The sequence below is a fragment of the Xanthobacter aminoxidans genome, assembly GCF_043193615.1.
In the GTDB taxonomy this organism is placed as follows: domain Bacteria; phylum Pseudomonadota; class Alphaproteobacteria; order Rhizobiales; family Xanthobacteraceae; genus Xanthobacter; species Xanthobacter aminoxidans.
This window is the reverse complement of sequence record NZ_JBAFUS010000007.1, coordinates 114,310-157,956: the sequence shown is the minus strand read 5'-3', so window position 1 is coordinate 157,956 and position 43,647 is coordinate 114,310. Positions and strand designations below refer to the sequence as shown.

Annotated in this window: 42 protein-coding genes (1 of these 42 only partly in view); 13 read left to right on the top strand and 29 right to left on the bottom strand. The window is 69.3% G+C overall.

Annotated elements, in window-relative coordinates:
* Nucleotides 1-317 precede the first annotated feature (317 nt).
* A complete protein-coding gene (locus V5F74_RS23805; protein WP_250167421.1) occupies nt 318-1,034 on the top strand; it encodes an SGNH/GDSL hydrolase family protein in 717 nt (238 codons plus the stop codon).
* Between the two features lie 12 nt (nt 1,035-1,046).
* On the opposite strand, the gene V5F74_RS23800 is transcribed toward V5F74_RS23805, so the two are convergent.
* The 4 genes from V5F74_RS23800 to V5F74_RS23785 all read right to left on the bottom strand — a co-directional run bounded on the left by V5F74_RS23800 (nt 1,047) and on the right by V5F74_RS23785 (nt 5,422).
* Complete coding sequence (locus V5F74_RS23800; RefSeq protein ID WP_394010190.1) at nt 1,047-2,240, bottom strand: dihydrodipicolinate synthase family protein; 1,194 nt, start codon at nt 2,238-2,240, stop codon at nt 1,047-1,049.
* A gap of 31 nt (nt 2,241-2,271) precedes the next feature.
* Nucleotides 2,272-3,684 (bottom strand): enolase C-terminal domain-like protein, encoded by a 1,413-nt coding sequence (locus tag V5F74_RS23795; RefSeq protein WP_029555784.1) that lies wholly within the window; start codon nt 3,682-3,684, stop codon nt 2,272-2,274.
* A 93-nt stretch (nt 3,685-3,777) separates the two neighbouring features.
* Nucleotides 3,778-4,602, bottom strand: coding sequence for an ABC transporter ATP-binding protein (locus V5F74_RS23790; RefSeq protein WP_024280890.1), 825 nt, complete (start codon nt 4,600-4,602; stop codon nt 3,778-3,780).
* Between the two features lie 10 nt (nt 4,603-4,612).
* Entirely contained in the window at nt 4,613-5,422 is an 810-nt protein-coding gene (locus tag V5F74_RS23785) for an ABC transporter permease (RefSeq protein WP_029555785.1), read from the bottom strand.
* Between the two features lie 293 nt (nt 5,423-5,715).
* On the opposite strand from V5F74_RS23785, the gene V5F74_RS23780 reads away from it, so the two are divergent.
* The 3 genes from V5F74_RS23780 (at nt 5,716) to V5F74_RS23770 (ending at nt 8,660) form a co-directional block, all read left to right on the top strand.
* Nucleotides 5,716-6,417 (top strand): thioesterase II family protein, encoded by a 702-nt coding sequence (locus V5F74_RS23780; RefSeq protein WP_394010189.1) that lies wholly within the window; start codon nt 5,716-5,718, stop codon nt 6,415-6,417.
* Nucleotides 6,410-7,123 (top strand): 4'-phosphopantetheinyl transferase family protein, encoded by a 714-nt coding sequence (locus tag V5F74_RS23775; RefSeq protein WP_394010188.1) that lies wholly within the window; start codon nt 6,410-6,412, stop codon nt 7,121-7,123. The genes V5F74_RS23780 and V5F74_RS23775 overlap by 8 nt, the downstream gene beginning before the upstream one ends.
* Nucleotides 7,124-7,337: 214 nt before the next feature.
* Nucleotides 7,338-8,660, top strand: coding sequence for a methyltransferase domain-containing protein (locus V5F74_RS23770; RefSeq protein WP_394010187.1), 1,323 nt, complete (start codon nt 7,338-7,340; stop codon nt 8,658-8,660).
* On the opposite strand, the gene V5F74_RS23765 is transcribed toward V5F74_RS23770, so the two are convergent.
* The 7 genes from V5F74_RS23765 to V5F74_RS23735 all read right to left on the bottom strand — a co-directional run bounded on the left by V5F74_RS23765 (nt 8,657) and on the right by V5F74_RS23735 (nt 14,775).
* A complete protein-coding gene (locus V5F74_RS23765) occupies nt 8,657-9,346 on the bottom strand; it encodes a GntR family transcriptional regulator (RefSeq protein WP_394010186.1) in 690 nt (229 codons plus the stop codon). The genes V5F74_RS23770 and V5F74_RS23765 overlap by 4 nt on opposite strands.
* Before the next feature lie 64 nt (nt 9,347-9,410).
* Complete coding sequence (locus tag V5F74_RS23760; protein WP_394010185.1) at nt 9,411-10,094, bottom strand: DUF2848 domain-containing protein; 684 nt, start codon at nt 10,092-10,094, stop codon at nt 9,411-9,413.
* Nucleotides 10,095-10,287: 193 nt separating this feature from the next.
* Nucleotides 10,288-11,460, bottom strand: coding sequence for an ABC transporter substrate-binding protein (locus tag V5F74_RS23755; RefSeq protein WP_394010184.1), 1,173 nt, complete (start codon nt 11,458-11,460; stop codon nt 10,288-10,290).
* Nucleotides 11,461-11,576: 116 nt separating this feature from the next.
* Nucleotides 11,577-12,302 (bottom strand): ABC transporter ATP-binding protein, encoded by a 726-nt coding sequence (locus V5F74_RS23750; protein ID WP_374253170.1) that lies wholly within the window; start codon nt 12,300-12,302, stop codon nt 11,577-11,579.
* Between the two features lie 3 nt (nt 12,303-12,305).
* Entirely contained in the window at nt 12,306-13,067 is a 762-nt protein-coding gene (locus V5F74_RS23745; RefSeq protein ID WP_394010183.1) for an ABC transporter ATP-binding protein, read from the bottom strand.
* Nucleotides 13,067-13,903, bottom strand: a complete 837-nt coding sequence (locus V5F74_RS23740) for a branched-chain amino acid ABC transporter permease (protein ID WP_374253168.1) — start codon at nt 13,901-13,903, stop codon at nt 13,067-13,069. Before V5F74_RS23740 ends, V5F74_RS23745 begins: the two co-directional genes overlap by 1 nt.
* A complete protein-coding gene (locus tag V5F74_RS23735; protein WP_169124693.1) occupies nt 13,903-14,775 on the bottom strand; it encodes a branched-chain amino acid ABC transporter permease in 873 nt (290 codons plus the stop codon). Before V5F74_RS23735 ends, V5F74_RS23740 begins: the two co-directional genes overlap by 1 nt.
* A gap of 464 nt (nt 14,776-15,239) precedes the next feature.
* On the opposite strand from V5F74_RS23735, the gene V5F74_RS23730 reads away from it, so the two are divergent.
* A complete protein-coding gene (locus V5F74_RS23730; protein ID WP_394010181.1) occupies nt 15,240-16,946 on the top strand; it encodes an AAA family ATPase in 1,707 nt (568 codons plus the stop codon).
* 93 nt (nt 16,947-17,039) lie between these two features.
* On the opposite strand, the gene V5F74_RS23725 is transcribed toward V5F74_RS23730, so the two are convergent.
* Nucleotides 17,040-17,951: a substrate-binding domain-containing protein gene (locus V5F74_RS23725; protein WP_394010180.1), complete on the bottom strand. Its 912-nt coding sequence runs from the start codon at nt 17,949-17,951 to the stop codon at nt 17,040-17,042.
* A 318-nt stretch (nt 17,952-18,269) separates the two neighbouring features.
* Between V5F74_RS23725 and mog the strand changes: the two genes are divergently transcribed.
* Nucleotides 18,270-18,815: a molybdopterin adenylyltransferase gene (mog, locus tag V5F74_RS23720; protein WP_029555798.1), complete on the top strand. Its 546-nt coding sequence runs from the start codon at nt 18,270-18,272 to the stop codon at nt 18,813-18,815.
* Nucleotides 18,816-18,822: 7 nt separating this feature from the next.
* On the opposite strand, the gene V5F74_RS23715 is transcribed toward mog, so the two are convergent.
* The 6 genes from V5F74_RS23715 to fabA form a co-directional block, all read right to left on the bottom strand.
* The gene (locus tag V5F74_RS23715) at nt 18,823-19,713 is read right to left on the bottom strand and encodes a cation diffusion facilitator family transporter (RefSeq protein WP_029555799.1); all 891 of its coding nucleotides are present in this window, start codon (nt 19,711-19,713) and stop codon (nt 18,823-18,825) included.
* A gap of 150 nt (nt 19,714-19,863) precedes the next feature.
* Nucleotides 19,864-20,628: a bestrophin-like domain gene (locus tag V5F74_RS23710; protein WP_038192692.1), complete on the bottom strand. Its 765-nt coding sequence runs from the start codon at nt 20,626-20,628 to the stop codon at nt 19,864-19,866.
* Between the two features lie 148 nt (nt 20,629-20,776).
* Nucleotides 20,777-21,415 (bottom strand): thioredoxin domain-containing protein, encoded by a 639-nt coding sequence (locus V5F74_RS23705; protein WP_029555801.1) that lies wholly within the window; start codon nt 21,413-21,415, stop codon nt 20,777-20,779.
* A gap of 11 nt (nt 21,416-21,426) precedes the next feature.
* Nucleotides 21,427-22,275: an enoyl-ACP reductase FabI gene (gene fabI / locus V5F74_RS23700; protein WP_029555802.1), complete on the bottom strand. Its 849-nt coding sequence runs from the start codon at nt 22,273-22,275 to the stop codon at nt 21,427-21,429.
* A gap of 169 nt (nt 22,276-22,444) precedes the next feature.
* On the bottom strand, nt 22,445-23,662 hold the full coding sequence (gene fabB, locus V5F74_RS23695) for a beta-ketoacyl-ACP synthase I (protein ID WP_029555803.1): 1,218 nt from the start codon (nt 23,660-23,662) through the stop codon (nt 22,445-22,447).
* Between the two features lie 55 nt (nt 23,663-23,717).
* Nucleotides 23,718-24,260 carry a 3-hydroxyacyl-[acyl-carrier-protein] dehydratase FabA gene (gene fabA, locus V5F74_RS23690; protein WP_024280910.1) on the bottom strand — a complete coding sequence of 181 codons (543 nt, stop codon included), beginning with the start codon at nt 24,258-24,260 and terminating at the stop codon, nt 23,718-23,720.
* A 301-nt stretch (nt 24,261-24,561) separates the two neighbouring features.
* Here fabA and mscL point away from each other — a divergent pair, with 301 nt between their 5' ends.
* Nucleotides 24,562-25,026, top strand: coding sequence for a large conductance mechanosensitive channel protein MscL (mscL, locus tag V5F74_RS23685; RefSeq protein WP_051679375.1), 465 nt, complete (start codon nt 24,562-24,564; stop codon nt 25,024-25,026).
* An 18-nt stretch (nt 25,027-25,044) separates the two neighbouring features.
* On the opposite strand, the gene V5F74_RS23680 is transcribed toward mscL, so the two are convergent.
* From V5F74_RS23680 to V5F74_RS23660, 5 genes are all read right to left on the bottom strand, one after another.
* Nucleotides 25,045-26,076: a proline iminopeptidase-family hydrolase gene (locus tag V5F74_RS23680; RefSeq protein ID WP_051678827.1), complete on the bottom strand. Its 1,032-nt coding sequence runs from the start codon at nt 26,074-26,076 to the stop codon at nt 25,045-25,047.
* An 80-nt stretch (nt 26,077-26,156) separates the two neighbouring features.
* Complete coding sequence (locus tag V5F74_RS23675; RefSeq protein WP_374253151.1) at nt 26,157-27,227, bottom strand: quinone-dependent dihydroorotate dehydrogenase; 1,071 nt, start codon at nt 27,225-27,227, stop codon at nt 26,157-26,159.
* An 8-nt stretch (nt 27,228-27,235) separates the two neighbouring features.
* Nucleotides 27,236-27,934: an orotate phosphoribosyltransferase gene (locus V5F74_RS23670; protein ID WP_024280914.1), complete on the bottom strand. Its 699-nt coding sequence runs from the start codon at nt 27,932-27,934 to the stop codon at nt 27,236-27,238.
* A 137-nt stretch (nt 27,935-28,071) separates the two neighbouring features.
* Complete coding sequence (locus tag V5F74_RS23665) at nt 28,072-29,202, bottom strand: glycosyltransferase family 4 protein (protein WP_394010179.1); 1,131 nt, start codon at nt 29,200-29,202, stop codon at nt 28,072-28,074.
* Between the two features lie 262 nt (nt 29,203-29,464).
* Nucleotides 29,465-30,079, bottom strand: coding sequence for a 2-hydroxychromene-2-carboxylate isomerase (locus V5F74_RS23660; RefSeq protein WP_250167400.1), 615 nt, complete (start codon nt 30,077-30,079; stop codon nt 29,465-29,467).
* 110 nt (nt 30,080-30,189) lie between these two features.
* On the opposite strand from V5F74_RS23660, the gene V5F74_RS23655 reads away from it, so the two are divergent.
* The 4 genes from V5F74_RS23655 to V5F74_RS23640 all read left to right on the top strand — a co-directional run bounded on the left by V5F74_RS23655 (nt 30,190) and on the right by V5F74_RS23640 (nt 35,621).
* Nucleotides 30,190-30,939, top strand: coding sequence for a phosphatase PAP2 family protein (locus V5F74_RS23655; protein ID WP_394010178.1), 750 nt, complete (start codon nt 30,190-30,192; stop codon nt 30,937-30,939).
* Nucleotides 30,940-31,048: 109 nt separating this feature from the next.
* Complete coding sequence (locus tag V5F74_RS23650) at nt 31,049-32,278, top strand: argininosuccinate synthase (RefSeq protein WP_029555810.1); 1,230 nt, start codon at nt 31,049-31,051, stop codon at nt 32,276-32,278.
* A 122-nt stretch (nt 32,279-32,400) separates the two neighbouring features.
* Nucleotides 32,401-34,518, top strand: a complete 2,118-nt coding sequence (locus V5F74_RS23645; RefSeq protein ID WP_394010177.1) for a LodA/GoxA family CTQ-dependent oxidase — start codon at nt 32,401-32,403, stop codon at nt 34,516-34,518.
* On the top strand, nt 34,515-35,621 hold the full coding sequence (locus tag V5F74_RS23640) for an NAD(P)/FAD-dependent oxidoreductase (protein ID WP_197022939.1): 1,107 nt from the start codon (nt 34,515-34,517) through the stop codon (nt 35,619-35,621). Before V5F74_RS23645 ends, V5F74_RS23640 begins: the two co-directional genes overlap by 4 nt.
* A gap of 3 nt (nt 35,622-35,624) precedes the next feature.
* On the opposite strand, the gene V5F74_RS23635 is transcribed toward V5F74_RS23640, so the two are convergent.
* On the bottom strand, nt 35,625-37,508 hold the full coding sequence (locus tag V5F74_RS23635; protein ID WP_394010176.1) for a heavy metal translocating P-type ATPase: 1,884 nt from the start codon (nt 37,506-37,508) through the stop codon (nt 35,625-35,627).
* A gap of 94 nt (nt 37,509-37,602) precedes the next feature.
* On the opposite strand from V5F74_RS23635, the gene mbfA reads away from it, so the two are divergent.
* Entirely contained in the window at nt 37,603-38,580 is a 978-nt protein-coding gene (mbfA, locus tag V5F74_RS23630) for an iron exporter MbfA (RefSeq protein ID WP_394010175.1), read from the top strand.
* 77 nt (nt 38,581-38,657) lie between these two features.
* The gene (locus V5F74_RS23625; RefSeq protein WP_394010174.1) at nt 38,658-39,641 is read left to right on the top strand and encodes a zinc-dependent alcohol dehydrogenase family protein; all 984 of its coding nucleotides are present in this window, start codon (nt 38,658-38,660) and stop codon (nt 39,639-39,641) included.
* Nucleotides 39,642-39,663: 22 nt separating this feature from the next.
* On the opposite strand, the gene V5F74_RS23620 is transcribed toward V5F74_RS23625, so the two are convergent.
* The 5 genes from V5F74_RS23620 to V5F74_RS23600 form a co-directional block, all read right to left on the bottom strand.
* Nucleotides 39,664-40,122 carry a hypothetical protein gene (locus V5F74_RS23620; protein WP_394010173.1) on the bottom strand — a complete coding sequence of 153 codons (459 nt, stop codon included), beginning with the start codon at nt 40,120-40,122 and terminating at the stop codon, nt 39,664-39,666.
* The gene (locus tag V5F74_RS23615; protein ID WP_394010171.1) at nt 40,092-40,520 is read right to left on the bottom strand and encodes a HEPN domain-containing protein; all 429 of its coding nucleotides are present in this window, start codon (nt 40,518-40,520) and stop codon (nt 40,092-40,094) included. The genes V5F74_RS23620 and V5F74_RS23615 overlap by 31 nt, the downstream gene beginning before the upstream one ends.
* Nucleotides 40,521-40,573: 53 nt before the next feature.
* A complete protein-coding gene (locus V5F74_RS23610; protein WP_394010191.1) occupies nt 40,574-42,385 on the bottom strand; it encodes a PHA/PHB synthase family protein in 1,812 nt (603 codons plus the stop codon).
* 313 nt (nt 42,386-42,698) lie between these two features.
* Complete coding sequence (locus V5F74_RS23605) at nt 42,699-43,577, bottom strand: CHAD domain-containing protein (RefSeq protein WP_394010170.1); 879 nt, start codon at nt 43,575-43,577, stop codon at nt 42,699-42,701.
* 20 nt (nt 43,578-43,597) lie between these two features.
* A protein-coding gene (locus V5F74_RS23600; protein WP_394010169.1) for a thiolase family protein crosses the window boundary here: on the bottom strand, nt 43,598-43,647 show its end. The gene runs 1,078 nt beyond the window's last position; only the last 50 of its 1,128 coding nucleotides appear in the window; the start codon falls outside the window, past its right edge; the stop codon is at nt 43,598-43,600.

Sequence of the window (43,647 nt, the reverse complement as noted above, 5' to 3'; positions counted from 1 at the left end):
GCTTGGGCTTCGGTGCCTGCGGCGCTTGGGCTTCGGTGCCTGCGGAGGGAGAAACGTCCGAAGGGGCCAAAACGTTCATTTCCGATGCCCGCAACCCGGAAACACTTGTTCACACCCGTGACATCAAAAGCCGCGGCGCGGTCCAATTTGCGACATGCGGAGGGGCAAAATGGCGCCTGTCTCCGGCCCGCTGCGGCGCGGCGGGGAGAAAGAGGAGATTTGGTTCGGACCACACAGCGAGGGGCGGCACCCGACGCTGCGACCGGACACCGAAGGGTGTTCCGGGCGTTGCCTTCCAGATGAAAGGTGAAGCCCCGATGAGCTTTTATCCCGGCCGGCCCGACGCCGGCAGCCGGACCCTGCCCTCTCTCCGCAAGCTGGTCCCCGCTCTCTCGCAGCGCCAGCGGGCGCGCCTCAGGCCCTGGCTGATGGCCCTCGCGGTGGCCGGTGGCGCGGCCGCTCTGGCGGCGCTGGCCCTGCATCAGATTCCCCTGCGCGCCCGCATCGCCCTGGAGGCGGATGTGCGCGCCCGCTTCAGCAACGCCCCGGTGCTCGCCATCGGCGACAGCATCACCTATCAGGCCGCCCCGCGCAGCCTGTGCGGGGAAGAGGTGCTGAACGCCGCGGTGCCCGGTGACAAGATCGACGATCTGGTCTCCCGCGCCGGATCACTGGAAGCCCACCTTCAGCCCGCCCGCGTGGTGATCGCCATCGGCGCCAACGATGCGGTGAAGCCGAAGCATTCCATCGCCGAGTGGCGGACCCTCTATCGCGAGATCATCTCCCGCTTTCCCGGCAGCCAATTGGTGCTGGTGGAGGTGAACCCGGTGGAACACGGCCGCTCGCCCTATGCGGACATGCTGGACCAGACCTACGTGGCGCAGCAGAACGCTGCCATCCGCGCCATCGGCGCCGAGACGGGCGCCGTGGTGGTGCCGGCGCCGCAATCGGTCTCCACCACGGACGGCATCCATCCGAGCCGGGCCGGCGCGCTGCTGTGGCGGGCGCGCCTGTTCTCGGCCGCGTGCCGGTGATCCAGCGACGCCTCAGCCCTCCACGCCGCGCACGGCAAGCACCGCCTTCATGCGCTTGACCGCGAGGTCGGGATCAGTCAGCAGCCCCGCCGCGTCGGCGAGGCGGAACAGCTCGGCGAGGTGGAGCGTGGAGCGGGTGCTTTCCTGCCCGCCCACCATCGTGAAATGGTCCTGGTGGCCGTTGAGATAGGCCATGAAGACCACGCCCGTCTTGTAGAAGCGCGTCGGCGCCTTGAAGATGTGCCGCGACAGGGGCACCGTCGGCCCGAGAATGTCGTGGAAACGCGCGGTGTCCCCCGCCGCCAGCGCCGTGAGGGCAGCGGACGCCGCCGGGGCGATGGCATCGAAGATGCCGAGCAGCGCGTGGGAATGGCCCTGCGCATCGCCCGCGACCAGCTCCGCATAGTTGAAATCGTCGCCCGTATACATGCGCACGGCCGGGTCCAGCCGGCGGCGCATGGCGATCTCCTTGTCCTTGTCGAGGAGGGAGATCTTCACGCCGTCGATCTTCGCGGTATTGGCGTTGATGACGGCGACCGCCGTGTCCATGGCCGCGTCGAGGTCGCGCGTGCCCCAGTAGCCGGCCAGCGCGGGATCGAACATGTCGCCGAGCCAGTGGATGATGACCGGCGCCGACACCTGCGACAGCACACGGGCATAGACCTTCTCATAATCCTCCGGCGATTTCGCCACGCGGGCCAGCGCGCGCGAGGCCATGAGGATGATGCGCCCGCCCACCTTCTCCACCGCCGCGATCTGCTCCTCATAGGCGCGGATCACGTCGTCCAGCGAGGTCGCCGCCTCGGGGGCGAGATGGTCGGTGCCGGCGCCGGAGAAGACCAGCGCCTCCGGCCCGTGCGCCTTGGCCGCTTCCACCGAGCGGCGGATCAATTCCAGCGAGGTCGGCCAGTCGAGCCCCATGCCGCGCTGGGCGGTGTCCATGGCTTCTGCAACGCCGAGGCCGAGGTCCCACAGGCGGGCGCGGTAGGCGATGGTGCGGTCCCAGTCGATGGCCGCGTCGAGCCAGGGGTCGCAGTCTTTCAGCGGGTCCGCCACCACATGGGCGGCGGAGAAGGCGATGCGGTTCATGGGGCCGGAGGCGCGGGCAGGATAGTCGCGCGGGGCGGAGAGGCGGAAGGTCTCCAGCCCCCCGCCCACCACGGGCAGGCGGAGCGAAAGGGCGGTGGCGCGGGCGTGCTCGTTCATGGTGGCGATCCTGAAAAGGCGGCGCGGGCGCTCAGGCGAGCGTCCCGTGCGGGATGGGTTCGGGCACCGCGGCCGGCGCGATGGGGGTGAGGCTTGTCCAGTCGGGCTCGGCGGCGCGGGCGAAGCCGGGCGCCTCCAGCAGGCTGCGGGTGGGCAGCAGCCCGCGCGAGACATCGAGGCCGAGCCGGCCGTTGCGCTGGGCATAGAGATCCGGATGGGCGTCGAAGAAGGCGCGGGCCTCCCGCTCCGGGGCCGGGCCGAAGCCGTCCACATAATGGTGGCCGTTGCGCTCGCCATGGGCGAGGCCGAGGGCGGCGACGAGGGCCGTGTCCTGCTCGATGCCGAGGCCCGGCTGGCAGGTGAGATCCTCCGCCGAGATGAGGAAGGGCGCGCGCGCCCCGCCCGCATTCCACGCCTTCACCCGCGCGGCGTTGAGGATGGCCTTGTAGAGCCCCTTGCAGCTCTTGGAGGAGACGCCGCGATAGCCCAGCGCCGCCGCACGCGGGAAGGCGTCCGGCGCATCGTCCGCCTCGTCGATGATGACGGGCAGGCCATCCAGCCGCGGCAGGGGCGCGGCGAAGGTCTGGGCGCGGTCGAACGGTTGCTCGATGTAGAGGAGCCGGGCGCGGAAGGCGGCAAGGCGCGGGCCGTTCAACGCCTCGGCGAGGGCCATGAGGCGGTCGGGGTCGTACTGCTCGTTGGCGTCCAGCGTCGCCACATAGCCCGGCGCCGAGGCGGCGAGGATGGCGGCGATCTTTTCCAGCCGGGCGATGTCGGCGGCAAGGTCGCCGCCGATCTTGATCTTGAAGAAGGCGAGCCGCGCGGCGGCGATCTCGGCGGCGAGGCCGTGCGGGCCGTCGAGGGGGTCCATGAGCCCCACGGTGTGGCGCAGCGCCACCGCCGGGGCGGGCACAAGCGCAGCGAGGAAGGCGCCGATCTGGCCGGCGGAAAGATCGGGCGAGAGGCGCCCGTCGAGCCCCATCACATTGGCCTTGAGGCCGGCCACGAGGCCGAGGCCCATGGCGCGCAGGAGCGCATCGAGCACCGCTTTGTCGAGCAGCGCCGGGCCGAAGCCGGCGGCGAGCGGCGGAACGCCTTCGCGCTGGCCCCACATGAGCTGCGGTGCCCGCGCCGCCACCGACAGGCCGAAGGCGCTGGCCGGCAGCGCATTGGCATAGATGCGGGCCGCCTGGGCGAGGCCCCGGCGCAAATCGTCCACGGTGTCGAGAGGGCTCTTTGCCGGCGCCTTGTCGAACCAGCGCGGCATCATCATCTCGGCGGCCATGCCGGTGGCGGGGCCGAAGCCCTCCACGTCAGCCGCCACCTTCACGAAGGCCTGCGGCGCCGTCTCCACCACCGAGGGGCCGAAGCGGAACGGGCGGACGAAGGGCATCAGCCGCTCGCCGATCTCCACCTCGCGGATGGTGATGCGCGGAAAGGGCATGTTCGTCCTCTCTGTCCTGCGGATCTCAAGCCCGCGCGGCGTTTGAGCGAGGCCCCATCGTCCCGGTCGCGACCGGGACGATGGCCTGAGACCTCAGTCCAGATGGCCTTGGGCGTAGAAGTGGCCGCGGATGGTCTTGGCGAGTTCGGCGAAGACGGGGCTCGCCATCATGTCCAGCGCGCGCGGGCGGGGCAGCGGCACGTCATAGATGGCGGCCACCGAGCCCGGGCGGTCGGTCATCACCACCACCCGGTCGGCGAGGAAGATCGCCTCGGGGATGGAATGGGTGATGAGCATGATGGTCTTGCCCGTCTCGTACTGGATGCGTTGAAGCTCGAGATTCATCTTCTCGCGCGTCATGGCGTCGAGCGCGCCGAACGGCTCGTCCATGAGCACGATCTTGGGGTCGTGCACCAGCGCCCGGCAGATGGCGGCGCGCTGCTGCATGCCGCCGGAGAGCTGCCAGGGATACTTGTTCTCGAAGCCGTTGAGGCCCGCCGTCTTGAGCAGCTGGCGCGCCCGCTCCAGATGGCTGGCGCGGTCCAGCCGGCGCACCTCCACCGGCAGCATCACGTTGCGCAGCACCGTGCGCCAGGCGAGCAGCACCGGGCTCTGGAACACGATGCCCACATCGTCCGGCGGCTCGGTCACGGCCTTGCCGTCGATGAGGATCTCGCCGGCCGAGGCGGGGATGAGGCCGGCCACCAGCTTCAGCAAGGTGGACTTGCCGCAGCCGGAGGGGCCGACCACGCAGATGAACTCGCCCTCGGTGATGTCGAGGTCCATGGGCTTCAGCGAGGGCACCTCGCCGTCGCGGGTGCGGTAGGTCTTGGCGAGGCCGCGGATGTCGATGAGCCGGCGGCGGGCCGAGGGGCCTTCGTTGCGGGCGATCACGCGCAGGGTGTTGGGTCTGGCCATGGCGCCCTCCTCAGACGGTGACGAAGGCATCATGGCGCTGGCTCGCATGCCACGGCACGATCAGGCGCTCCACGAGGTCGATCACCCAGAACAGCACCACGCCGATGAGCGCGAGCACGATGAGGGCGGCGAACATGGTGGGCAGCTCGAAATTGCCGATGGAGCGCTGGAGCACGAAGCCGAGGCCGGAATTCGAGCCCACGAACTCGCCCACCACCGCGCCCACCACCGCCAGCGTCACCGACACCTTCAGGCCGGCGAAGATGGCCGGCATGGCGTGGGGCAGGCTCACCATGGCGAAGGTCTGGAGCCGCGAGGCCTTCATGGAGCGGGCGAGGTCGCGCATGTCGGCCTCCACCGACTTGAAACCCTGCACCCCGGCCACCACCACCGGGAACACCCCGAGCAGGAAGGCGGAAATCACCTTGGGCACGATGCCGAAGCCGAACCACACCACGAACAGGGGCGCGATGGCGACCTTGGGGATGGACTGGGAGAACACCAGCAGCGGATAGAGATAGGCCTCGATGGTGCGCGATCCCGCGATCAGCATGGCCAGCGGAATGCCGATGGCTGCCGAGAGGGCGAAGCCGGCGAGGGTCGCGATGGTGGTCGGCACCGCCTCGCGCGCCAGCATGGCGCCATCGTTGCGGAAGGCGAGCATCACGTCCCACGGGGTGGGGATGAGATAGGCCGGGATCTGGAAGATCCGGACCGAGAGATCCCAGATGGCGATGAGGATCACCAGCAGGCCCACCGGCCGCGCCCACGGCGCGTCGATGACGGCGAGCACGGGATTCCTGTGGCGCGGCGACGCCATGCGGCTTCCTCCCTCAGGTTGCGTTTCAGCCCGGCCGGGACTCTGCGGTCCCGTTTTAACTAACTAGTGAATTACATTTCCCGGCGCGTCCGTTGTCAAGCCCATCCGGCCCCGCCAAGGCGGCACCGCGGTAGCGCGAGAGCCCTATTTTCTTCCGCATCTTCGCCGCACTGCAGCGAAAGCCTTGAGCCGACGGCCCTTTCCCGCTTATCTCGGTAAGGGAGGCTTCCACGATGCCGCGTCGCTGTCCAGACACACGGGCGAGACTGCCCCGGAATGGGGACGCCTGAGCCGTGCGCCTCGTCTGCCTGCCCCATGCCGGCGGCTCCGCCGTGCTCTATCGCACCTGGAAGGCCGCGCTCCTGGGCCTTGCCACCGTGGACAGCCCCGAGCTGCCCGGTCGCGGCAGCCGCCACGGCGCGCCGGTGCCGGCGAGCCTTGCGACGCTGGCCGAGGACATCGCCGCCCCCCTCCTCCACCGTCCCGCGCCGGTGGTGCTCTACGGCCATTCCATGGGCGCGCTGCTGGCCTTCGAGATGGCGCGGGCGCTGGCCCGCCAAGGCGTCAGCGTGGCCGGGCTCGTGCTCTCCGGCCGGGCGGCGCCGCATCTGCCGTTTCCCCGGCAGGACCGGCACCTGATGAGCGATGCCGCGCTCATCGAGGAGCTGAAGCGCTTCGGCGGCACGCCCGAGGTGCTGTTCCGCCGCCCCGAAATCCTCGCCATGGCGCTGCCCGCCCTGAAGGCGGACTTCCGCATGGTGGACACCTATGCCTTCACCCCCGGCCCGGCGCTGGCCTGTCCGGCGGTGATCCTCGGCGGCGCGGACGATGCCGGGACCCCGGAGCCGAGCCTTCATGCCTGGCGCGAGGTGATCGCCGGCCCGGTGGCGGTGGAGGTGTGGCCCGGCGGGCATTTCTTCGTGCGCGAGGACGAGGCGCGCCTTCTCACCCTGCTCAAGCGCACCCTCTCCGTCTGGCGCGCCGCCCGTGCCTGAGCCCTCTTGGCCGGTGGACGCCGCGCGCCTTGCGCCGGGCGCGAGCCTCCTCGCCATCGCGCGGGTCGCCGATGCCGTGGCCAATGCCGACCTCGCCATCGCCCTGCCCTCCGAGGAAGCCGCCCGCATCGCCCGCCACGTGAAGGCGGACGACCGCGCCGCCCGCACCGCCGCTTGGAGCCTCGCGCGCACCCTGCTCGGCGCCGCCCTCGGCCTCGCCCCCGCCGCCGTGCCGGTGGTGCGCGGGGCGAACGGGCGGCCGGGGCTCGGCATCGTGTCGGATCTCGACTTCAACCTCACCCATTCCGGGAGCTGGGTGGCGGTGGGGCTGGCGCGCGGCGGCACCATCGGCGTCGATGTGGAAAAGGCGCGTGGGCTGGATTTGTGGACCCGCCTCGCCCCCGACTTCATGCATGACGACGACCGCACCCGCTGGTCCGCCCTCCCCGAGGCCGATCGCGCCGCCGCCGCCCTGCGCCAGTGGTGCGGCAAGGAGGCGGTGCTGAAGGCGACGGGCGAGGGCCTCGCCGGCGATGCCCGCGGCGTGCGCCTGCCCGAAGGCGGTGGCCTCGTGGTGCGTGCCGGCCGCGCCTTCCTCACCGGCAGTGGCTCCCTCCCCGCCGCCGCCTACGCCTTCGCCGTGGAGGTGGACGCACCGATGCTGTTCCTTTCCGCCGGAGCGGGGTGGGAACGGCTCGCCGGCTGAGGGCCATGCGCCGTCTGGAACCACCGTCGTCCTCCGACTTGATCGGAGGACCCATCCCGCCGCCGGTGCAAACGTCGACATGGGCCCGCCGGTCCCGCCGGAGGGCGACGGAGGTGAAGCGAGGCAGCGCGGCCGTGTCGCCTCATCGCAGGGATGCGCTAGCATGGCCTTAAACGAGCCGGTTTCATCCGGCTCGATGGCGCGGAGGGGGACCATGCCGAGCAAAACACCCAATGCCGGGGCGCATGGCGCAAGCCTCGCCGACCGGCTCGCGGCCCTGTGGGATCATCTGGGGCTCGACGCCGCCCATGTGGCGACGCAGATGCCGGGCAGCCTCGCCGGCTTCGCGGCGGCCCATCCGGCGCGCATCGCGGGCCTGCTGTTCCACGAGCCGGTGGGCTGCGAGCCCGCCGCCTTCGCATCCGTCGCCGGCCGCCTGACGGTGCTCGCCGGGGATGGCGGCACCTCCTCCCAGATCGCCGGAGTGATCGCGGCGGCCCTTCCCGAGAGCCGTCGGCGCGTCCTCGAAAACTATGCGCAGCCGGGCTGGGCCGACCATGTGCGCGACCGCACGGACGCGGTGGTGGACGCCCTGAAGGATCTGCCGAGCACGCCCAGCGTGCTGGCCCGTGCCGCCACCAGCGGCGCCCATGCCGGCATCAGCTACGACATCAGGGGATCGGGGCCGGCCCTCGTGCTGTTCCCCCTCTTCCTCGCCCCCACCCAGTGGGACGCGGCGCTGCCCCGCCTCGCCGCGCATTTCACCGTGATCCGGCTGGGCGGCGCGCATCTCGGCGGCGTCTCCCTGCTGGAGGACCGCGCCAGCAGCCCCAGCTATCGCGGCATGTTCGGGACGCTCCTCGACATCCTCGATCCCGGCCCCGCGGATCACATCCTCGACGTGGGCACCGGCTCCGGCGCGCTGGCGCGGATCGCGGCCCGGCGGGCGGGTCATGTCACCGCCTGCGACATCAATCCCTACATGGTGCGGGAGGGGGCGGACCTCGCCGCGAGCGCCGGCCTGTCGGACCGCATCACTTTCCGCGAGGCGGATGCCGAGCACCTGCCGTTCGCCGACGCCAGCTTCGACCATGCCTACAGCGTGACGGTGCTGGAGGAATGCGACGCCGACCGCGCCCTCGCCGAGCTGTTCCGGGTGGTGAAGCCCGGCGGACGGGTGGGCGTCATCGTCCGCGCCATCGACGGCCGGCACGTCTTCAGCGCCGACCTGCCCGATGCGATCCGCGCCAAGGTGGAGGTGGTGCCGCCCATGGTGTCGCCCGGGGGCGTCGCCGACGCCAGCCTCTACCGGCGCATGCGGGCTGCGGGCCTTGTCGATCTCGTGCCCTGCCCGGCCATGCCGTCCTTCGAGAACGGCAGCGGGTTCTGGCGCTTCGTCGTCGGCCGGCTGGAGCCGCGCCTCTCGGCCGAGGAACTGGCCGTGTTCCGGGCGGACCTCGCGACCGCCGAGGCCGAGGGCAAGCTGTTCGTCACCTTCCCCCATCACGGGGTGGTGGGCACCAAGCCCGCTGGCTAAAGCTGCCGGTTGAGGTTTTCGGCGAAGGAGAGGATGTGGGCGCGGGTGGCCTGCTCGGCGGCGTCGGCGTCGCGGGCGGCCAGCGTGTCGACGATGGCGGCGTGCTCGTCCACCACGCGGCGGTGGTGGGCGACATCGCGCAGGGAGACGAACCACACCCGCTGCGCCCGTTCGTGCAGGTTCCGCAATATCTCGCCCAGCACTGGATTGCGCGCGCCGCCGGAAATGGTGAGGTGGAACTCGCGGTCGAGGGCCATCAGCTCGGTGATGTCCCCATCCCCGGCCGCGGCGGTGCCCCGGCGCACATTCTCCTTCAGCGCGGCGATGACGTTTGCATCCGCCCGCTCGGCGGCAAGACGCGCGCAGAAGCTCTCGTTGAGCAGGCGCACCTCCACCATGTCGCGCACCTCGTCCTGCGAGATGGGACGCACGATGATGCCCTTGCGCGGCAGCACTTCCACGAGGCCGTCGCGCATGAGCCGGTCGAAGGCCTGGCGCACGGGCGTGCGGCCGAGGCCGAGGGAGGCCGCCACCTGCGCCTCGCTCAGCGCCTCGCCGGGGCGGAAGGCGCACATGATGATGCGCTGCTTGATGACGTCATAGGCCGTGTCGCGGAGGGAGCGGACCTGCGGCGGCCCGACATCCTCGGAGATCTCCCGACCCACGTCGCGCGCATCGAGCTGCATGGCGCCTCTCCCTGACCGGTGCCGGTCGTTCTGCCTTGGTCCTTGCCCCCTGTCCTGCCCCCGCTCAGCCGGCGATGGGCAGCACGGTCACGTCATACCCATGGCGGATGGTCCGGCCCAGCACCGGGTCCTCGATCTCGAACTCGAACCGCGCGGCCGGGCGGATGCCGCCGATGGCCGCGAGCGTGCCGCAGAACATGGCGGTGCCGTCGGAAAAGCCGGGCCCGTAGCCGGCGATGATCTCCTCCGGCGGCAGCATGGCCGCCACCGAGCCCTGCTGGTAGAGCACGCGCGCGCCGTCGATGACCGCATAGGAGCGGATGAGCAGGCTGTCCCAGTGGGGCAGCACCTCGTCCAGCGCCCAGAGGGTGGCGGCGACGGGCTTGTCGCACATCTGCTTGGACACGGTGATGCCGTAGGTCTCGACCTTGCGGTCGGTATGGTCGGAGCCGACGCCGAGCCAGCGGCGTCCATCGGCCTGAAGGATCATGAACTCCACCTCGCCGGAGGACTCCGGCCCGGTGGATTCGATCTCGCCGGCCGTGGTGAAGCGGGCGGCGGCGACGCGGTAGTAGATGGGCGTCGAGGCCGGACGCGCGACGCCCAGCTCCTCCAGCTCCACGATGTGCTTCTCCAGCGCGACCTTGTCGCGGCCGGTCCAGCCCGCGATCACCGCATGGCGGATGGCGAGGGTCTCCGTGCGGCTCTCGCCGCCGGCATGGAGGGTGAAGGTGAGCTTCGTGCCCATCGGGATCTCTCGTTCAGGAAAAGGGAAAAGACCGGCGCCTCCGAAAGGGGGAGGAAAGGAGGCGCCGGCCGACGCGCCAACCTGGAGCGCGATCCGGGCAGGGCAATCTGCTCGGTGAATCGCCCTCCAAACTGAGACAGAGAACGCGTTGCCCGATCAGCCTGCGATGCAAGCTGACCGGCGCGTGCTCTGGTCAGTTCGGCGTGCGCGTGTCGAGAAGGGTCCACTTTCCGCCCTTCACCTCGAGGATGTAGACGGGCTTCACGGCGTCGCCGTCGGTGAAGGAGATGGCGCCTTCAAGGGCCTGGTAGTCCTTCAGCTTGGCGAGCTGGTCGCGGATGGCGGCGCGCTCCTCGGCGAGCTTCGCCTTGTCGCCAGTGACGCCCGCGCGCTTCATCGCCTCGGAATAGAGGTAGACGATGTCATAGACCGAGGCGTCCATCTGGTTCGGGTCGGTGCGGGTCAGGCCGGCGGCCTTGGTGCGCTTGCCGAACTCGGCGGTGAAGGCCTTGGTCTTGTCGTTCACCTCGGGGAAGAAGGTGGTGCCGATGGTGAGGTTGTCGCCGGCGCCGTCCATGCGCTTGGGCAGCTCGGGATCGGCGATGGTGGTGCCGCCGACGATGCGGGTGGAGACGCCCTGGCGCTTCAGCTCCTTGGCGAGGTTCACCGCGCCCTCGGGCGGCGAGCCGAGGCCGACGATGTCGGGCGCCATCTGCTTCAGCTGCGCCACCTGGGGCGACAGGTCGAAGGCGGCGAGCTGGAAGTCCACCGAGCCCTTGGAGGGGATGGCGTACTTCTCGAACATCTTGGGCACCACCACCGTGCCGATGGACTTGGACACCACGTCATCCGTGGCATAGGCCGCCGCGCCCGAGGCCATGGGCAGCTTCTTGTCCTTGATGGAGCCGAGCACCTGGTCGATGACCTTGCCCTCGTCCGTGGTGTTGCGGAAGCCGTAGGTGAAGCCCTTGGTGAGGCCAGGGGCCGACGAGGCCATGGACATCTGCGAAATGCCCTCGCGCTCGCCCACCGGGAAGGTGGTGCGCACTTCCGAGGACGAGAATGGGCCGATGACGGCGAGCGCATTGGCATCCTGCGCGAAGGAGCGCAGCGCGGTGGTGGCCTGCTTGGGATCGCCGGCGGTGTCGAACTTCACCACCTTTATCTTCTTGCCGTTGATGCCGCCCTTGGCGTTGATCTCCTCCACCGCCATGTCGACGGCCACCTCATTGGTGTTGGCGAGGCTCACATAGGGGCCGCTCTTGGCCATCATGTAGCCGAGGACCAGTTCGCCCTCCGCCCGCGCCGCACCGGAGGCGACCAGCGCCGCCAGAAGGCCGGCGCCGAACAGCACGCTCTTCTTCATGTCCCGTTCTCCTCTTGGCTTTTGTTTCCCGGCCCCGGTCTTCGACCGGCGCCGGGTGCGCACGCTCAATCGCCGCGCGGGCTTGATCCAAGGGCCCATGGGCCCTTGGCGGTGTCTCAATGGGCGGCCGACCCGCCGCCCAGATACGCGTCCTGCAAACGGGGATCGGCCGCGAGCACGTCGGGCGCGCCGGCCATGGCCACGCGGCCGAGTTCCAGCACGGTGGCGGAATGGGCCGCCTTCAGCGCCTTGCCGGTGTTCTGCTCCACCAGCAGCACGGAGAGGCCGTCCCCGTTCAGCTCGCGGATGAGATCGAACAGCTTGGAGACGAACAGCGGCGAGAGGCCCAGCGACGGCTCGTCCAGCATCATCAGGCGGGGCTTCGCCATCATGGCGCGGCCAATGGCCAGCATCTGCTGCTCGCCGCCGGAGAGGCAGGAGGCGGCCATGTGGCGGCGCTCGGCGAGATTGGGGAAGCGGTCATAGATGGCCGCCATCTCCCGCTCCACCGCCGCCGTGTCGCGCCGCATGTGGGCGCCGAGCCGCAGGTTCTCTTCCACGGTCAGGGTGATGAGGATGCGCCGGCCTTCCGGCACCAGCACCACGCCGGCCGCCATGCGCCGGTGCGGCGGCAGGCGGGTGATGTCGGCATCGGCGAAGGTGATGCCCCCCGCCTTGGCCGGCACCGCGCCGAGGATGGCCTTGAGCAGGGTGGACTTGCCCGCGCCGTTGGCGCCGAGCACGGTGACCACCTCGCCCTCGTTGACGGTCAGCGACACGTCCGAGAGCGCCGCGACGCGGCCGTAGGAGACGGACAGGCCGGAGACTTCGAGCAGCGCCATGGCTCAGGCCTCCTCGTCCGTGCCGATATAGGCCTCGCGCACCAATTTCTCCTGCCGCACGCGGGAGAGAGGGCCCTCGGCGATCTTCTCGCCGAAGTTCAGCACCACCACGTTCTCGCAGATCGAATCCACGAAGTGCATGTCGTGCTCCACCACGAGGAGGGTGACGCCCTTGGCCATCAGCGCCATGAGATGATCGCGCAGGGCATTGGTCTCGCTGGGATTGAGGCCGGCGGCGGGCTCGTCCAGCATCAGCAGGCTCGCGCCGGCCAGCGTCGCGCGCACGAGGTCGATGCGCTTCCTCACCCCATAGGGCAGCGCGGAGACCATCTCGTCGGCCCAGCGGCCAAGGCCGCTCTCCTCCAGCGCCGCGCGCGCCTCGCGCTTCCAGCGGTGGTTGGGAAAGAGGCGGTAGGGGGTGAGCAGCGCGCCGAGCGAGGAGGCGCGCACATGCTGGCCCACCAGCAGGTTTTCCAGCACCGAGAGGTGCGGCATCAGCCGGATGTTCTGGAACGAGCGGGCGACGCCGGTGGAGATGCGCATGCGCGACGGCATGTGCGTCACGTCCTGCCCGTTCACCTCGATACGCCCGGCATCGACGCCATAGACGCCGCTGACGAGGTTGAACACCGTGGTCTTGCCCGCCCCGTTGGGGCCGATGAGGGCGGTGGTGACGCCCTTCGGCACGGTGAAGGACAGGTCGCGGATGGCGCGCACGCCGGCGAAGGATTTGGACAGGCCGGTTATAGCGAGAGCAGCGGACATCACGCGGCCTCCGCCTTGCGCCGGAACAGGCGGAACAGGGAGGACGTCACCAGCCCCTGCGGCCGCACGGCCATGAACAGGATGATGAAGACGGCGAACAGGGCGTAGCGCCACTGGTCGGAGGCGCGCAGCAGCTCCGGCACCAGCGTGAAGAAGGCGGCGCCCACCAGCGGCCCCCACACCGTCTGCGTGCCGCCGAACAGCACGTAGAGCACGGTGAAGACCGAGAGCAGCACGTTGAAGTGCTGCGCCTCGACGAAGCTGTAATGGTGCGCGTAAAGCCCGCCGCCGAAGCCGGCCACCGCCGCACCCAGCGCGAAGGCCGCGACCTTCATGCCGCGCACGGAGACGCCGAGCAGGTCCGCCACCGTCGCATCGCTCTTCACCGCCGTGAGGCAGAGCGCGAAGCGGGTGCGGGAGACGAGCAGCATCAGCACCACCACGCCGGCCGCCGCCGCATAGACCACGTAAGGGCCGGCATAGTCGGTGACGGGATAGCCCGCCGCGCCGCCCACCACTTCCAGATTGAGGAAGATCGCGGAGATCACCTGGCCTAGGGCGAAGGTGGCCATGGCGAGATAGATGCCGTGGGTGCGCAGCACCGGCACGCCGATGAGCAGGCCCACCAGCCCCGCGAGCCCCGCGCCGAGCGGGATCGCCGCCCACATGGGCCACATATATTCGTTGGTGAGGAAGGCCGAGGCATAGGCGCCGATGGCCATGAAGCCGGCGATGCCGAGGTTCAATTGCCCCGCCGCCAGCGGCAGGTAGACCGCATAGGCGGCGATGACGTTGAAGGCGAGGACGACGAGGACACCCGTCAGATAGCCGCTCATCACAACTTCTCCCGGCTGGCGGCGCGGCCCATGAGGCCCTGCGGACGCACGATGAGGATGAGGAGCAGGAGGCCGTAGACGGAGATGTTCACCACGTCCGCGCCGATGAAGGAGATGGACAGCACCTCCGCGAGGCCGATGACCAGCCCGCCCAGCACCGCGCCCCAGATGGAGCCCATACCGCCGACGATCATGGCCGCGACGCCCTTGAAGCCGACGCCCTCGCCCATGAAGGGCGACACTTGCTGGTAGTTCACCGCGAAGAGAATTCCCGCCAGCGCCGCCAAGAGCGCCGAGGCGATGAAGAGCTGCGGCACGAGGCGGGAGATGTCGATGCCCATGAGGAGAGCCGTCTCCCGGTTCTCCGCCACCGTGCGGATGCGCCGGCCACCGGCGGTGGAGGACAGATACCAGGACAGAAACGTCACGAGGCCGAGGGAGAGCGCCAGCGAGATGAGCTGCGCGATGCCGATGACGAGGCCACCGAGGCGGATGTTGAGGTCCGGCAGCAGGGCCGGAAACGCCTGCTGGTCCGAGCCGTACTGGATCAGCATCAGGTTTTCGAGCAGCACCAGGAAGCCGAGGGAGGAGACCAGCGGCACTTCCGGGTCGCCGCCCTGCATGGGCCGGTAAGCGAAGCGCTCCACCAGGAGCGAGACGAACGCCGCCGCCGCCAGCGCGCCCGCGGCAGCGATGAGGAAGGGCCAGCCCGCCTTCATCAGCCCGAAGGCGAGCATGCCGCCCACCATGAACAGGCCGGGGAGCGAGAAGTTCAGGAAGTTGAGCACGCCGATGGCGAGGGTGAAGGCCACCGCCACAAGCATGTAGATGGCCCCGAGCATGAGGCCGTTGACGATCTGCTGCGCGAGCATGGGCCGGGGCAACCTTCCTCTCGTACGCCTTGACGCGGGCGCTGCCCTTCCCCCTCCGCCTGAGGCGTCGCCCTACGGAGATTGCGGACGGCACGGAAGCGGGGCAGCGATTAGGTTTGATACAAAGCTATTTTGGGCGTGCCTTCAAGCTGAAATTTCAGGCGGATTTCACTGCATTGCAGCAAGCGCCCTCCCCGCCTGTGCGCTGCATCGCCAAGGGCTTGCGCCGAGTTGAGAGGGTTGCGCGCGCAGCGCCTGCCCTCGGCACGGGCGCCCTTCTGCACACGCCTGCGGCAGAGCGGCCGGTGCCCCTCCGCCCAACCCTCCGCGCCCGGCGACGCCCTGCAGGGCTCCGGCCCCGATCTTGCTATCGCCCCTGCATCCCCGTTCGCGATGCCAGGGCGTGTCACAGGTCGGCCAAAAATGTCGAAGCCCCGACATCGTTCGAGACATGAGGCTGCCCCATGAAACTCATCGTCGAACGCCTGGTGGTCGAAAGCCTGGTGGACGCCTTCCCGGACCAGGCGCACCTCCTCGCCCAGCCGCGTCTTTCGAGCCGCATGGAGCTGGGCCTCGATGCGCTGAAGCCCGATGAGCTGGCCCACCTGCACGAGCTGGTGCTGAAAACGGGCGGCACCACCATTCGCGGGCAGGAGGAGCAGCTCGCCAATCTCGTCGGCGTGTTCCGGGACGACGGCCGGCGCTTCGGCCCGGACGAGCTGGAGGATCTGGCGGGGGCGATCGCGCTTTACTTCGTCAAGCACTGCATTCGCGGCTGGCTGTTCCGCATGAACCCCTCGGGCAAGCCCGAGCCCTATCTCATCACCCGCCTCGACTACACGCCCCCCGGCGAGGAGGAGGCCGGGCGGCTGATCGTGGAGCTGAAGGCCAACAACCGCGGCAAGACCCACGTGGAGAATCTGCTGATCCGCTCCAAGGACCTGCGCGGCCTCACCATTCCCGGCACGCTCGCCGCCAAGGGCTGGCTGATGGAGGACGCAGGCCTGCTGCAATCCTTCGACGACCAGATGGTGCGCTATTTCGAATGGCGCGGCCGCTATGGCGAGCAGTTCTCCGGGCGCGGCACGGGCCTCTTCGCCGAAGCCCCCACCGCCAACCGGCGCGACACCGACTGGGCGCGCAAGGCGACCGTGGTGCTCTCCTCTTCCGGCAGCGAGGCGCGGCTGGTGAACGACGAAGAACTGCTGGGCGAGCGCACGCTGGGCACGGAGACCTCCGGCTTCTTCCTCGACAAGATCGTGAAGAAGGCGGACAAGCAGAACCTCTTCCACATGGCGGTGGACGAGGCGCTGCGCGCGGCGAAGGACAGCATCCCCAAAGGTGCCTTCACCGACATGCCCGTCCATCCCCTGATCCTGATGTTCCATCTGGAGCTGCACCACCATGTGTGGGTGCATGTGGACGACATCCGGCCTTACGAATACCACCCGGAACTCAAGCAGAAGCTGGTGCTGCCGCCCGAGCAGACCGACCTCATCGACATCCTCACCGCCGAGATGAACACGCTCATGGACGACGTGGTGGCGGGCAAGTCCGGCGGCACCACCGTGCTCTGCGCCGGCCCGCCCGGCGTCGGCAAGACGCTTACCGCCGAGGTCTATTCGGAGATCATCCAGCGCCCGCTCTACCGCGTGCATTCCGGCCAGCTCGGCCTCGACGTGGCCCACATGGAGCAGGCGTTGAAGGATGCGTTGACGCGCGCCCAGCGCTGGGGCGCGGTGATGCTGATCGACGAGGCGGACGTCTACATCAAGCGCCGGCAGGACAACCTCACCATGAATGCGGTGGTGGGCGTGTTCCTGCGCGTGCTCGAATACTTCAACGGCCTCTTGTTCCTCACCACCAACCGGGTGGACGACATCGACGAGGCCATCGTCTCGCGCTGCATCGCCCTCATCAAATATCACTCCCCCGGCCCGGACGACCGGCGCAAGATCTGGCGGGTGATGTGCGACCAGTTCGGCCTCATCCTCTCCAACGAACTCATCGACACGCTGGTGGAGATGTTCCCGGAGACCTCCGGCCGCGACATCAAGGGCCTCGCCAAGCTGGTGGCGAAATACTGCTCGCAGAAGGGCGTGCCGCCCTCCATCGACGCCTTCCGCCGCTGCGCCATCTTCCGCGCGCTGGACGTGCCGCCGCTCGCCTGAGCCGCGCCCGGATAGGGCACCCCCATTGCCCTTGACTTACCCGCCCGGTCCCTCGGGCGGGTCGTTTTTGTCTGTTGAAATGACGAAAGGGCGTCACGCCCCGTTGAAATGAACCGTCCCGAAGCCGGAGACGTCATAGCCTCCCAGTTCCGCCGCCCGCGCCTCGAAGGCGGGGTCCCGGCAGAAGGCGACGAGCTTCTGGAACGAGGGCTCGAAATAGGCCCGGCGCCAGACCATGAGGTCGAAGCGCTCCTCCACCAGCGGCACGAAATCGAGATTGTGCAGGCGCGCGGCAGCAGCGATGCCGAGGCCCACATCGGCCCGCCCGGTGGCAACCGCGAGGGCAAGATCGGTCTCCGAGCGCTCCGCCGTGCCGGCGCAGGTGAGGGCGTCACGGCCCATCCCTTCCGCCGCGAGCAGGCGATCCAGCACCAGTTCGCTGGCCGCTTCCTTCTGGCGCGTCTGGAATTTGAGGCCCTTCACGTCAGCGAGGCAGGTGGGCGGATGGGGAAGGCCCGGCCGGCAGATCAGCCCGCGCACGCGCCGCGCCCATTCCACCAGCACCCAGGGCGCGCGGCCAAAGCGCTCCTCCACCACTCCCGCGTTCCAGTCGTCGCCCTCCGGCACATGGAGGCCGACGGCGATGCACTCGCCCCGGTCCGCCCGGTCGAGGCCGTCGAGCGCGCCGTCCATGAGGCAGGCGATGCCGGAGCGCGATTCGCGCAGCGCCCATTCCAGCAGGGGATCGTGGCCGCCGGTCATCACCGCCGGCGGGGCGTGATGGTCCGAAGGCGCTGAATGGTGGGCGCCATCCGGCGCGGCGGCGTGGACCGGGGCGCTTTCCGCCGAGCCGGCGATCCAGTCCTGGATTTCCTGCCGTGGAAACAGCAGCTTGCCGGTCACCCGCCGCACCGGAAGGCTGCCGGTGGCGACGAGGTCGTAGACCTTGCGCTCGCGCACCCTCAGCAGCGCCGCGAGCTCGCGGGTGGTGAGATATTCCGACATCCGGCCCGGCCCGATTGGCCTCCACCACGCAGGGCGCGCCGGAGGAAACGACACTCTTCTCTTATGTTCACATGAATACGGCTTAGAGCGCGATCCGATCAAGTTGAATCAACTTGATCGGTGAATCGCCCTCTCACGCGAGGAAAGAAAACGCGTGATCCGATCTGATTGCGATGCAATCAGATCGGCGCGTGCTCTGGCGGCCGTGTCGCAAGCCCAAATTGTAACCCTGCGACGGGGCACCGCTGGTGCGGCGCTTGCTTTAGACTGCCGGGCACGCCAGCACAGGCGGAACGCTTTCCAGCCGGATTTTCCCCTATGACCCCTGCCGCGTCCCCTGCCCGCATCGGCATCGTCACCATCTCGGATCGCGCCAGCTCCGGCACCTATGAGGATCTGAGCGGCCCGGCCATCGAGGCCTGGCTGCGCCGCGCCATCACCAGCCCGTGGGTCGCCGACTATCGGGTGATCCCGGACGGGTTCGAGAGCGTGCGCGACACCCTCATCACCCTCGCCGACGCGGAGCACATGGACCTCATCTGCACCACGGGCGGCACCGGGCCCTCCCCGCGCGACCTGACACCGGAGGCCATGGCGGCGGTGATCGAGAAACCGCTGGCGGGCTTCGGCGAGCAGATGCGGCGCATCAGCCTCAACGAGGTGCCCACCGCCATCCTGTCGCGGCAGGAGGCGGGGGTGCGCGGCAAGACGCTGATCGTGAACCTGCCGGGCAAGCCGGCCTCCATCGCGGTGTGCCTCGCGGCGGTGTTCCCGGCCATCCCCTATTGCCTGGACCTCATCGGCGCCGGGCGCATCGAGACCGATCCGACCGTCTGCGCCGCGTTCCGGCCCAAAGGCGCGTAAGGCCGCCTCAGACCACCACCACGCCGCGATGCTTGGCCTCGCCCTCGGGCTCCACATGGATGGTGATGATCGCATCGTCCATGTCGCGCTCGAAGGCGTTCTCGATGCGGTCGCAAATGTCGTGGGCGGCGGCCACCGTCATGTCGCCGGGCACCACCAGATGGAATTCCACGAAGGTGATGCGCCCGGCATGGCGGGTGCGCAGGTCGTGCGCCTCGATGGCGCCGGCGGCATGGAGCGAGACCAGCTCGCGGATGCGCGCCACCACGTCCGGCGGCGGCGCGGCGTCCATCAGCCCGCCCACGGATTCCTTCATCAGGCTCCAGCCGGTCCACAGCACGTTGAGCGCCACGAGGCCGGCGATGAGCGGATCGAGCACCGGCCAGCCGGTGACGGGCACCAGCACGAAGCCGATCAGCACGCCGACGGAGGTGACCACATCGGTCAGCACATGCTTGCCGTCGGCGACGAGGGCCGGCGAGCGCATGCTCTTGCCCACCCGCAGCAGCACCAGGCACCAGATGGCGTTGATGACCGTCGCCGCGCCGTTGATGAGCATGCCGGTGAAGGGCTGGTCGGGCAGGTGCGGGTCGAGGAAGCCGTAATAGGCCTCGCGCATGATGGTGACGGCCGCCACCACCACGAGCACGCCTTCCAGCACCGCCGAGAGATATTCCGCCTTGTGATGGCCGAACTGGTGGTTGTCGTCGGCGGGGCGCGCGGACACGGTGATGGCGAACAGCGCCGCGGCCGAGGCGGCGACGTTGATGATGCTTTCCAGCGCGTCGGACAGCAGCGCCACCGAGCCGGTGACCCACCATGCCAGCGTCTTCAGGCCGAGGACGACGGCGCCGACCAGCACGCTCGCCGCCGCAATCCAGAGCACCTTGCGGCTCATGTCGGCCTCCATTCTGCACGCCGTCGGGGGCGGCGCCGCGGGTCCGTCCCGCGCGGTCGGCAGGACGTACCGAACCCCGCGCCCCGGCGCAACCGCGCCGGGGTCGCAGTCCCGGACAAGCTGGAGGTTACACCCGCCTTACACCGCCCCTTAGGGCAGCTTCATGTGCTCGAGCGAGCGCTGGATGGCTTCCGGCCCCACCATGATGACGCCATCGAACGGGGAGCTCATCTCCAGGATCAGGAAGATGGCGCCGGCCAACGACAGCGCGCACAGGGGAAAGACGATGAGCGAGACGAGGTTCACCGGCGAGAACAGCCCGAAGCTGGCGAAGATCAGTGTCAGCCAGATGATCAGCACGACGATGAACACCGGCGGGATCTCGGTGACGGCCTCGGCGATCAGCGTCCAGCGCAACGCGTTCAGTGTTTTGAACCGGTCGAGCGCCTCCGCCTTGAGATCGGCCTGCTCGGCACCGGAGGGCTCGAGGATGCGGATCTCGTGGCCGACGCGCTCCAGCATCTGCTCCGACTTGAAGGAGGCGACCAGCACGGGCGCGTTGTTGGCGTCGGGCCAGGTCTCGTTCATGGCGTGGACCGTGTAGGCGCGCAGGGCCTCGCGCGCCGGCTTGGCCGCCGGCCCGTAGTGTTGGAGCGTGGCATCGAGAATGGTGAGGAACGTCGCATATTGCTGCACGTCCTTGCCGGTGGTGTCGAAATTGCCCTTCACCGAGGCGGTCATCAGGCCGAGGATCAGCGACGCCATGGCGGCGACCATGCCGACCCCCAGCTTCACCGCCTCCTGCGTTTCCTTGGAGAGGTGATGGGCCTTCAGCCAGCGCTGCGAACCCATGCCGAACAGCGCGCCGCCCTCAAGCGCGAGGAAGACCAGTAACGCGACGTGCCAAGCCTCCATGGCTTCCCCCCGGCCTGCACTCCCGTCTGAGTCTTGCTTGATTATCGGCGCAGGCGACCGAACGTATCGCCCGATACGATGCCGGCTGTGTAGCGTAAAGGGAGAAAATCGCGCGCGGGCGGCCGACCCTGGCGAAATCGGGCGGCGATCAGCGGGAGGCGGCTGCGATCAGCGCCCGCTTGCGGGCAAGGTCGGCATAGCCGGCGACCACGTCCGCGCCGATCACATAGGCGGGCGGATCGAGCACCCGGAGCGCGGCGGCGAGCGCCACCCCCTGGGTAAGGATGTCCGTAATGTCCGGCTGGTTGGCGGCGCGGAACACCTTGTAGTGGTCCAGCCCCTCGGCACGCACCACGTTGAGCGCCTTCACCCCGTCGATGTCGCCGGTGGTGGCGGCGAGCGCGAGGTAGAAGTCGCCGAACTTGGCCGGCTGCATGGCGAGCACGGCCAGAGCCACCCGCGCCGCCTCGATGGAGCCCACGTCCACCCGCGGCGTCTGCACGATGGCATAGGCGAGCCTGGCGTCACCGGCGAGCAGCTCGCGCATGTCGAAGGCGGAACGGCGCCAGTCGGGGGCGTTGAAATCCACCAGCTCGGTGACGAGGGGCCTGGTCTTCTGCGCCCCCAGCACGGCCTTGCCGGGCATGGCGTCGAGCAGCTTGCGCGCGTCGGGCGTGACGGGATCGGCGACGGCGGGGGATGCCGTTGCGGCAAGAAGGCCGGCACCGGCGGCCAGAAGCCCCCGGCGGGTCAGCGGACGGCAAAGCTGCTCGGCCCGGGCGCCCACGCCCGCCGGCCCTATTCGGCCGCCTTGGTGGGCACTTCGCCCGCCGCCTGCGCCTCCGCATCCTCCTGCGCCTTCAGCACGTCGGGGTGCGGCATGGAGATGATGTTGTAGCCGGAATCGACGAAATGCACCTCGCCGGTCACGCCAGCCGAAAGGTCGGAGAGGAGATAGAGGGCCGAGCCGCCCACCTCCTCGATACTGACCGTGCGGCGCAGGGGGGCGTGGCGCTTCTGGTAGTTGAACATCACCCGCGCATCGGCGATGCCGGCGCCCGCCAGCGTACGCACCGGGCCGGCGGAGATGGCGTTCACGCGGATGCCCACGGGGCCGAAATCCGCCGCCAGATAGCGCACGGAGGCCTCCAGCGCCGCCTTGGCCACGCCCATCACGTTGTAATTGGGCATGACGCGGGTGGAGCCGCCATAGGTGAGGGTGATCAGCGAGCCGCCGTCCGGCATCAGCGCCGCGGCGCGCTTGGCGATCTCGGTGAAGGAGAAGCAGGAGATCACCATGGTGCGGGAGAAGTTCTCCCGGCTGGTGTCGGCGTAGCGGCCCTTCAGCTCGGACTTGTCGGAGAAGGCGACGGCGTGGACCAGGAAGTCGATCTTGCCCCAGCTCTCCTTCAGCGCGGCGAACACCGCGTCCACGCTGGCGAGGTCTTCCACGTCGCACGGCAGCAGGAGGGAGGAGCCGACGCTCTGCGCCAGCGGCTTCACCCGCTTGGCCACCTGCTCGCCCTGGTAGGTGAAGGCGAGTTCCGCGCCCTGACCCGCCAGCGCCTTGGCAATGCCCCAGGCGATGGAATGATCGTTGGCGACACCCATCACCAGGCCGCGCTTGCCCTTCATCAGGTCCTGCATAACCTACCCTCTTGCGCCTGAGACGCCGATAGCAGACGGCGCCCGGCCACGCCATCGCGTTTCGGCCGGCGCCGGCTCACCATTGATGACCAATCCTGAACGCCGCCCTATCGGAGCAGCGGGCGTCCAGCAGTTTCAGGCGTCCACCTGCCTCAGGCGTCCACCTGCGTCAGGCATCCACGTGCTTGATGACGAGGCTGGCATTGGTGCCGCCGAAGCCGAAGCCGTTGGACAGCACATGGCCGAGCTTCACGTTGTCCACCCGCTTGCGCACGATGGGCATGTCGGCGAAGGCCGGGTCGATTTCCTCGATGTTGGCGCTCTCGGCGATGAAGCCGTTCTGCATCATGAGGATCGAATAGATGGCCTCGTGCACGCCCGTGGCGCCCTGCGAATGGCCGGTGAGCGACTTGGTGGCCGAGATGGGCGGGCACTTGTCGCCGAACACCGCGCGGATCGCCTCGATCTCCTTGAGATCGCCGATGGGGGTCGAGGTAGCGTGGGGGTTGATGTAGTCGATGGGCGCCTTGATGCCCGCGATGGCGAGCTTCATGGCGCGCTCGGCGCCCTCGCCCGAGGGGGCCACCATGTCCACGCCGTCGGAGGTGGCGCCATAGCCGGCGATTTCGCCATAGATGCGCGCGCCGCGCGCCTTGGCGTGCTCCAGCTCTTCCAGCACGAGGACGCCGGCGCCACCGGAAATGACGAAGCCGTCGCGGTTCTTGTCATAGGCGCGGGAGGCCACCGCCGGGCGGTCGTTGAAGTTGGACGACATGGCGCCCATGCCGTCGAACAGCACGGAGAGGGTCCAGTGCAGGTCCTCGCAGCCGCCGGCGAAGATGATGTCCTGCTTGCCGTACTGGATCAGCTCGTAGGCATTGCCGATGCAGATGTTGGTGGTCGCGCAGGCGGCCGAGATGGAATAGCTCAGGCCCTTGATCTTGAACCAGGTGGAGAGCGTCGCCGAGGCGGTGGAGCCCATGGCCTTGGGCACCGCGAACGGGCCGACGCGCTTCGGCCCCTTCTCGCGGGTGATGTCGGCCGAGTCGACGATGGTCTTGGTGGAGGAGCCGCCCGAGCCCATCACGAGGCCGGTGCGGATGTTGGACACCTCGTTCGGCTCAAGGCCCGAATCGCGGATGGCCTGCTCCATGGCCACGTGGTTCCACGCGGTGCCGCCGCCGTGGAAGCGCATGGCGCGGCGGTCAACGACCTCTTCCGCGTTCAGGGTCGGCGCACCGTGCACCTGGGACCGGAATCCGAGCCGGGAATAGTCCTCGGCGAAGGAAATACCGCTCTTGGCTTCGCGCAGGCTGGCAAGAACCTCCTGCGTGTTGTTGCCGATGGACGAGACAATGCCCATCCCGGTGACGACGACGCGCCGCATGTCAAATCCCCATTGGAGTGCACCCAGTGTCGCCGCAGATCGTGGCGAGGCCTTGTCAGGCGCTCGCGGCGCCTGCGGGCTGGGGTGCCGTCTCGGCCTGGAACAGGCCCACCTTCAGATCCTTGGCGCGGTAGATCACCTCGCCGTCCGCCGCCAGCCAGCCGTCGGCGATGCCGAGCACCAGCTTGGAGCGCATGACGCGCTTGAACTCGATGCCGTAGACCACCTTCTTCACGCCCGGGAGAACCTGGCCGGAGAATTTCAGTTCGCCAAGGCCCAGCGCCCGGCCGCGGCCGGACGAGCCGAGCCAGCCGAGGTGGAAGCCAACGAGCTGCCACATGGCGTCAAGGCCGAGGCAGCCGGGCATGACGGGATCGCCCTTGAAGTGGCAGGCGAAGAACCAGAGGTCCGGATTCACGTCCAGCTCGGCGCGCACCATGCCCTTGCCGAATTCGCCGCCGGTCTCCGAGATTTCAGTGATCCGGTCGAACATCAGCATGGGCGGCAGCGGCAATTGCGCGTTTCCGGCCCCGAACAGCTCGCCACGTCCGCACGCGAGGAGATCCTCATAATCGAAGCTGGTCTGCCGGTCCGCCATTCTTGCCAGTGTCGCCGTTTGCCGCCTCTGCACCGCCCGCAAGGGCAGCCGAGGGTTGCTGTTGATGAGCCCGCAAGGGCCGCCCCCGCCATCGGTGGCGGGCACTCCCTAACATAGGCAGGGGCGCGCTCAAAGTCATGAAAGCGTCACGGGTGGCACGATGCGCGCGATATCCGGCCGCGCCGGGCGAACCGGATCGGCAACTCGGGCGTTGCCCTTGGGGCACTGGGCTATGGTATCGCCAAGGGGCGGGACGCATCGGCGCCCCGGTCGCGATATCGGGCGGGAGCATGCAATGCCGATTCTCAAGGAGTTCAAGGAGTTCGCGGTCCGCGGCAACGTGGTGGACCTGGCCATAGGTGTCATCATCGGTGCCGCCTTCGGCAATATCGTCACCTCGCTGGTGGGCGACGTGTTCATGCCGGTCATCGGCGCGGTCACGGGCGGGCTCGACTTCTCGAACTATTTCATTCCGCTCTCGAAGTCCGTCACCGCCGCGAACCTCGCCGACGCCAAGAAGCAGGGCGCGGTATTGGCGTATGGATCGTTCATCACCATCGCCATCAATTTCATCATCGTGGCGGGCGTGCTCTTCCTCGTGGTGCGCGGCATCAACGCCTTGCGCCGGGCCGAAGCCGGCAAGCCGCCGGCCGCGCCGACCAAGACCGAAGCCCTGCTGATGGAGATTCGCGACATCCTCGCCTCCGAGCGGCCCGCCGCCCGCCCGCCGGTGTCGCCCACCCCTCCCACCCCGCCGACCATGTAAAGCCCAAACCGGGGCGGCTCAGGGCTTGGTGCCCTGCGCCGCCGGCGCATCTTTCTGCGCCAACGCATCCTGCCGGCGCAGGAAGCCGCGCACCACCGCCACCGACTCGTCGGGGCGGTCATTGAAGATGCCGTGGGCGGCGCCGGGGATCACCGCGAACTCGGCACCGCCGGGCACCTGCTCGGCAAAGGCCGCGACGGTGGAGATTCGCGTCTCGTCATACTGGCCGATCACGAACAGGGTGCGCGCCCCGTCGAGCCGCGCCAGCAAGGGTTCCCCATCGTAATCCTTCAGCGTGCCGGTCTGGGTGAACTCGCCGGCGCCGTTCATGGCCACATACAATTTTTCGTTGAGTTTCAGGTTCTGCGCCGCCTCATAGGCCTTGCGCATGGCCGGCAGCGGCTCGCGGCGGTTGAAGGCGGCGTAGAAGGCGCCGGCGGCGGCATCGCAGGTGGCCTGCGGCGGCGGGGCTTTGCCCTCGCAGGCGTCGATCACCGCCTGCACGTCCGCCGGCAGCGCCGCGCGGCGGGCAGTCACATCGGCGATCCAGCTTTTGCCGGAGATGAAAGGGCTGGCCAGCACCAGCCCGGCCAACGTCGCGGGCTTCCGCGCCGCCCACTCCAGCGCGATGGTCGCGCCCCAGCTGTGCCCCAGCACATGGAAGCGCGCGAGGCCGAGCGCGGCGGCGACGGCGTCGATCTCGTCGGCGAAGCGGGGAACGGTCCAGTTGGCGGGATCGTCGGGATGGTCGGAGCGGCCGCTGTCGAGCTGGTCGTAGAGCACCACCATGCGCTCGTCGGCCAGCTCCAGCGGGTCGTGGAAGGTGGAATGCATCCCGCCCGGCCCGCCATGGAGGAGCAGCACCGGCAGTCTGCCGCCCGCGCTCACCCCGTTGGTGCGCACATAGATGCGCCCGCCCTTCACCGGAACCATCAGCTCGCGGTCCGCCGGCGGGAACACCGCCGGCCGCGCCACGGCAGGCCGTACGGTCGGTAGAAGCGCCGCCGCGCCGAGAAGAGAGAGGAAGGCGCGTCGATCCAGCCCGGCCATGATGCCCCACCGTCAGGAGGAAGGAGCATCAGGGGTAACAGAGTAGCCGCCGCGGTCAAGCGCGGCGTGCCACCGGGGGATCAGCGGACGTCCGCGCCCACCGCGTCCGCCACATGGGCGAAGCCGTCGGCCTTCAGGCGCGCGGCAAGGTCGGTCTTGATGCGGCCGACGAGGCCGGGGCCGTGGAACACCAGCGCGGAATAGAGCTGCACGAGGCTCGCCCCCGCCCGGATCTTGGCATAGGCGTCGGCGCCCGAGCTGATGCCGCCCGAGCCGACCAGCGGCAGGCGTCCGCCCACGAGGCGATAGAGCGCGCCGAGCCGCTCGGTGGAAAGCGACATGAGCGGCTTGCCGGAGAGGCCGCCGGCCTCGCCCTTGTGCGCGCTGTGCAGGCTCGCCGGGCGCGACAGGGTGGTGTTGCCCATGATGATGCCGTCGATGCCGGTCTCGAGCGCCACCTCGGCCACGTCGGCAAGGCCGGCATCGTCGAGGTCGGGCGCCACCTTCACCAGCAGCGGCGGGCGTTCGGCCGGGTCGGGCACCGAGGCGTTGCGCACGCCGACGAGATGGGCGAGCAGCGCCTCCATCTCCGCCCGCGCCTGCAGGGCGCGCAGGCCCGGTGTGTTGGGGGAGGAGATGTTGCAGACGATATAATCGGCGAGCCGGCAGGTGGCGGAAACGCCGGCGGCGTAATCCTCCAGCGTGTCCTCGCTCTCCTTGTTCTTCCCCACGTTGGCGCCGAGGATGCCCTTGCCGCCCGCCGAGCGGCGCTTGGCCAGCCGGTAGACGAACGGGGCGAGGCCCTCGCTGTTGAAGCCGAAGCGGTTGATGACCGCCTCGTCCTCCTCCAGCCGGAACAGGCGCGGCTGCGGGTTGCCCGGCTGCGGGCGGGGCGTGACGGTGCCCATCTCGGCGAAGCCGAAGCCCATCTTCAACAGGCCGTCCGCCACCTCGCAATGCTTGTCGAAGCCGGCGGCGAGGCCCACGGGATTGGGGAAATCGAGGCCCCACACGCGGGTCGCGAGCACCGGGTCGTCATGGCCGGAGAGGTTCGGCATCAGACCCCTCGCCATGGCGCGGACGGCATAGCCGTGCGCCCGCTCCGGGGTCACCAGCCCGAGGAAGGGCCGAACAAGGGCGTAGAGATCCATGAAGGGCGTCACTCGCCGGTGGTGGCGGTGCCGCCGTGGGCCTTGGACCAGCTGTGCGGATCGTTGAGGAACGATTCGATCTCGGCCACCTGCTTCGATTCGAAGCGGTTCATCTTCTTCACCTGCGCCAGCACGTCCCACCAGGTGGCGAGGCGGTGGAGGCTGAGGCCGGCGCTGTCCAGGATGCCCGAGGCCTCGGAGAAGATGTCGTAATAGAAGAACACGAAGCAGTGCTGGCACTCCGCCCCGGCCTCTCGCAAGGCATTGACGAAATTGACCTTGCTCTTGCCGTCGGTGGTCAGGTCCTCGACCAGGAGCACCCGCTCGCCGGGGGCGAGGTGGCCCTCGATCTGGGCGTTGCGGCCGAAGCCCTTGGGCTTCTTGCGCACATACTGCATGGGCAGCATCATCCGGTCGGCGACCCAGGCGGCGAAAGGAATGCCCGCCGTCTCGCCACCCGCCACCGTGTCGAACTGCTCGTAGCCGATCTCGCGGTAGATGGTGGAGATGCCGAAATCCACCAGCGTCTGGCGCACGCGGGGGAAGGAGATGAGGCGCCGGCAGTCGATATAGACCGGGCTCGCCCAGCCCGAGGTGAAGATGAAGGGCTCGCCGGAGGAAAAGCGCACCGCCTCGACCTCGAGCAGCATCCGCGCCGTCTGCTCGGCGATGGTAGCCTTGTCCGGGAAAGCAGTGACATTCGCCATGAGTGAAGCCTTCGTCGCGGTTTCGTCGCTTGTGTGTGACGCGCATATATCAGAGCGGAGCGGCATTGCGACAGGCCCGGTGACGCGCGAGGGGAAAAAGCGCAGCAGGTCGCCCGGAGGCGCCGGCCCGGCCGGGCTCAGGCGGACGGGGGCTCCGCCTGCGCCAGCAAGGCATCCACATAGGCCTCCGCGCTGGTCGCCTGCGCGAACCGGCCGGCGAGCTGCGCGGCGCGCGCATGGCTGTCCCTGAGTCGGCCGGCCAGCCGCAGGATCGCATCGGCGAAGGTGGCGGCGGCGTAAGGGGCGAAGACCTCCCCCTCGGCCGCGCCGCTGGCGACCGATGTGCCGGCGAACGTCCCGGCGGCGGCCACCACCGGCCGTCCGGCGGCGGCGGACTGGGTGAAGATGCCCGAGCCGCGCATGCCGAACACCTCGGGGTCATAGGGCAGCAGCATGGCATCCACCTTGCGGGATTCCGCGGCGAAGGCCTCGTCCGTCAGAACCCCGTCGATGACGCGCACATAAGGGAGCGCACGCAGCGCACGCTCGGCCGCCGCCGTCTCGGCCTCGTGCCCGCACTGCTGCACCTGGACCACGAAATCCGCGGCGAGGCCCTGCGCCCGGCACAGGCGGATGGCCTCGGGCAGGAGATGAAACCCCTTGTCGTTCTTGGAAACGCCGAAGAAGCCGAACACCGGCCGCTCCGGCAACGGCCGCGCCCGCTCCACATTGCCGAACGGAACCGGCAGGCGGATGGGATCGATGCCGTAGCCCTCCCGGTAGAGATCGGCGATGGCCGCATTTTCGGTGCCGAACACGAGGCTGCGGCCCAGCAGCGGCCGCGCCAGCGCGAACGCCTCCCTGTAGATGCCCGGTCCCAGCTGGCCGGACCGTCGCCAGGGCAGCCAGTCGGGCGCGAACATCAGCTGGCAGACGACGCGGGGCCGTCCGGCCTCGGGCAGCGCGCTCAGCGCCTGGACGACACCCATGATCTGGTTTTGCATGACGTTGGGGAAGATCACGAGCGTTCCCCGCGCCAGCACACCGGCGGGCAAGGCCTCCAGATCGGCGCGAAAGCCGGAGTTGAGCCGTTCCGCGCTGAGCCGCTCCCGCAGAAGGTGCGAGCGGGCATGTCGCAGGCGCACGGCGCCCCCGAGGCGGTGCCTGGCCATCTCCCACCGCGTCGGCTGGACGCTGTCATAGAGCGATGCGCTGAAATGGGGGATGGCACCCAGCTCGTCCGCCATCTCCCGATTCATGCTGCGCATGCCGAAGATCCGCACGCGATGGCCCCGCGCCGCGACCGCGGCCCCCACCGTCCTGACCAGGCTGTAGCTGTGCCCGCCAACGGCATTCAGACCGCCGTCCAGAAATACAACGTCCACCGATCCCCCTTGGTGCTGACGCACGGCATGCTCATCACGGATGAACGCCGTACCGCCGACTCCGGGCCGAAAAGGGGCAGCGGCGCTGGACCGCATTCCTGGGACGCGGCTCTCGCGGATCGCCGCCGGGGCAAACGGTCGTCCCTCACCCCTTCCGGGCGAGGCTCCGGGCGTGCTCCAGCGCCATTTCCAGCCGGTCGTTGCCCCAGAACAGCTCGCCGTCGGTGGTGAAGAAGGTGGGCGCGCCGAACACGCCGCGGGCCTGCGCCTCCTCGGTCTGCGCGCGCAGGCGCGCCTTGTTCACCTCGGATTCGGCGTCGGCGATCACCTCGTCCCAGAAGTGTCCGAGGCCGGCGAGCACCTGACGGATGGTCTCCCGGTCCGAAATGTCGCGCCCCTGCGCGAATTCGGCGGAGAACAAGGCGCGGGTGAAGGAGGGGCGGCACGCATCGTTGAGGTGCATCGCCACCCGTGCCGCCAGAAGGCCGTTGGCCGGAAAGGTCGCCGGCTTGGTGATGGGCGGCAGGCGCTGGGCGGCGGCGAGGCGGTCGAGATCCCGCCACATATGCGCACCCTTCAGGGGATAGACGTTGAACGGCGAGCTTGCGTAGCCCTGCGCGGCGAAGATGGGGCCGAGCAGGAACGGCTTCCAGTGCACCCGCACGTCCGCAAGCTCGGCCAAAGCGGCGATGCGGCAGGCGGCGAGATAGGAATAGGGCGAGGCGAACTCGTAATAGAAATCGAGGCTGCCGCTGGCCATGGGCGTCTCCGGCCTGTAAATCGCGGCGGAAGAGTGCGGCGGGGGAAGCTCCGCGTGCAAGGGTCTGAATCAATCGGCTGAATCAATCCCGGATCGGAGCTGGCGACGCGGTGAAGTGGGTGTTGTTCTTCGCGCTGGTGATCGGGGCCGCGGTGGCGATCCTGTTCACGGTGTTCCCCGAATGGGACATGGCCATCTCCAGCCTGTTCTGGAACGCCAGCCGTCGCACCTTCGGCGTCGCCGGCCTCGGCTGGGCGGCCAATATCCGCACCCTCGCCAACTGGCTACCCTGGGTCTTCGCCGGCCCGGCCTTCGCCGCCATCATCCTCAAATTCATTTTCCCCCGGGGTAAAATGTTCATGCCGGCGCGGGCGGCGGTGCTGCTCGCCGTCACCATGGCGCTGGGGCCGGGCCTCCTCGTCAACGGCATCCTGAAGGAGCATTGGGGCCGGCCGCGGCCGGTGCATGTGGACTCCTTCGGCGGCAAGGACACCTTCCGCCCCTGGTATGCCACCGACGGCACCTGCCCCAGCAACTGCTCCTTCGTTTCGGGCGAGGGCTCGCTGGGCTTCTGGCTGGTGGCCCCGGCGAGCCTCGTGTCCGGCCCGGCGGGGGCGGTGGCGATGGTGGCGGCGGTCTCCTTCGGCGCACTGGCCGGCGGGTTGCGCATCGCCTTCGGCGGGCACTTCTTCACCGATGTGGTGTTTTCCGGCGTGCTGGTCATCCTGCTGATCGTGCTGATGCGACTGTGGCTCTACGACCGGTCGCGCAGCCCCACCGATGCCTCCCTTGAAGACGCCATCGGCAACGCGGGCCTCGCTCTCCAGGCGAACCTGCGCCGCCTTCTCGGCAAGGCCTGACAAGCCGCCTGACCCGCCGCCGGACTCCATCCTTGACCGAGACGGCTTGCCACGCCGCCGCGCGCGCCTATAGTCCGCGCCGATTTTCCCCGAACATCCGAGAGACGTGATGGCGCGTGACGTGAAGAAGGTGGTGCTGGCCTATTCCGGCGGGCTCGACACCTCGGTCATCCTGAAGTGGCTCCAGACCACCTACAATTGCGAGGTGATCACCTTCACCGCCGACCTCGGCCAGGGCGAGGAGCTGGAGCCGGCGCGCAAGAAGGCGGAGCTGCTCGGCATCAAGCCTGAGAACATCTTCATCGAGGACGTGCGCGAGGAGTTCGTGCGGGACTACGTGTTCCCCATGTTCCGCGCCAATGCGGTGTATGAGGGCCTGTACCTGCTCGGCACCTCCATCGCCCGCCCGCTGATCGCCAAGAAGCAGATCGAGATCGCCCGCAAGATGGGCGCCGACGCGGTCGCCCACGGCGCCACCGGCAAGGGCAACGATCAGGTGCGGTTCGAGCTGGGCTACTACGCCCTTGAGCCGGATATCACCGTCATCGCCCCGTGGCGCGAATGGGACCTGACCTCCCGCACCCGCCTGCTGGAGTTCGCCGAGGCGCACCAGATCCCGATCGCCAAGGACAAGCGCGGCGAGGCGCCCTTCTCGGTGGACGCGAACCTCCTGCACTCCTCCTCCGAGGGCAAGGTGCTGGAAGACCCGGCCGACGACGCGCCGGAATATGTCTACCAGCGCACCATCTCGCCGGAGGAAGCTCCCGACGAGGCGACCATCATCACCATCGCCTTCGACAAGGGCGACGCGGTGGCCATCAACGGCGAGGCGCTCTCCCCCGCGAGCCTGCTGACCAAGCTCAACGAGCTGGGCAAGGCCAACGGCATCGGCCGCCTCGACCTCGTGGAGAACCGCTTCGTCGGCATGAAGAGCCGCGGCATCTACGAGACCCCCGGCGGCACCATCCTGCTGGCGGCCCACCGCGGCATCGAGAGCATCACCCTCGACCGCGGCGCGGCGCACCTCAAGGACGAGCTGATGCCCCGCTATGCGGAGCTGATCTACAACGGCTTCTGGTTCTCGCCCGAGCGCGAGATGCTGCAGGCCGCCATCGATTACTCGCAGGCCTATGTGACCGGCGAAGTGACGGTGAAGCTCTACAAGGGCAACGCCACCGTCATCGGCCGCAAGAGCCCCTACTCGCTCTACAACCAGGAGCTGGTCACGTTCGAGGAAGGCGCCGTCGCCTACGACCACCGCGACGCCGCCGGCTTCATCAAGCTCAACGCGCTGCGCCTGCGCACGCTGGGCAGCCGCGCCCGCAAGATCTCCGAGTGAGCAAGATTTCCGAGTGAGCAAGATCTCCGAATAGGATCGCGACCGCCGGGGACAGGCGCCTTTTTGCGCTTGCCCCCGGCATCGGCTTGGACAAACTCCGTCCCGGATAGGGGGCGGAATTCATGGATCGTCGGGACCTTCTGAAAGGCGCTGCGGGCTCCACTTTGCTCGCGGCCACCTCCGGCCTCGCGGCGGCGGATGCCGCCCTGCCGGTGCTGCGCATCCATCCCGCCATCGGCGCCGCCCGCATCGGCAACAGCCCGGACTATTACCTCGCCCCCGAGACGGCGGCCGGCGAACTGCCGCCCTCCGGCGAAGGCCTGTGGGGCGGCCTGCCCCTTGATGCCGCGACCGGCCAGCCCCTCACCGCCGACGGCTTTCGCGACGGACAGGGACGGCTCAAGCGGCAGGCCGTGCGCTTCCGCATCTATGCCTACACCCGCACCGGCTGGCCCACCGGCGAGAGCACCGAGATCACGCTGGGCGCGGTCATCGGCGGCAAGCGGGTGGTGGACATCGTGTGGCAGGTGCACGTCGCCAACAAGAAGCTGAACACCTTCGGCATGATGAACCCCATCGGGCATTTCCCCGCGCTGCCGGGGTTCGCCGACGGCAAGCTGATGCCCATCCGCCGCCCGCAGGACGGCCCGCTGGAGAGCCCGGACCGCCTCAGGCGCCTCGTCATCGATCCCGGCCCGCGCGCCCTCTCGGCCCGCACGGATCAGGGGCGAGTCCTGGCGTTCGATCGCGCCACACCCGCGAGCTGCCTTGCAGAGGCGGGCGGCGGCGGAGCACCGGTGCGTCCCCTGCCCACCTATCCGGTGAGCTTCCCGCAGGACCATTTCCGGCTGCACACCCCGGCGGACCCGGTGACCCGGCTCGGCGACGTGAGGACCGAGGCGGGCACCGGCCGGCTCATCTTCGCTGCCGGCTTCGGCGCGGCGGAAGGCATCACGAGCGATGGCAGCGCCCCCTCCGTCAGCGATCAATGGGGCGCGGAAAATACCGACTGGTTCGACGACATGAGCGACGGCCCGGTCTCGGCCCGGATCGTCTTCGAGGATGGCACGTCGCAGGATGCGGCCGGCGCCTGGGCGACCTGCGGCGATCCCGGCTTCGCGCCGCAGACCCGCAACGTCGTCACCGCCTGGGACGAGGTCTACGACACCTTCGTGCGCGCGCTCGCGCTGGAGCCGGCGCTTTACGCCGATGGCGCCTTCAACGACGGCTTCTCCGCCGCCTTCGCCGACGATGCCGCGCCCCTGTTCCGCGCCATCATGCAGCAGCGCTGGAACACCAACCTGCCGGCGCCCGCCATCGCCGCCCACAACCGCATCGGTGCCATCACCCCCGCCGACAGCCCGACCGAGAAAATTCCCGACTTCAGCCGAACCATCCGCAACCCTTCGGACCCGGCGAGCCTCGTCCTGGGCGCGCCCGTGATGCCGCTGGCGCTGGGCGATACCAACCGGCCGTTCCTGACGCTGACGCCCACCCAGTACCATCTGCTGCGCCAGTGGCACAAAGGCGTGTTCACGCCCGGCCGCCGCCTGAAGCTCGGGGCGGGTGAGGAACTGGACCGGGTGGCGCTCGCCAATTGCCTCGGCGGGCGCTTCAGCCCCGGCATCGAGGTCTCCTACCCCGTGCGCGACCCCAATCTCTACGTGAAGGATTGGGCGAACGGCTCCGGCGGCGCCTTCCGCGTCAACGCCGCCGTGCTCGACTATTCGAAGGCCCGCGCCGACACGCCCTTCCTGTCGGTGGGCTACATCCCCCTGCGGGACCGGCCGCTGGAGCCGGGCGACATGACCAAGTTCATGGCTGTCCCCTGGCACTCGGACTTCAACCATTGCGCCTCCCACCTGCGCGATCCGAACCCCGGCAACGACCAGACGCTCTATTGGTCCTGGCCCGCCGAGCGGCCGGTGGCGGTCTATCCGCAGGCGCTGGCGCGCTTCGATCCCGCCACGGGGTGGGTGCCGGGGCGCCAGCTCTTCGCCGTGCGCGGGGCGGGGACGACCACCGTCTATCCCGCGAATGCCGGGCGCTTCCAGAAGGGGTCGGACTTCCTCGTCAACTGGCACAAGGTGGGATTCGTGGTGCAGGCGAGCCGGATCAATCCGGACGCCCGCCCCGCCGCGCCGGAAGACCCGTTCCTCGAAGTCGCCTGCTTCTTCGAGAATGACACCAGCCAGATGGTCGCCCCCTGGCCCACCTTCAACACCCCTCCGGCGCCGTGAGCGCATCGACGGAGGAGGTGGGCATCGCCATCATCGGCGCCGGCCCGGCCGGCTGCGCCACGGCCATCGCGCTGGCGCGGCACGGCATCGGGGATGTCATGCTGTTCGAAGCCGGCACGGGGGATGCCCCCCGCATCGGCGAGACCATTCCCGGCGCCGCGCTGCCGCTGCTCTCCCGCCTCGGCCTCATGGATCGCTTCACCGCGCGCGGCCACCTGCCCTCGCTGGGATCGACCGCCGTGTGGGGGAAGGTCGAGCCCCACCACAATGACGGCTTCGCCAATCCCTTCGGCGGCGGCTGGCACCTCGACCGCGCCGGCTTCGAAGCCGATCTGAGGGCGCTGGCGGCGGGCGTGCCGCTCCATGGGGGGCGCCTGCGGATGATGTCGGCGGAGGGGAGCGGCCACCGCCTCCGCTTCGAAGGCGCGAACGGGCCGTTCGAGGTCACGGCCGGGCTGGTGGTGGACGCGAGCGGCGTGCGCGCGGCGGCGCTCCGCAGCCTCAAGGTGGCGCGCAATCCCGTGGATGCCATCGCCTTCCACTGGAGCCTCCTCGCCCTCGCCGAGCCGGAGGAGATGCCCGCCCGCACCTTCCTCGAAGCCGTGCCGGAGGGCTGGTGGTATGCGAGCAGCATTCCCGGCGGGCGCGTGGTGGTGGGCTTCGCCACCGATCCCGATGCCGGCGCCCGCTTCGCCGATGCCGCCGCCTTCCGCGTAGCCATGGCCGAAACCCGCCTCATCGGCCCCCAGATCGCGCGCGGCCGCCCGCTGGACGCCGATACGTCGCCGCGCATCGCCATCGCGCCCACCGCCATCCTCAGCGCCGTCGCCGGACCCGGATGGCTGGCCGTGGGCGATGCCGCCGCCTGCCTCGATCCCCTGCTGTCGCAGGGCCTGACGCGCGCGCTGGAGGACGGCATCGCCGCCGCCGACGCCATCGCCGGGGCGCGGGCGGGGGACGCGGGCGCTTTCACCGTCTATCAGGACCGCGTGTTCGCCCGCTTCACCGCCGGCGTACGGCTGCGCGCGGGCTTCTATGCAGCAGAGACGCGCTGGCCCGACGCGACCTTCTGGCGCCGGAGGCAGGTTCAGGCCGCCGCTTAGGGCTCAGTCCGCGCCCTCGCCCGGCCCCGGAATGAGCACGCGCAAGGCGTTGAGGATGACCACCACGTCGATGGCCTCCTGCAGCAGCGCCCCCTGCACCGGCTGGAGATAGCCGAACGCCGCCGCCACCATGCCCGCCAGCGACAGGCCGATGCCCCAGCGCACGCTCTGCCGCGCGATGGCCAGCGACCGGCGGGCGATGGCCATGGCCTCGGCGAGGCGATCCAGCCGGTCCACCAGCAGCACCGCATCCGCCACCTCGGCGGATGCCGCCGCGCCCCGCGCGCCGAGCGCGACGCCGATGTCGGCGGCGGCGAGCGCGGGGGCGTCGTTCACGCCGTCGCCCACCATCATCACCGCGCCGCCATTGGCGGTCTCCCGCGACAGGGCGATGTGCGCGATCTTGCCTTCCGGCTTCAATTCCCCAGTCCAGGCGTCGAGGCCGAGGTCGCGGCCCACCGCATCCACCGCCTCCGCCCGGTCGCCGGAGGCGAGCGCCACATGCTGCACGCCGCCCCGGCGCAGCGCGGCGATCATGTCGGCGGCGTCGTCCCGCACCGGATCGGCGAACAGCAGCAGACCCGCCGGACGGCCATCGACGGCCACCGCCACCACCGCGCTCGCGGGGGGAAGAAGCGCGCGAAGTTCGCTCCAGTCGCCGGACGCGCGGGCAGCCACATAGGCCGTGGCGCCCACCGCCACCGCCCGCCCCTCGACCCATCCCTCAAGCCCCGCGCCGCCGTCCTCCTTCACCCCAAGGGGCGGCGAGAGCGGGAGCCCCCGGTCCTGCGCGGCATGGACCAGCGCCCGCGCCACCACATGGCTCGACGCCTGATCCAGCGACGCGGCGAGGCGCAGCACCTCCTCAGGGTCGAAATCGGGCGCGGTGCGCACCTCTTCCAGTTCGGCGCGGCCGTGGGTGAGGGTGCCGGTCTTGTCCACCACCAAGGCGCGGACGCGCGCCAGCTTCTCCAGCGCGCCGCCGCTCTTCACCAGAACGCCGCGCTTCGCCGCCCGCGACAGGCCGGCCATGAGCGCCACCGGCACGGCGAGGATGAGGGGACAGGGCGTCGCCACCACCAGCACCGCCAGCGCCCGGCGCGGATCGTGGGCGAGGATCGCCGCACCGATGGCGAGGGCCAGCGAGACGAAAAGGAAAGCGAGCGCGTAGCGGTCGGCGAGGCGCACCATGGGTGCGCGGCTGGACGCGGCCTCCTCCACGAGGCGCACGATGCCCGCATAGGTGCTGTCCGCCGCCGGCCGCAGGATGGCGAGATCGAAGGCATCACCGGCGTTCACCGCGCCGGAGGGGGCCTCCTCGCCATCCTCCAGCCGCGCCGGGCGCGTCTCGCCGGTCAGGGAGGAGAGGTCCAGCACCGCCGGCCCGCCGATGACCGCGCCGTCGGCGGGCACGGTGTCGCCGGAGCGCACCAGCACGCGGTCGCCGGCCACCAGATCCACCGCCGCAACGACCACCAGCCCGCCGTCGCGATGGAGCATCGCATCGCGCGGCGCGCGGGCGACGAGGGCGGTCATCTCCCGCCGGGCGCGGCCTTCCGCGAACCGCTCCAGCTGCTGGCCGCCCGCATACATGAGCGCGACCACGTTGCCGGCCAGAGGCTCGCCGAAGGCCAGAGCCGCCGCCATGGAGAGCGCGGCCAGCACGTCGAGGCCGAACCGGCCCGCGCGCAGGGAGCGGGCGATGTCGAGGAGTAGCACCGCCAGAACCGGCGCCGTGCCCACGGCGAAGGCGGCCGAGGCGGCAGCCTTCATCCCGGCGAGCTGGAGCAGCAGCCCCACGGTGAGGGGCAGCACGGCGGCGGCGAGCAGAAGGTACCGGTTCCGCCCGGCGGCGGCCTCGCTGTGGATATGCCCCGGCTCCGTCATCTCTCCCCCGGTGCGGCGCTTTGGTCGCACTGCCGTCGCTGTTGTCGCGCGAACATCAGATTGTTAGAAGAGTTCTAAACAGGAGTCACCCGGCATGTTGTCGTTTCTCTCCGGCCGCCGCCGGTTTGCAGACCTTTCGGAGCGGGAAATCCTCGCGCTCGCCATCTCCTCCGAGGAAGACGACGCGCGCATCTACATGGAATATGCCGAGGCGCTGCGGAGCGAATATCCCGACACGGCCAAGGTGTTCGAGAGCATGGCGGCGCAGGAGCGCGGCCATCAGACCAGCCTCACCCGCGAATATGAACGGCGCTACAGCGGCACCGTGCCGCTGATCCGCCGCGAGAGCATCGCCGGCTATTACGGCCGCCGGCCGGTCTGGGCCGTGGTGAACCTCGGCATCGAGCGCATCCGCGCCGAGGTGGGGCGGATGGAGGACGAGGCCGCCAACTTCTATCTGAAAGCGCAGAAGAAGACGTCCGATCCCGACACCCGCAAGCTGCTCGAAAGCCTCTACCAGACCGAGCTGCAGCACGAGGAGATCGCCGGCAACCTCGCCGACCGCTATCTGCCCGCCGACAAGAAGAAGGAAGAGGACGAGAAGGCCCGCCGACAGTTCCTGCTCACCTTCGTGCAGCCGGGCCTCGCGGGCCTGATGGACGGCTCGGTCTCGACGCTGGCCCCCATCTTCGCCACCGCCTTCGCCACGCAGGATTCCCACACCACCCTGCTCGTCGGCCTGGCCGCGGCGGTGGGCGCCGGCATCTCCATGGGCTTCACCGAGGCCCTGCACGACGACGGCGTCATCTCCGGCCGGGGCTCGCCGCTGAAGCGCGGCCTCTCCTCCGGCATCATGACCGCGGTGGGCGGCCTCGGCCACGCTTTGCCCTACATCATCCCGGAATTCTGGACCGCGACGGCCATCGCCATCATCGTGGTGTTCGTCGAGCTGTGGGCCATCGCCTTCATCCAGAACCGCTATATGGAGACGCCCTTCTGGCGCTCGGTCTTCCAGGTGGTGCTGGGCGGCGCGCTGGTGCTGGCGGCGGGCATCTTCATCGGCGGCAGCTGACCCATATGCCGTTGCGGGAGATCATGTCTCCCGCTCCCAAGGCGTGAGAGGGTACCTCAGATATCGCGAGGCACCTCATGCACGCCATGGTCCTGAAAGAGGTCGGCGGTCCCCTTGTCGCCGAGGAACGGCCCGATCCCGTGCCAGGGCCGGGGGAAGTCCTCATCAAGGTCGGCGCCTGCGGCGTCTGCCGCACCGATCTGCATGTGGTGGACGGCGAGCTGCCGCAGACGCTGCTGCCCATCGTCCCCGGCCATGAGATCGTCGGGCGCGTCGCGGCGCTCGGTGCGGGGGTTTCTCATCTCACGATCGGCGAGCGGGTGGGCGTCGGCTGGCTCGGCCGCGCCTGCGGCTGCTGCTCCTATTGCGAAGAGGGCGCCGAAAACCTGTGCGACGCGCCGGTCTTCACCGGCTGCACCCGCGACGGCGGCTTCGCCAGCCATACGGTGGCCGACGCGCGCTTCGTCTATCCCCTTGGTGAGGCCGGCGAGGACATCGCGCTGGCGCCCTTGCTCTGCGCCGGGCTCATCGGCTGGCGCACGCTGAAGATGGCGGGTGAGGGCAAGCGCATCGGCCTCTACGGCTTCGGCGCCGCCGCCCACATCATCGCCCAGGTGGCGCGCTGGCAGGGGCGCGAGATCTACGCCTTCACCCGGCCCGGCGACACGCGGGCGCAGGACTTCGCCCGCACGCTGGGCGCTGTCTATGCCGGCGGCTCGGATGCCCCGCCGCCGGAGCCGCTGGACGCCGCCCTCATCTTCGCCCCGGCGGGCGAACTGGTGCCGCAGGCGCTGAGGGCCGTGCGCAAGGGCGGGCGCGTGGTGTGCGGCGGGATCCACATGAGCGACATCCCCGCCTTCCCCTATCGCTGGCTGTGGGAGGAGCGGAAAATCCTCTCCGTCGCCAACCTCACCCGCGCCGACGCCCACGAATTCCTCGCGCTGGCGCCCAAGGCCGGCGTCTCCACCCACGTCACGCCCTATCCCCTCTCCGAGGCCAACCGCGCGCTGGACGACCTGCGCGGCGGGCGGCTGGAAGGGGCGGCCGTGCTGGTGCCTTGAAACTCTCTGCTCTCAGCGAAACTCAGGCACGAACCATATCCTTCACACGTTTCGAGAATTTCTTTTCAATTCGCTCCGCCTCTTTTTGATCCGGCGTAGTTTTAACTGACCTATAGATAATACCATCAAAAATAATACCATTTAGGATACAGTTTTGAAACACCACGTTCCCCCCGCCGTCAATCCTAGCGATCGAGCTAATCATCTTAAAGAACGGGTCAGACGGAGAGCCGAGATGCACATCGTCTATTGTCATTGATTCTGGAACGCCAATTTTTTCGAAAATATCGATCAGCAATTTATACGTCTTCCTACGACCAATTGTATCCACGAGCGACGTTACGAGGTAATAGCGCCAGTCGCCTAGTGAGTGGTCGAAAATCCACATTGCACCTTGAGCCTGCATCGCCAGCGCATCGGTCGCCGCCAGAACGGCCGCGCCCGCATCAATCAGATCGATTGGTAAATCCTGCGCAGCCATTGCCAGACTCCATCTCGATCGTTGCACACTGCGACAAACAAGTCATTAATCTCCTGCTTCGGAACTTTCATATCGGGAAAGCGAGCGTTGCTTTTCCAATCTCGCACAGTGAGCCAGGCCGCACGCAAATCTCTCGAAACACCGGGCTGCTTAAGATCGACATGAAGTCGTGCGGCCGTCGCGCACATTGCCAAATTGTGCCAGTTCGCCCCCTTATGATCCGCCGGCATTTCTGAGAGATTGTTCCGTTTTAGATACAACGCCTTAAGACCAAACTCGATCGCCTGCCCCGCATGGAAATATGCTTCAGCTGCTTTGCCGCTGATTTTGAGAATTTTGGCGGATTCGAGCTCGCTTTCGGCTCGTCGCCACCACTCGTCTGCCGAAGCCCCCACCATAAGTCCAAGCTAGCGCCCAACAGCGACAGGTCAAGGCGACCGCCATTTTCTCCTCAGCGCTGCATCACATATGTTCCCGGCGCCGGGCAGAGCACCGGATAGCCGGGCGCGCCCAAGGGCGGCAGCGCGTGGCCGGGGGCGGAGCGGGCGGACAGGAAGGCCTCCCACGCCGGCCACCACGAGCCATCCTGCGCCGGCGTCGCCTCCACCCACTGGTCGGGACCGAGATGGTGGTCGCCGTGGCGGGTTTCGTGCAGGCGGAAATGCCGGTGCTTGTGCCCCGGCTCGCTGACGATGCCGGCATTGTGCCCGCCGGAGGTCAGCACGAAGGTCACGTCCGTGTCGGTCAGCTGGTGGATCTTGTAGACCGAGCGCCACGGCGCCACATGGTCCCGCTCCGTGCCCACCACGAACAGGGGCACGTTGATGTCCTGGAGCGAGACCGGGCGCCCGTCCACCTTGTAGCGGCCGGCGGCGAGGTCGTTGTCGAGGAAGAGCTGGCGCAGATACTGGGAGTGCATGCGGTAGGGCATGCGGGTGGCGTCCGCGTTCCAGGCCATCAGGTCGTTCATGGGCGTGCGCTCGCCCATCAGATATTCGTGGACGAGGCGCGACCAGACGAGATCGTTGGAGCGCAGCATCTCGAACGCGCCGGCCATCTGCCCGGAGGAGAGGACGCCCTGGTCCCACATCATGCTTTCGAGCGTGTAGAGCTCGCCGGGGTCCACGAACAATTGCAGCTCGCCGGCTTCCGAGAAATCGGTCTGCGCCGCGAACAGCGTGACGGAGGCGAGGCGCTCGTCGTCGGCGCGGGCCATGGCGGCGGCGGTGATGGAGAGCAGCGTGCCGCCGAGGCAATAGCCCACCGCATGGACCTTCTCGCCCGGCACCACCGCATTGATGGCATCGAGCGCCGCCATCACGCCGTCGCGGCGATAGTCGTCGAAGCCGAGGTCGCGGTCCTCCGCCGTCACGTTGCGCCAGGAGAGGCAGAACACCGTGTGGCCCTTGGACACGAGATAGCGGATCAGCGAGTTCTCCGGCGAGAGATCGAGGATGTAATACTTCATGATCCAGGCGGGCACGATCAGCACCGGCTCGGCGGCGACCGTGGCGGTGGTCGCGCGATACTGGATCAGTTCCACGAGGTGGTTGCGGAAGATCACTTCGCCCGGCGTCACCGCCACATTGCGGCCCGCCTCGAACGCCTCCGCACCCACCGGCGGCTGGCCGGAGGCCTTGCGCGCCGCGTCCTCCATGAAATTGCGCGCGCCCTGCACGAAATTGAGCCCGCCCGTCTCCCGCGCCCGGCGCAGCACCTCGGGATTGGTGAAGGGCGAGTTCGACGGGGAGAAGACATCGAGCAGCTGGCGGGCGGCGAAGGCCACCACCGCCTCATTGTGGGGCGCGACGCCGGGCACGCCGTGGGTGGCATTGTGCCACCATTGCTGATTGAGCAGGAAGGACTGGTACCAGAAGCGGAACGGCCAGTCCTGCCACGCCGGGGCGCTGAACCGCTCGTCCCCCGGCAGCGGCTGGATGCAGTTGGGAAAGCTCCGGTCGAAGCTGGAGGCCACCATGTAGGCGCCGAGCCGCGCGGACTTGCGCCACGCCTTCAGCGCCAGTTCCGCCTGCTTGCCGGGGGCGGCGGCCAGATGCATCCACCAGTCCATCAGCGACAAAGTCAGCGCCGTGGGCGAGAGGCCCGAGGTGGCGCGGGCGGAGAGCGCGGCGGCGGCGCGGTCCACCGCGCGCAGGGCTTCCGGCCCCGGCCCGTGCTCGAAATCCTCCTCGTCATGGCAAGCCATGCGCGCCCAGGCCTGGGCGATCAGCCGCCCGGCCTCGGGCAGCTTGGAGAAATCCATGGCGGCGCGGGCGAGATCGGCGCCGGGAGCCGGCGCCTCCGACGTGGACACGGCGGGCGCGGGAGCCGGCTCCGGCGCGGCGGCGGGCGCACCGCCCACGGTCTGGGGCTGGATACGGGGCGAATTGGCGGGCAGGTTGACCATCGGCCGATCTCTTCAGGGCGCGGGAGGCGCCCGGGACTTGAAACGGATGCCGGAGCCTCGCCCGGCAGCGCGCCGGACGCTTGAGCTTTGCGACCTCAGCTTTTGCCGCTTCTCGCGGCGCTTTGATGACGATCAGGCCGCGCCGAGGCTGAGCCGGCAATGATACGCGTCAATTGGACGCCACGCGCACGGTCTCCCGGCAGCTGTCGCGAAAGGCCTTGGCGCTGCGGCGGAACAGCGCCGCGTGCTGCCGCTGCGCCCGCTTGCGCAGCCGCTTCTGCGCCCGGTCCATGGCGAGGCCGAGCCGCTCCCGCGTGCCCTCCGCCAGCGCATCACCCGCCGCGTCCAGCATGGGGCGCAGGGTTTCGATGTCCTGATAGGCGCCGAGCAGGTCCCGCAGCCGCTGCGCGGCGCGGGCGCGCTTGGCCCCATGGCCGAAGGCCTCGGCGAGGAAACTCATCTGGTAGCGGTGGGTGACGACGCGCTTGCGCGCCTCGTGCATGGCCTCGGGCGTGTCGAAGGGCGCGCGGCGGGCGTGCCTGTAGGCCTTCACCAGCCCCTTGGCCACGTCCGCCTCCCGCGCCTGTGCCGCCAGCGTGTCGGCCAGCGCGGCGCGCGCGGAGACGAGAAAGCCGCCGAGCGTGGCGCGATGCTCCCCGCCGTCCTCGGCGGCATCATCGCCCAGCACCGCCGCGGCGTCGGTCTGGTCGCAGGCGAGGAGGAAGCCGCCCTGGGCCATCACGTCCAGCGCATCGCGGGCCGCCACCTGGTCGCGGGCACCGGAAAGCTGGCGCGCCACCTCTGCCGTGCGCCGCCGCTCGGCCTTCGCCTCATCGCCCGGAACGAGGCGGAGCAAGGCCCGATACTGCTTCATGGCCTTGCGGGCGTCGTGCACCATCTCCACCGGATCGGGATCGGCCACCGCCGCGGCCACGGTCTCGATGGTCGCCGCGAGAGCGTCCGCCAGCGCGTCGCCCGCCGCGCGGGGCGGAGGCAAGGGCGGGGTCACGCGTTCGGCATCGGGGGTCGCGACATCCAGCATGGGCATTTTTGCTCCGGAACCGGGGCTCAACGGTCGCACACCGGGCCGGTTCCGTCCCGGTCCAGCATCAAGGCGG

Coding starts and splice junctions, on each gene's coding strand:
- V5F74_RS23755 (WP_394010184.1), bottom strand. CDS start 11,460: ATGAAGAAGAGCGTGCTGTTCGGCGCCGGCCTTCTGGCGGCGCTGGTC.
- V5F74_RS23615 (WP_394010171.1), bottom strand. CDS start 40,520: ATGGTGGGGGCTTCGGCAGACGAGTGGTGGCGACGAGCCGAAAGCGAG.
- V5F74_RS23680 (WP_051678827.1), bottom strand. CDS start 26,076: ATGGCCGGGCTGGATCGACGCGCCTTCCTCTCTCTTCTCGGCGCGGCG.
- V5F74_RS23800 (WP_394010190.1), bottom strand. CDS start 2,240: ATGAACGAGCACGCCCGCGCCACCGCCCTTTCGCTCCGCCTGCCCGTG.
- V5F74_RS23725 (WP_394010180.1), bottom strand. CDS start 17,951: ATGTCGGAATATCTCACCACCCGCGAGCTCGCGGCGCTGCTGAGGGTG.
- V5F74_RS23610 (WP_394010191.1), bottom strand. CDS start 42,385: ATGGATTTCTCCAAGCTGCCCGAGGCCGGGCGGCTGATCGCCCAGGCC.
- V5F74_RS23675 (WP_374253151.1), bottom strand. CDS start 27,227: ATGGATCTCTACGCCCTTGTTCGGCCCTTCCTCGGGCTGGTGACCCCG.
- V5F74_RS23745 (WP_394010183.1), bottom strand. CDS start 13,067: ATGTCCGCTGCTCTCGCTATAACCGGCCTGTCCAAATCCTTCGCCGGC.
- V5F74_RS23715 (WP_029555799.1), bottom strand. CDS start 19,713: ATGAGCCGCAAGGTGCTCTGGATTGCGGCGGCGAGCGTGCTGGTCGGC.
- V5F74_RS23650 (WP_029555810.1), top strand. CDS start 31,049: ATGGCGCGTGACGTGAAGAAGGTGGTGCTGGCCTATTCCGGCGGGCTC.
- V5F74_RS23710 (WP_038192692.1), bottom strand. CDS start 20,628: ATGGAGGCTTGGCACGTCGCGTTACTGGTCTTCCTCGCGCTTGAGGGC.
- V5F74_RS23645 (WP_394010177.1), top strand. CDS start 32,401: ATGGATCGTCGGGACCTTCTGAAAGGCGCTGCGGGCTCCACTTTGCTC.
- V5F74_RS23660 (WP_250167400.1), bottom strand. CDS start 30,079: ATGGCCAGCGGCAGCCTCGATTTCTATTACGAGTTCGCCTCGCCCTAT.
- V5F74_RS23785 (WP_029555785.1), bottom strand. CDS start 5,422: ATGGCGTCGCCGCGCCACAGGAATCCCGTGCTCGCCGTCATCGACGCG.
- V5F74_RS23605 (WP_394010170.1), bottom strand. CDS start 43,577: ATGCCCATGCTGGATGTCGCGACCCCCGATGCCGAACGCGTGACCCCG.
- V5F74_RS23735 (WP_169124693.1), bottom strand. CDS start 14,775: ATGCTCGCGCAGCAGATCGTCAACGGCCTCATGCTCGGGGCCATCTAC.
- fabA (WP_024280910.1), bottom strand. CDS start 24,260: ATGGCGGACCGGCAGACCAGCTTCGATTATGAGGATCTCCTCGCGTGC.
- V5F74_RS23625 (WP_394010174.1), top strand. CDS start 38,658: ATGCACGCCATGGTCCTGAAAGAGGTCGGCGGTCCCCTTGTCGCCGAG.
- V5F74_RS23805 (WP_250167421.1), top strand. CDS start 318: ATGAGCTTTTATCCCGGCCGGCCCGACGCCGGCAGCCGGACCCTGCCC.
- V5F74_RS23790 (WP_024280890.1), bottom strand. CDS start 4,602: ATGGCCAGACCCAACACCCTGCGCGTGATCGCCCGCAACGAAGGCCCC.
- V5F74_RS23730 (WP_394010181.1), top strand. CDS start 15,240: ATGAAACTCATCGTCGAACGCCTGGTGGTCGAAAGCCTGGTGGACGCC.
- V5F74_RS23635 (WP_394010176.1), bottom strand. CDS start 37,508: ATGACGGAGCCGGGGCATATCCACAGCGAGGCCGCCGCCGGGCGGAAC.
- V5F74_RS23750 (WP_374253170.1), bottom strand. CDS start 12,302: ATGGCGCTGCTCGAAGTCTCCGGCCTGTCCGTCTCCTACGGCCGCGTC.
- V5F74_RS23795 (WP_029555784.1), bottom strand. CDS start 3,684: ATGCCCTTTCCGCGCATCACCATCCGCGAGGTGGAGATCGGCGAGCGG.
- V5F74_RS23670 (WP_024280914.1), bottom strand. CDS start 27,934: ATGGCGAATGTCACTGCTTTCCCGGACAAGGCTACCATCGCCGAGCAG.
- V5F74_RS23770 (WP_394010187.1), top strand. CDS start 7,338: ATGCCGAGCAAAACACCCAATGCCGGGGCGCATGGCGCAAGCCTCGCC.
- fabB (WP_029555803.1), bottom strand. CDS start 23,662: ATGCGGCGCGTCGTCGTCACCGGGATGGGCATTGTCTCGTCCATCGGC.
- V5F74_RS23740 (WP_374253168.1), bottom strand. CDS start 13,903: ATGAGCGGCTATCTGACGGGTGTCCTCGTCGTCCTCGCCTTCAACGTC.
- V5F74_RS23765 (WP_394010186.1), bottom strand. CDS start 9,346: ATGCAGCTCGATGCGCGCGACGTGGGTCGGGAGATCTCCGAGGATGTC.
- fabI (WP_029555802.1), bottom strand. CDS start 22,275: ATGCAGGACCTGATGAAGGGCAAGCGCGGCCTGGTGATGGGTGTCGCC.
- V5F74_RS23665 (WP_394010179.1), bottom strand. CDS start 29,202: ATGCGCAGCATGAATCGGGAGATGGCGGACGAGCTGGGTGCCATCCCC.
- mbfA (WP_394010175.1), top strand. CDS start 37,603: ATGTTGTCGTTTCTCTCCGGCCGCCGCCGGTTTGCAGACCTTTCGGAG.
- mog (WP_029555798.1), top strand. CDS start 18,270: ATGACCCCTGCCGCGTCCCCTGCCCGCATCGGCATCGTCACCATCTCG.
- V5F74_RS23620 (WP_394010173.1), bottom strand. CDS start 40,122: ATGGCTGCGCAGGATTTACCAATCGATCTGATTGATGCGGGCGCGGCC.
- V5F74_RS23760 (WP_394010185.1), bottom strand. CDS start 10,094: ATGGGCACGAAGCTCACCTTCACCCTCCATGCCGGCGGCGAGAGCCGC.